We start from the raw sequence: 49,531 nt of genomic DNA, 5'->3' as shown, positions 1-49,531 counted from the left end.
CACCATTGGCCCCAGCCCACCCGCGGCGGCGTCCAAGCCGTCCGTATCCAACGACCCCAACCCGCGAATCCGTAAAACAACGGCATTGGGCCTAGACCGCGGCGCGCCTCGGAGTTGTCCTCGACGTCGTCCGCCGCAGCGACGATGTCACAGGCTTTCAGGTCCTGCCCCGCCGCTGGGTCGTAAAAAGATCCTTGGCCTGGATCCTGTGCAGCCGGCGTGTGGTCCGTGACTACGAGCGGAGCCCGGACACCGGCGAGACCTTCATCCTGTGGCCGATGACCACGCTCATGACCCGCCGCCTGGCCGCCCAGCATCAGCAGCGTCCTTCGCCGGGCGGACAGCGTGAACTTGCCCGGTTTCTCGCCACCAGCCAGCCCCGTTCCATCAGCAGCTTCAGCCGGGCTCTCGCTCCCTCGACGCGAGAGGCGGACGCGCTGTCCCAGCCCAGCACCACCGCTGCCCGCCGGGCACCCAGCCCGTCACCTGCCGCCTCCACAGCGGCGGCCATCAACCCCTGGTAGTCCTTCGCCAGACCCTCGACCCCGGCCGCGTTCTGCCAGTGCGGCACCGCCCGGCGCGGTCCCACCGGCTTCCACTGCGACACCCCCTCGCCCGCCGCGGCGGGCGCAGCCTCCTCGGCCAGTGCCTCCAGGTACTGCTCCAGGCCGATCACCCGGCGCCTGAGCACCTCTTCCGCATCGGCCAGGGACGCCCGCGCTCGCTCCAGCTCGGCCTTGAGATCTTCCCCCGCACCGCCGCGGCCTTCTGCCGCGCTTCCAGGACCGCCCGCATCGACGGCATCCGCCACCCCCAAGATATCTCGGCCACCAACGAGCCGAGACTTCCGCGATCTTATTTCTGACCAGCAAAAGTCACACACGAGCTTCCGAAATAGAACGACCTTCTGAGGCTTGGGAACTCGTCCTCTCCTGAAGCTTGGGCCCCTCGGGAACTAATCTCCCGGCGTAACAGTCGAGCGGTCTGAAGCGCCTGACGCTGGAGCCGCAGTGGCCCCCCCGCGGTCTGCGTCCGCTCGTGTCCCATCAGATCGCACTATGGGGCGCGGTTCACGCAAGCACTGCAGACTTGCCGCGGACCCTGCGGTAGTGCCCTTGTATCGGGCCTGCGCGTCACCTCTATGTGGGCTAGCGGTACTGCAAGCCTCTGCCTTCAGGTTCTCGCTGACTCAGATGCAGGCTGCTGCGCTCCCGCCCCGGCCGTAGTGCAGATCGGCTCCGCACCGGCGGCCGAGCCCGAGCAGGCCCAGGCATCGGCAGGTGGCTGCTGCGGCTCGTAACCGCCCTTCACACCCGCTCCATGCCGGGTTACGACCGGAACTGGGGCCCGGCTGCGGCCCCGTACCGCGCCGACCGCAGCCGCAGCCGCAGCCGCAGCCGAGCTAGTCGAGGCTGATCCAGCCGTCCGGGATCCAGCCGTCCACGTACCCCTCCAGGAAAAGGCCCAGGTCCGCGATACCCATGTCCGCGGCGTATCCGGCGGCTTGAGCGTAGGCAATCCAGAGCACACGCCCATCGCCGCCGCACGCACCGCCCGAGACGGTCACATGCGCGGTGACCAGACGGCGCCGGGCAGGCCACCCGGACGCAACTTCCGGCGCGGCACTGCGGATCCGGCCGGTGACCCGACCCATCCGGACCTTTCCCCCCGGAGCCAGCTCGCGGACCAGACGCCGGGCTGCCCGGCCGTAGGGCTCGCTCCGTTGGCGCTGCACAGTCCGCAGCCTCAAGGGATGACCGGCAGCGGAGGACTCGGGCCGGATCAGGGCGACCCGATGCTCCGGGTCGAAGCAGGCGAGCAAGACATCACCATCCACACTTGGTGCATACATGCGCATAGTGGCAACGTAGACAAGGTCGGCGTGCCGCGCGCGCCCAGACGGGCGACAGGACGATACGGCGTGCCGGGGCACGCCCCTTACCGGGGCGATCCCGCCGAGGGCAGGGCTCCGGGACCGGGCCAGATCTGGAAGCCGAAAACAGCCTCCAGGCGAGCGATGGTGCCAAGGTCGGGCAGCACTCTGCCGTGCAGAACCCGGCTGATGGTGGAGTGCGTAATCCCGGTGGCCTCGGCAAGAGTGCGCAGGCTGTACCCACTTACAGCGAGGGCGTTCTCCAGGTTGCGGGCCAGCGCCTGACCGTAGTGGGCACTCACGGGAGCGTCCGACGGGAGAGCGGCATACGGCCAGGCGTCATCGACGACATAGTCGCGCGGCACCTTGTCGTTGCTACTCCGGGGCATGCCCAGATCATCCCATGCACCCGTCATCCGCCGACCTCCTCCTCGCTCAGCGGCCGGCACACCACCAGCCAGCGGTGCATACATACACCATTAGAACGTACTGCTTCGATACCCGTCGACGTGTCGGCTCAATCGCACCCGCAGACCGGGCATCATCGGCGCATGCCCGACACGGCCAGACTGGGACAGTCACGTTCGCCCCGCAGCCGCACATTCGGGGACATGCCCGCAGCCGGCCACCGCCGCCAGGCACGCCGACACCCCGGCTCCGGCCGGGCGTCCACGCGTCGCGCAAGCCGCCAATTCACTTCCGTGCGCCCCCGTTTACCCTCGGGCGCCACACTGACGCTGAGTAACTGAGGCCGGCGCGAGAAAGACCAGGCCAAGATAGCTGCAGCCCGATAAGTACCTTTCTGTAGCGAAGGACTTCCCGTTCCTTTTCGGATCGCGTTCGAGGTGACCGAGATTGGGCGACTGTGGCTTTGCGGGCGCATTTCGAGAGAGGATCCATCCCACTGAGACGCGCCATGTGAAATCCATCGGCGATTCTCGAATCCGGAATGCGCGAGGGGGTTCTTTCATGCAGTCGCAACCGGCCCTGGCCGTCCTCGACGAACTGCGGTCTTTGGCCGCTGAGGACGACACCCGGCTCTGCGCGGCGAAGGACCGCCTCTCTGCGGCGGAGGCCGAGGTGAGTGCCGCCCGCTCGGCGTTCGAGTCGGCGAGCATGCGCGCCGAGGTGTCCGAACGCGTGACGCGCCGCGCCGAGGAACTACTCACCCCGGACATGACGCCCCACACCAGCGCACCAGCCTCACCGCACCCCGGGCCCGCGGTGCAGCAGGAGCCGCTGACGACCGCCCAGGAAGTGATGGCCTTCGTCCGGTCTCGCGGACGCGCCACCCGGAGCGAAGTCGTTGAGCACCTGCGCCTCACACGCCCGGACATCAAGCCGAGCAGCATCCGACGGCGGATGAGCAAACTGTTCGCCGACAAAAAACTGGTGCGCGTGGAGCGCGGGACGTACGCGCTGCCGCCGACCGTCGCAGAGGGTGATGCGTAGCGGTCGCCATTTCGACACCTGGATTACCCGCACACGCGTACGTGCCGCCGAGGACCAGTCGGCGGCACGAGGACACGCGTTTTTCTGGGCTCACGTATCGATCTCGATAGTAGGCGTTTTTGACGCCGCCGCGGGAGCCTGGCATGAATTCGGCCCTCAATAGGTCGGGAAATGGGCTCACTGTGTCTTCTTCCAACTCTGCACGTGCTAATTCCGGCACCGGCCACGCGATCCGCTCCGGTACTGCACGGCGTCGCGACCGACGGCGCGGAGCCGCCGCCTCGCGACGCCGTACGCTGCCCAGTTACCGGGCGGCTCCGGCCAAGCAGATCAACATCCTCGTAGCACTCGACGACCTCGCGGTCGACGGCGTCCCGGTTCAGCGGACGGCGCTGGCGCAGCACGTCGGCATCGGCGCGGCCACCGTCGGCGACTGCATGGCCTTCCTGGCCGATGTGGGGCTGCTCGAGGCCGGCCGCGGCCAGTATGCGATCACCGAACAGGGGCGGGAGTTCGCCGAGGCGTGGCGGCTCGACCGCACGCGAGCACGGCTGCTGCTGCGTCCGCTTCTCACCGCGCACTGGTCCGCCGCCGCGGTCGTCGACCTGCTGGCCGACGGGCCCCTGCCGCAGGAGGAGTTGGCCCGCCTGCTGCGAGCCGGCCTGCCCGGGGTGCCCATGCGCGGCCAGTACATGGTCGAGTGGCTGGACATCGCGCTGATCGTGGAGCGTGACGCCGAACTCCTCCTGGTACGCCTGCCCACAGCTGACGCCCCTTCCCCCTCACAGCTCTCGGGCGTACAGGGGCGGGAGGAGCAGGGCCATGGGCGAGCAGAGGGACCGGATGGACCGACGTCACTCCGGGGTGCTGGCGCTCACGCCGAGCACATCGGCACACAGCGCACTGAGCACACCGGGCCTCTGCTCGGCATGCCCCGCTCAGAGATCCAGGACCTGCCCGATGCCCGCTACTCGGCCTTCCTCGAAGGCATCCTGCAGACCCTGCGCGCACTGACCCCCGGCACCTGAGAACCAGGATGTCCGCAGAGCCGGGGCGCCGGACCGGAGGGGCCGGCGCCCCGAGGGTGGCGGCTGGTGTCCGCGCGAGGCTCTGGAACCTTGGGCGCGGAGGGTTCGATCCCCTCGCCATCCACCCACCGGCAGCATGACAGCCAGTCACCGAAGGGAGCTAGCCTCCATGCCCAGCCGCCCAGTCTGCCCAGCTTTCTGATCGCACATCAGCACCCACACCGAACGGGTGCGCCTGTCACCGGTACGGCCCGCTCCTGTTGCCGGAGCCGTCCGACCTCCTCACGGTGGTGCATGTTCGCACCATTTGTATGGAGGTCGCACCATGCCCGCCGTCACACATCCGCTCACCGCGCCACGGTGGCACACCGGCTGCACGAGGGCACTGGCGGCGGCGGATGGCCACTGAGATCGCCCTCCGCACCGCCGTCACCCGCGTGTTGGCCGCCTGGCAGGAGCTGGTGGCGCGCGGGGAGATGTCCGAACAGACGCTGAGCCGGTTCGGTCAGCTGCTGCACCGCTTCGCGGCCTTCGCAGCCGCGCGTGGTGCACTCATGCTCACCGAGGTCGACACCGTCGTGGCTGCGCAGTTCATCGATGCGCATGGCCGCTCCCGCCACGGACGCGTCGCCCCGGCCTCGCTGTCCACCCGGCACCTGCGCCGCAGCGTGCTGCGGATGTGCTTCGCCACCGCCCGCCGCCTGGCCCTTACCGATACCGATCCCACCCGCGACATCGACCTGCCCCCGCGCGTGTGCGGCACCACCCGCCCACTGGAGGAGGCCGAGGCGGTCGAACTGCGCCGCGCCGCCCAGTTCACCGTCCGCCCGACCCGCCATGCCGCTGCCGCCGCGCTCGCCCTGGCGGGCGCTTTCAGCGGCGAGATCGGCCATATCGGCGTGCACGATCTGAATCTGCCCGCCGCCCGAGTCTGGGTGCACGGCTCGGCCAAAACACAGCCACGCTGGTGTTCCCTGGACGCCTTCGGGGCCCGGGTGCTGGCCGCCCGCGCCCACCACCTGCGCACCACGGCCCAGCCCGAGCACCGGCTGCGGCTGGCTGTCTCCGCCCGCGGCGGAACGGACGAGCAGCTCCAGGCCCGCGCCTGCGTCGCCCTGCGCGACCTGCTCAAACGCATCGGCCTGGGAGCGGACCCGGCGGTAAGACCAGCCTCCATCACCGCGTACGCCGGCTGGGCCACCTACGTACGCACCGGTCGCATCGAAGCCGCGGCCCTCCACCTCGGCATGGCCTCTCTGGACAGCGCCGCCGCGCTCATCGGCCACCAGTGGCTCGCCGAAACGACACCCGCCACCGCACCGAACGGGGACGCCCCACATGCCCGATGACCTCTTCGGCGACCGCCTGCCGCGCACGGTCCGCAAGAAGATGGCCCGCCGCGCCAGCGAGCTGGACCTGCGCACCGTCGCCCAGCGAACCAGGGACGTGGCCCGCTTCGAGGCCGTGTACCAACTCGCCGAGCTCCTCCACCGGGACCCCGGCCCCCGCCGCGGCCGCCCGCCCCACTACCCGCCCTACATCTACCTTTTGTTCTGCGCCCTGCGCGGCATCCACGGCTCCGCCCGCTACTGCGCCGGCGACCTGCAGGACCCCGCCGTGTGGGACACGATCCGCGACGGCGTCGCCCACCACCTGGGCCACGACGAAGCCGCACGCCTGCCGGAGAGAGGGCCCTCACGCCATCAGTGGCAGCACGCCCAGCGCGCCCTTCTCATTCCCCGCCGCGAAGAACTTGGGGAAACCTTCGCCGACCTCGCCCTGGCCCAGGCCCAGCGCCAAGGCCTGCTGCCCGCCGACGCACGACGCTCGTGGAGCAATCCCGACCGCCACCAGCTCATCGCCGGCGACGGCACCGTCGCCAAGTCCCCCACCCTGTCCACCACCCCCTTCAGCGTCGACCCCGTCACCGGAGAAATCCGCAGCCACCGCGTCGACCCCGCCTCCTCCTGGCAGCAGGAAGGCAGCACCGACCACGACACCTCCGCCTCCGCGGCACCGGAAGCCACTGCGGGCACGGGCAACGACACCGGCAAGGAGAAAGGGATGATGATCCTCGGCTCCAAGTTCGTGGTCTTCTCCACCCGCCACCGCGGCTACTTCCGCCGCGTTTTCCTGCGCTACGCCCACGTCCCCCACGGCTACCCCGGCGGTGAAGCCGCCATCGCCCTCGAACTCGCCTGCGCCATCCTGGATGCCGCCGAGGGCTGCATGGGCGTCCTCTACGACGGCGCCCTGCGCGGCATGCACCGCGACGTCATCGCCCGCCGCGGCCGCCTACTGATCAACAAGCAGCACAAGGGCGCCAAGCCCCTCTACATCCGCACCCTGAACTTCGGCCGCTGCCGCCACGAACTGTGGTCCAACAGCGGCCGGGTCCACGTACGGGCCTTCCTCGACGACGGCACCAGCACCCTCGTCCCCCTGCCCGTCGACAAACTCGAACGCCGCTCCAGCACTCACACCCACCGCTGGTACCACCTGCTCACCATCCCCTGCCCCCGCGGCCCCCACAAACACCGCGAGGCCGTCGGAGTCACCACCACCAGCGGAGAACGCGAGATGGGCCGCAGTGACACCGAGACCGGTTTCCACCGCGCCGAACACCTCCTGCAGATCCCCGACGACACAGCCGTCCACCAAAACCTGTACGGCGGCCGCGAGGACACCGAAGCCGGTTTCTCACAGTTCGACCGCTCCCTGTGGAACCGCCGCATGATCGCCTTCGGCGCCGAAGCGCAGAGCCTCGTCATGCTTGGCTTCCTCCTGGCCCAGAACGCCACCTCAGCCGCCCGGTACCAAGAGGACCCCACCTACTCAGACAGCCCCACAGCTGCAGCGGAGCCCCTCAGTACGCGCAGGCAGCCCCTCCCGCGATCATGACCTGAGCTGAGGCGCCAGCCCACACCCACCATCCCACCTGCATCCGCTACCCTGTCTGGGACCGTCCTCGTGGCGGTCCCAGACCCTTGCATGGACCGGATGACATCGCGCACAGTATTCATCCACGTTTCACGCAAGGCCCGCCTTCGTAGCTCAGGGGATAGAGCACCGCTCTCCTAAAGCGGGTGTCGCAGGTTCGAATCCTGCCGGGGGCACAACGCATTACCGCTCTGGCTTGGGGCTCCCCCTAGGCAGGGCCCCTGCTCGGCCTCGAACTCCTCGTCCGGGGCCGTTTGCGTGAGCGGACGGAGAGCTGATCCTCGAAATCCCCCCAGCGAATAAGCATCATCCGGCACGGACTTCGGCACGGACTCCGGCCCGGTCTTCTGCGGGCCCTCGGGCTCTGGCTCCGCTTCAGGAACTCCTCTGGCGACGAGTCCGCCGCGCCGGTTTCCCCCCAGTCGCGGGCTTGCTGGTCGGATGTCGGCCGACGGGAGGGAACGTCCGCGAGATCAGCGCAGTCGGCGACGCGTGAGCGACTGCCCGATAGGTACCTCGGCTGCGAAGCGCCGCGTCCAGCGCCTCGTACGTCGCCGTCGCCGTCGCCGTCGGGATCATCCACCCCCGGTACCAGGCGGCACCCAGGTCGCGCGGGACCCTGCGGATCGCCTCTTGCGTGCGGGCGGCGAGCAGCGCGTCGTGGTCGATCAGGGCCACGACCGCGCCGGTCTTCCGGGGCGCAGCCGCCTTGGGTGCGAAATGGGGGTCACAGCGTGTGAGGCGCAATGGGGCGTCGCAGAGGAGAAGGGGCCCGGGTGTGGGCACCACGTCATTGTCGCGTCATGTCACGTGGTTGCGCGGTCTCGTGGTCGCGCCGTCACGCAGTTACGCGGTCACGCGGTTACGCGGTCGCGCGGTCTTGTGGTTGCGCCGTCACGTCGTGGCGCGGTTACGCGGTCACGTGGTTGCTCGGAGAACCTCCGCGGCCCGACGCCGCCGCCCTCACCACCGTCGAGACCACCGTCGTCGCCGCCAGGCTGCCCAGCATCAGCAGCAGGACGCCGATCCCGAAGAGGCCGCTCGCGTCGTCCGACCAGTCGATGTACGCGGCGATCGTCAGGCCCGCCGTCGTGCCGATCACCGCGCCGGGCACGTAGTCGCGGGACGCCGCCCAGACCACCGGGATCAGCAGGGTCACCACCAGGCCCAGGACCTGCCAGGCCTCGTACGGGCCCGTCTCCGTGCCGTCGGCGCCGATGTCGCGGTGCTGGTCCCAGCCCAGCCATGCGGCCCACGCCGCCCCCGCGATCCCGGCCAGGATCAGGGCGGAGAGGGGCTGGTGGAGAGGGGTGCGCCTGCGGGGTTCGTCCGTCATGTGCCCAGAGTCGCCACACCGCCGCGGGGCCGCCTGAGCACACCTACTCAGATCACGTACTCACCCTTCCGTCGGCGCGATCCGTACATGGACGTGCATGTCGTGCCAGCCGTCCGTGTGCAGCGCCGAGCTGCGGCGCGTCCCCTCCAGCTCGTACTCGGCCTTCAGCGCCACCCGGCACGACGGCTCGTTCCGCGTCGAGTGGTGTATCTCCAGGCGGTGGAAGCCCTTCTCCCAGGCCCATTCCGTCAGCGTCCGCAGCGCCCGCGGGGCCACGCCTTGGCCCCGGGCCTCCGGGAGCATCCAGTAGCCGATCTCCGCGAAGCCCTCCTCCGGATTCATGGCGCGCAGCGCCATCCGGCCGAGCGGGGCTCCGTCGGTCGACCGGGTCACGAGCCACTGGGCCGCCGTTTCCCTGCGCCAGCTCTCGTGGGTTCCCTCCACCCACGCGCGCGCCTCGTCCAGCGTCTCCATGCTGCGGACGTGCCAGTAGCGCAGGGCCGGGTCCTGGAACGCCGCGTAGATCGACGGTGCGTCCGCCGACCGCGGTCGGCGGAGGAGGAGTTCACCGTCCCGCGTGCGCAGGACCGGTTGTGAGGTCGAGGCCAGTGTGCCCGGCTCGATGGTGGGAGCGATCTCGATCGGCATGAGCGCATCCTCGTCTCCCTCCGCGGCTCCTCGCACCTGTGAATCACGGAGCTGTTGCAACATGCGCACGTCTGTTGCGACGCCACTGTTACGGTCCCTCTCGTGGCACAGGCACTCTCAAGAAGGGACCCCGCATGACCGGTACCGCCGTCGTCTGTCTCGGCGAGACCATGGCGCAGGTCGGGCCCGTCGACGGTCTCCCCCTCGAACACAGCCGTGAGCTGCGGCTCGCCGTCGCCGGGGCCGAGTCGACCGTCGCCCAGTACCTCGCCGATCTCGGGCACCGGGCCGCCTGGGTCAGCCGCGTCGGGGACGATCCGTTCGGGCGGCGGATCGTCGGGGCCGTCGGGGCCCGGGGGGTCGATGTGAGTGGGGTGGAGGTCGATCCCGTCGCGCCCACCGGCGTCTACTTCAAGGACCCGGGGCCCGACGGCACCCGCGTGCACTACTACCGCGCCGGGTCCGCCGCCTCCCGGATGTCCGTCGCCGACGCCGATCGCCTGCACCTGCGGGACACCCGGCTGCTCCACCTCACCGGGATCACGCCCGCGCTGTCCGAGGGGTGCGACGCGCTCGTACGTGCGTTGATCGCGCGGGCCCGGGACAGCGGCACCCTCGTGTCGTTCGACGTCAACTACCGGCCCGCCTTGTGGGCCTCGGCCCGGCGAGCCGCCGACACCCTGAGCGAACTCGCCCGCCTCGCCGACCTCGTACTCGTCGGGCGCGACGAAGCCGAAGCCCTCTGGTCCACGCCCACCGCCGACGACATCCGTCAGCACCTCCACGCCCCCGGGATCCTCGTCGTCAAGGACGGGGACATCGGCGCCACCGAGTTCGGCCCGGACGGCACGCACTTCGTCGCCGCGCCCGTCGTGGACGTCGTCGAGGCCGTCGGTGCCGGGGACGCCTTCGCCGGCGGGTACCTCGGCGGGCTGCTCGACGGCGCCCCGCCCCGCGAACGGCTCTCCCTCGGGCATCGGCTCGCCGGGCGCACCCTGAGCAGCATCGAGGACTACGTACCCGTCACGGAAAGGGGCTGAACCGTGTCGCAGACCGTACGGCGCGCCATCGACATCCTCGAGTACGTCGCCCGGCAGCCCCGCACCCAGACCGAGGTCGGCGAGCACCTGGGCGTGCACCGGTCGACCGCGTTGCGCATCCTGGAGTCGCTCACCGACGGCGGGCTCGCGCGGCGGCTGCCCGACGGGCGGTACGCGGTCGGGCACCGGCTCGCCGGGCTCGCGCACCTCGCGCTCGAACAGTTCGGGATCAAGGACATCGCGGGCGAGCATCTGCGCGGCCTCGGCCTGCGGTGCGGGCACACCGTGCATCTCGCCGCCCTCGAAGGACATCAGATCGTCTACGTCGACAAGGTCGACCCCGTCGACGGTGTGCGGCTGTACTCGCAGATCGGGCGGCCGGTCTCGCTCCACACCGCCGGTGTCGCCAAGGCGATCCTCGCGTACCTGCCGCGCGAGCGCGCCGACGAACTGCTCGCGGGGTGCGACTTCGCGCCGCACACCGGTGCGACGCTCACCGGCCCCGTCGCCTACCGCAAGGCCCTCGGCACGACCCGGGCGCGCGGGTGGGCGGTCGACGACGGTGAGTACGAGGACTACGTGAACTGTGTCGCCGTCCCCGTGCGGGACAGCGGCGGTGACGTGGTCGCCGCCGTGTCCGTCACCTCCCTCAAGGCCAAGGCGGACCTGACCGCCCTCGAAACCCATGTGCTGCCCGACCTCACGGCCACCGCCGAGACGATCTCCAAGGAGCTGGGATGGCGTCCATCGAGCCCATGAAGCCCACGAAGCCCGTGAAGCCCGTGAAGCCCACGGAACTTACGGAACCTACGAAGTACGGCGAACGCGCAGTGGCAGGGGGCATCACCTTCTACGAGCTGTTCGGAGGCGTGCCCCTCATGGCCATCCTGCGCGGCATGTCCCCCGACAAGTCCGTCCAACTGGCCGTACGGGCCTGGGATCTCGGCATCGAGTGCGTCGAGGTGCCCGTGCAGGACAAGGCCGCCGGGCGGGCGCTCGCCGCGGTCGTCGCCGCCGGGGCCGGGCGCGGCAAGGCGGTCGGGGCGGGCACCGTCACCTCCGTCGAGCGGCTCGACCGGGCGGTCACGGCGGGGGCCGCGTTCACCGTCGCCCCCGGGTTCGACGCCGAGGTGGCGCGGGCCAGTGTCGATGCCGGGCTGCCGCATCTGCCCGGGGTCGCCACCGCCACCGATGTGCAGGCGGCGCGGGCGCTCGGGCTCACCTGGGTCAAGGCGTTCCCCGCGAGCGTGCTCGGGGTGGAGTGGTTCCGCGCTATGCGGGGGCCGTTTCCGGAGGTGCCGTTCGTTGCCACGGGCGGGATGGACGCGGGGAACGCCGCCGCTTATCTGGCGGCCGGGGCGCGCGTCGTCGCCGTCGGGTCCGCCCTTGAGGATCCGGCCCAGCTCGATCAGCTCGCCGCGCTGTTGGCGCACTGACGCGTAGCTCCCCGCCGGACCCCGCTGCTCAATCACCCGGGGGGCTTGATTCAGCCGGGTCCCCACGCCCCGGCCCACCGAACCCACACACTCCGTTCCGGGTCCGCCGCCCCCACCCCGCACCTATTGTGGGACGCCATGGAGGGGGACTCCTCGGAATCGGGACCGCTGTTCGTCATGCCGCCGCCGGACAGGCCGCGTGACGCCGATGTCGAGCTGCCCGCGGAGGGGCCCGACGTCACGGCGTTGCCGGAGGTCCGGCCGCGGGACCCGGTGGAGGGTGACGCGGGGGACGGGCGGCCGGGGCTCGCGCCGGGGGCGTTGCTCGCGGGGCAGTACCGGGTGGTGCGGCGGCTCGGGCTCGGCGGGATGGGGGACGTGTATCTCGCGCTCGACGAGAAGGTCGACGACCGCGAGGTCGCCGTGAAGACGCTGCGGCCGGGCCAACTTGCGCTCAGGGCCGACGCGTTGGCCGAGGAGCGGCAGACGTTCGCCGACCTCAACCACGAGGGCATCATCCACGTCTTCAACTACGGCAGCCACGAGACGGTCGGCGACTTCCTCGTCCTGCCGTACGTCGACGGGCTCAACCTCGACGAGGTGCGGGCGCTCGCCCGGTTCGATCCGCCGCGGTTCGGCGAAGCCCGGTTCCACGAGTTCGTGCTCGCCTACGGGGTGCGCATCCTCTCCGCCCTCGATCATCTGCACGCACGGCCCGCCTCCGCCACCCTGGTGTACGGGGATCTCAAGCCGCAGAACGTGATGCACGACGGGGCCGCCATCAAGGTCGTCGACGTGGGTTCCATCCGGGCCGCGGGCGCGCCCGGCCTGACGACGTACGGGTTTCGCGCCCCGAACGTACGGCTGAGGCCCGGTGAGGTGGCGGGTGCCAGTGAGCCGCAGGACGATCTGTTCGGGCTCGGCGAGACCCTGCGGACGCTGTGCGGGCTCGGGGAGCACGCCCGTGACCTCGGCCCCCTCGGCGCGCTCGGCCGGCTGCAGGAGGGCGATCCGGTCGCCGCCCGTGCCGCGCTGATGACCACCACGCCCGCGCCCAAGGGGCTCGGGCTGCTCTCCCTCGCGCGCGTGCTGCGCCGCGCCACCCGCTCCGCGCCCGCCGACCGGTTCGCCGACGCCCGCGAGATGGAGGCGCAACTGCGCGGCGTATGGCGCGAGTTGCGGTCCCTGCGCACCGGGGACGAGACGTTCGAGCCGTCGCCGCTCTTCCTGCAGTCGCCGTACGCCCTCGACAGCGGGCTCGGCACCGCTCCCCCGCTGCCCCGCTGGGCCGTCCCGCCCGGCGAGGACCCGCCGGGGCCGCTGCACGAACCGCCCGCCGCCGCCGAGGCCGCCGCGAGCCTGCCCGTGCCCCGGCCCGACCCGCACGACGACCACCACGCCGAACTCAGCCGCCTCGCCGACGCCGACCCCGCCTCGCTGCTGCAGAACACCGCCGACTGGCGCGCCTCCCCCGAAGTGCACCTGCTGCGCTGCCGGTTGACGCTCCGTGTCGCCCTGCGCGGCGAGCGGGATCCGGCCGGGCTGACCTTCGCCGAGCAGGAGCTGCGCGCCGCCGCCGCCGCCATAGGGCAGAACCGGGCGCGGCACGACTGGCGCGTCGACTGGCACCGCGGCCTCCTCGCGCTCGCCCACGACGACGTCCTGGTGGCCCGCGACCACTTCGACCAGGTCTACGGGGCGATCCCCGGCGAGTACGCGCCCAAGCTGGCCCTCGGCCACTGCGCCGAGCGGCTCGGCCGTCACCAGGAGGCGCTCGAACTGTACGAGGCGGTGCGGCTGCGCAATCCGTCGCTCGGCAGCGCCGCGTTCGGGGCGGCGCGGGCGCGGCTCGCGCTCGGCGGGCCGCGCGCCAGCGCCGCCGCGATCGAGGCGCTGGACGCGGTGCCGCAGCACTCCCGGCACCGTACGGCCGCCCGTACCGCCACGGTCAGGATCGCCGTCGAGTACGCGGCGGGCACCGACAGCCTGGGGGGCTCCCTGGTCCGCCTCTCACGGCTGTTCACCGAGCACGGCCTCACCGACGAACCGGCCCGCGTCCGGATGAAGGCCGAGGTGTGGGAGGCGGCGCAGCAGCTCGTGGCGGGCCGGATCATCGACGCGGACGGGCTGAAGCGGCTCGCCCGGGAGACGGTGCCCCGGGACGACGCGGCGCTCGACGCGGGCGCGCGCCTCGCCTTCCCCTCCCAGGAGCGGGCCCTGGGCCGGGACCTGTCCGGTTTCTACCTCTTCCTCGCCCGCCAGGCCGCCCGTGCGGCGGACCTGCCGCACGCCGACCGCGTAGCCGAGCGCCTGCTGGACCGCGCCTATCTGGTCCGGCCTCTCGCTCTGCGCCATCACCGCGAGCGCCGCCCCCTCCACGTCCTGCTGCGCCCCCTGTACCGGCGGACCGGATGAACGTACGACCGCGCCTGCGTACGGCGGCGGAGGGGGCCAAGAGACGACCGCGCCCGCGTACAGCGGCGGACGGGACCAGGAGACGACCGCGGCCGCGTCCAGCGGCGGAGGGGACGAAGACGCGCCCCCGGCCCCGACCGCGTCCGGCACCCGCCTGGCTCCTCGTCGTGCGCCGCCTGCTGTGGCCGCCGTCCGACCGTGTCCGCAACCGCAGCTACCTGCGCGACCGGCTCGTCGCGCTGCCGCTGCTCGCCGTCGTCGCCTTCACCACGCTCGGCTGGGCCTACGCCGACGTACGCGACGACTCCGCCTACATCCGCACCCAGCTCGCCCCGGCCCTCGGCGATCTGGCCGACGCCCGGATCTCGCTGCGGATCGCCCAGCGGGAGGCCGAGGTCAGCCTCGACGCGGGGGACGCGGTGGAGCTGTCCGGACTCGGCCCCCGGTACGCCGCGCGCACCGGCGCCGCCGCCCAGGACATCGCCCGGCTCTCCCGGGGCGGCGCGTTCACCGAGGCGCAGCGCCAGGAGCTCGACGTCGTCTCCGGCCTCATCGACGGCTACGAGGAGTGGATCGCCTGGGCCAGGACGAACGTGGGCAACCCGTCGCTGCGCAGGGCCGGGCTCGCGTACGCGCAGAGCATGCTCTGCTCGGACGCCACCGCCGAACCGGTCACGGACCGGCACGCGCCCTATCCGCCGTGCGGAGCGGCGCGGGGCAACGACGCCACCACCGTCGTCGACCGGATCGCCGCCCTGGAGGGCGACCTCCACGACCGCCTCGCCGAACGCGCCGCTCCCGGCCCGGGCGTGCTGACCGCGGTCGCCGTCTCGCTCCTCTCCTTCACCCTTCTGTCGGTGGGCCTGTGGCGCACGCTCGTCTTCCTGCGCCGCCGCATGCGGATCCGGGTGAGCGTGCCCCTCGTCGCCGCCGCGCTGCCGCTGCTCCTGGTGCCGTGGGCGGTCGCCGACGGAGTGCGGGCGTGGCAGGCGCAGCGGGACGCCGTGCCGTACGCGCGCGTGCTCGCGAAGGAGGCGTCGCCGGCCGTCGAGATCGTCCTGGACGAGGATCCGCTGGCCGCGCCCGCCCCGACCGCGATCCGTCCGGCGACGGCGCGGATGGAGCGGACGGTGGCGCTGGGCCGGTTCGGAGACATCGGGTCACTCGCGGACTGGGCCGCGCCGGCCGGGCTCGTGGTGGGCGGGGTTCTCGCGGGGGCGCTGCACGTCTACCGACGGGAGTACTTGGTGGTCGGCCGGGGCGGGGGCACATGATGAGCCGCATCCTGAGGTTTCTGCTGGTCGGCTGCCTCCTCGGCATCGCCGCGCTCAGCGGTGCCTGCTCCGCCGGGGACGGAGACAGGGACAGCGACGGGGACGGGGGCGGTGACAGCCGTCAGATCGTCGTGCTCGGGCCGTGGACAGGGCCGGAGGGCGACGCGTTCGAGCAGGTCCTGGACAACCTGTCCAAGGGCTCCGGGCACCACTACGTCTACAAGGGGACCCGCTCGCTGCGCGAGACCCTCGTCGCGCAGTTCGCCGCCGACGCGCCGCCGGACGTCGCCATCCTCAACAGCATCGGAGAGCTCACCGAGTACGCCACCCAGAACAAGCTCAAGCGCCTCGACCAGTCCACCGCCGAACGCGCCTACTCACCCTGGTCCCCGGGGCTCATGGTCGAGGGCCGGCTCCGTACGTTCTGGGTGCCGCTCAAGGTCGACCTCAAGAGCATGGTGTGGAGCAGGGCCGGGGCGCCGGGCGCCGGTCCCCGCTGGTGCGTGGGCATGGCGGCGCAGGCCACGTCCGGGTGGCCCGGCACCGACTGGATCGAGGACATCCTGCTGCACCAGGCGGGCCCGGCGGTCTACGAGCGGTGGGCGACCGGGCAGCTGAACTGGGCCACGTCGCCCGAGGTGAGGCGGGCCTTCACCACGTGGGCGAAGCTGCTCGAGGACGGCGGCCCCCGTACCGGCCCCGCCAGGGACCGCTCCCTGACCATGTCGTTCTGGGGCACGCCCGGCCCCCGCGACCCGGACGGCGACCCGCGCGGCCTGCTCGGCGGCTCGATGCCCGGCTGCACGCACGAGCACCAGGGGTCGTTCGTGCGGTACGTGTACGCGTCGCGGGACGACATCCGCCTGGAGCCCGCGGCCCGCTACCTGAAGGGTTCGGCCGCGTACAGCAAGGCGTTCGAGGTGTCGGGCGACATGGCCGCCGTGCTCACCGACGCCCCGGGCGCGCAGGAGCTGGTCAAGCGGCTGACCAGCGAGGAAGGGCGCGAGCAGTGGTCGCGGAAGGCGACGGAGCATCTGCGTCCGTTCTTCCCCGACCGGTCGGACCCGCGGCCCGACGACAACGCGGCGGCGCAGGAGATCGCCTCCTACCTCACCGACGAGCGGAACACGCTCTGCTTCGACGCCTCGGACGTGATGCCGCCGGTGCTGCGCGACGCGTTCTACCGCGCGGTCCTGAAGTATTTCCCCGCACCCCGCGCGTCGACGCTGGACGACCTGCTCGACCAGCTGGAGACGGTGCGCACGGAGATCGCCGCGACGCGGACACCGGAGGGCATCCGCCCGCCGACGGACATCTGCCGCTGAGCGCCGCTTCCCTCCGCCGGTGAGCCGTTACTTCAGCTCCTCCGGGCAGGGCGTGCCCCGCGACCACCACTTGTAGGGCGCGGCCAGGTGGTACGTGCCCGCGCGCGGCGCGATCAGCTCGGTCCACTGGTCGCCGGAGGCGTCCTCCTCGGTCTCCAGGAGGCAGCCGTGCTCGTTCTCGTACTGCCTCGGCGCCTCTTCGTCGCTCTCCCGGGCCTGTTTCGACGCCTCGGTCTCCTGCGGGGCGTCCAGGGCCTTGCCGTCCTCGTCGACGACCGCGAGCCACGGCGAGTACGGGACGCGGATGAGGACCCGGCCCGGCTCGGTCACCTCGATGGTCAGCTCGGCCTGCTCGGCGGCGTCCACGGTCGCGTTCGGCTCGGCCATCGGTGTCGGGTCGGTCATGGCGAACAACTGCCAGTTGTCGTCGCCCCACACCTGCTTGAGGTAGGGCAGGCCGCGCTGGACCAGCTCCCGCTCGCGCTCGCCGCCGTCCCCGTCGGGCGCGCCCTTGGGCAGGACCACGTAGTGCACGGCCCAGCGCTTCAGCCACTCGTGGTAGTTCGCCGAGTTGAGCGTGTCGTCGTAGAAGAGCGGGTTGCGCTTCATGTCGGCCTGCCGGGTCCAGCCGCGGGCCAGGTTCACGTACGGGGCGAGGGCGGACGCCTCGCGGTGCGAGCGGGCGGGGACGACCTCCACGCGGCCGCGCTCGGCCTTGACCTGCTGCAGCTCGTTGACGAGCGGGGCGAGTTCGCGGGCCCAGGAGGCGGCGGGCACGGTGTGCACGACGTCGTAGATCATCTTGCCGCCGACCCAGCCGTTGAAGCCGATGAAGGCGATCACGGTGATGTACCACTTGCGCGAGCGGGGCACGGTGAACGGCAGGACGGCGAGCAGGGCCACGCCCGCGAAGAGCATCGGCAGGCGCGTGATGTTGGTGCCGATCTGCGAACTGATCAGCCAGACGCCGAGCACGGACAGGATGTAGACGGCGGAGGTGATCCGGACCGTCTTCCACTCCTTCGGGACGAGGAAGAGGACGAGTACGCCGTAGACGAGCGGAAGCAGCGCCGACCAGAACGACATCGGCTGCGTCCCCGAGAACGGGAACAGCCACGCCGAGAGCCCGACGACGACGGCGGGCGCGATCCCCAGCGCGTACGCCCCGGGCCGCCGCTTCTGCAGGAACAGCGCGACGGCGACGAGCCCGACGAACAGCCCCGCGACCGGCGAGGAGGCCGTCGCGAGCGCGGCGAACGGCGCGGCGACGGCGGCCTTCGCCCACCGCTTGTAGCGCCACCGGTACGGCCAGCAGAACACGGCCGCGACCGCCGCGAGCCCGAACATCATGCCGAGCCCGAAGGTGACGCGCCCCGACGCGGAGTTGCACAGCAGGGCGAAGACACCGGCGAGCGCGGGCCACAGGGGCCGCGCGAGGACCCGCGTGCGGATGAGGACGAGCGTCAGCAGGGCGGCGGAGAGCGTGCCCGCGATCATCATCGTCGTACGGACACCGAGCACCGACATCAGGTACGGCGACACCACGCTGTACGAGACCGGGTGCATGCCGCCGTACCAGGCGAGGTTGTAGGCGGAGTCGGGGTGGCGGCCGACGAACTCGGCCCACGCGTCCTGGGCGGCGAGGTCGCCGCCGCTGTTCGCGAACGTGAAGAACCAGACGAGGTGCAGCACCGCGGCGACCGCGGTGGCGACGACGACCGGATGCCGCTCGGCGCGCGCGAGCCAGGAGACCGGCCCCCGGCCGCCGTCATCGCGGACGGGCCCCTCCGGCTGCCGTATTCGTACGCTCCCGTCGCCGTCGGCGCGCGTCGGCTCCGCTGTGGTCACTGCTGACACTCCCGTACGTACCGTCTTACCGACCGAGGGAACGTCCCGGTCCTGCCCCGGTCTCGCGACGCTAGCACGGGCGGTGCGGGAGCGGCCCGGTCGCCCACACCCCTCCTCCTCCGGGCGGAGGCCCAACCCTTCCGGGCCCGGCACACTCTTCGGTAGCGCCCCGCCCTGTACGGATTCCTCCGAACCGACGGCCTCGTTCCCGACCCGAGACGGACACGCTCAGTGCACTCCACCGAACTGCCCGCCCCGGGCGACGCCCTCGCCGCCGCCCTCCCCGGCCCGCGCCCCGCACCGTGGCACGCGCGGCTCAGGGTGCCGCTCCTGGTCACCGCGTGCGCGCTGCCGCTGTACGGACTGTGGTGGGCGGTCTTCGCGACCGGCGGCGGTGACCTCGCGGCGCAGGTGGCGTGGGCCGAGTTCGCACGGCAGTACCCGGGCTACGCGTACAACCTGTTCTGGTACGGCGGCCTGCACACGGCGAACTACAGCCTGATCTCGCCCTACGTGATGGCGGCTGTCGGCGTCGTCCCGATGACGCTGCTCTCCGGGCTCGCGTCCTCCTGGCTGGCCGGGACGCTGATGCTGCACGCCAAGGTGCGCCGCCCGCTGGCCCCGGCGCTGGTTCTCGCCTTCTGCCTCTGGTGCCAGGTCGTGTCGGGCCGCTCCACCTTCATGCTGGGCGTGGCGCTCGGCCTCGCCGCGCTCGTCGTGCTCATCGGCGGACGCGGCGCCCCGCGCCTGGCGGCCTCGGCGCTGTGCGCGGCGCTCGCGACGATGGCCAGCCCTGTCGCCGGCCTGTTCCTCGTCGTGGCCGGGGCCGCGCACCTGCTGACCCGCGGCTGGGGCCGGGCGGCGGCCCTCCTCGCGCCCCCGGTCGTCGTCGTGGCGCTGACGACCTGGCTGTTCCCGTTCAAGGGCGAGCAGCCGATGCCGTTCGGGCGGATCTGGCCGCCGCTGCTGTTCTGCGCGGTGATCCTGCTGGCGGCCCCGCCCGCGCGCCGGCTCCTTCGGTGGGGGACCGCCGTGTACGGGCTCGGGGTCGTCCTCACCTTCTTCATCGCCTCGCCGGTCGGCACGAACGTCGAACGCCTCACGGAACTGGGCGCACCGGTCGCGCTGCTGGTGATCGCGCTGGACCGGTACGGGCAGCACGAGAACCGGTACGGGCTCGGTGAGGACCGGTACGGGCTGGGCGACGCCGCGAACGATCAGCCTGGCGGCTGGTTCACGGCACGGCGCCGGGGCGCGCTCTGCGGCCTCGCCCTCCTGCTCTCCCTCACCTGGCTCACGGGCAAGACGACCGCCGACATAGTGGCCAACACGAAGGTCCCGGCCTGGGCCGTGCAGACCGACGGTGTCGTCTCCGAACTCGAACGGCTCGGCGCCGAACGCACCCGCGTCGAGGTGGTCCCCGCCCGCGACCACCGGGAGGCGGCCATCCTCGCGCCGTACATAAACATGGCCCGCGGCTGGAACCGGCAGGCCGACGTCGAACGCGGCCGCCTCTTCTACGGCGGCCGCGAGGGGACGGACGTACCCGAGGGCTCGTTCACGTCCGCCTCCTACCGTGCCTGGCTCTCCTACTGGGCCGTCGGCTACGTGGTCCTGCCCAAGGGCGCACCCGACGGCCCGGCCAAGCTGGAGCACGCCCTGGTCAGGAGCGAACCGCCCTACCTGAAGCTGCTCTGGCACGACGCCAACTGGCAGATCTACGGGGTCCGGGACGCGGTGCCGCTCGTCGACCCGCCCGCCACGGTGACCGGCTCCGACGGGGCCAACCTCGTCGTGTCGATGCCGCAGGCGGGCTCGGTCACCGTACGGATCGCCTACTCGCCCTGGCTGTGGGCGGACACGGGGTGCCTGGCGCCGTCCGGGGAGTTCACGCGGCTGACGGTGGAGAAGCCGGGGAAGGTGCGGATCACGTCGGCGTACCGAGGGCCCTCGGGGCGGAAGACGCCGCGCTGCCCGGCTGTCGAGCGGTGACGGGACGCGCCCGCTGATCGCCTTCGGACTCGGCTGATCAGCGGGCGCGTCATGTGTGGTTCTGCGATGCGGTGTCGCGGTGTCGTGGTGTCAGCCGATCCTGCTGATCTTCGCGCCGAAGCCCGGCTCGGCGAGGTCCTCCTGGAGCGCCACGGGAACCTCGACGGCGGTGGCGTCGTTCTTGCCGTCACCGACGCTCAGCACGCCGACCACGGTGCCCGCCTTCGCCGTGTGCGGGAGCGTTTCGCCCTTCTTGCCGTCCAGCTTCAGATGGACGGTCAGACCGGACCAGCCGACCGCGGAGACATCCTTGGTGGCGACGACCGGCGTGGTCCCGCCGAGCCCGTCGTCGACCTCACCGACGACGTCGCCCTTCTTCACGATGGTCTTCGCGGTGAGCGCGTCCTGGCCGGATTCGATCAGCTTCCTGACGGCGCCGGTGACCTCGTCGATGTTGGCGGTGCCGTTCTGGCCGTACTGGCCGAGGGCCGCGCCGATGATCGTCTTGGTCTCGCCGCCGATCTTCTTCTCCGCGGCGAAGAGGATGTTGCCGCCGGCCGCGGTGGTGGTGCCGGTCTTGATGCCGATCGCGACGGTCGGGACGAGCCCGAAGAAGTTCTTCTGCTTCTCGCCGTTCAGGTCCACGTAGCTGGGCTGGCGGGAGATCTCCTTGAAGACCGGGTTCTCCATCGCGGCGCGGCCGAGCTTCACCAGGTCGTCGGCGGTGGAGACGGTCGTCTTGTCCAGGCCGCTGGGGTCGGTGTAGGTGGTGTTCTTCATCCCGAGGTCCTTGGCCATCTTGTTCATCTTGTCGACGAACTGGTCCTCGGAGGAGCTCTTGGTGTCCCAGCGGGCCAGCAGCTTGGCGACGTTGTTCGCCGACGGCAGCATGACCGCCTGCAGCGCCTCGTACTCGCTGAGCTGCTGCCCCTCGGTGACCTTCACCACCGACTCCTGCTCCGCCTTGCCCGTCTCGTAGTGCTTCTGCGCGGCCGCGTCGACAGGGATCTTCGGCCCCTTTTCACCCGTCTTGAGCGGGTGGTCCCGCAGGATGAGATAGACGGTCATGACCTTGGCGATGCTCGCGATCGGTACGGGCTTCTGCGTACCGGACGTGCCGAACGTGCCGATGCCGTTCACGTCCATCGCCGCCTGGCCCTGGCCGGGCCACGGCACCGACGGCTTGTCGCCCTCGAAGGAGACGGACTCCTTCGCGGTCAGGTCGAGCGTCGGGGTCGGCAGCGGGCGCACGACCTGTACGACTGCAAAGATCACGATCAGGAGCAGCACCAGCGGCGTCCAGATCTTGACCCGCCGTACGGTCGTACGGACCCGGGTCTCCGGGGGCGGCGGCGTGTTGGTCAGCTCGGCGAGCAGATCGAGCGGCGGCTTGGGCGGCAGGGGTTGCTGCGTGGTCGGCTCGGGGACGGCGGTGCGCTCCGCGGGTCCGGCGGTGCGCTTCGCGGTGCCGGGTGCGGGTGCGGGTGCGGCGGCCTTGCCCTTGTCGTCCAGGGGCTTGAGCGGAACGAACTTGCTCGGCCGCCCGGCCTCGGCCTCCTTGCCCGCGGCCTTGGCGCCGGGCGCCTTGAGCATGGTGGTGGGCTGGTCGACAGGGGGCGCGACGGCCTTGAAGACGGCGGTGGCCTGGTCGATACCTTGAGCGCTGGCGCCGCGGTCCGAGCCGGTTTCGGGCTTGGTGTCCTCGACGTCCTTGCCGGCAGCGGGGGTCGGCTCAGCACCGGCTACGAGCTTCGGCTGGGCCCCCTCGGCGGCGGCAGCGGGCTTCTCCGGCCCGCGCTTCGCGTCCTCGGCGTCCGCCGCGTCGGCGACATCACCGGCAACGGGCTTCGCCGCGCTGTCCCCGACGGGGGTCGACTCCGGCGCGGCGGCGGCGGCGTCGACGGGCTCGGGCCGAGCGTCCTCAGGCCGAGCGTCCTCGACGGGCTCGGCCGCGGGCTTGGCGGGCTCGGCCGCAGGCTTGGCGGGCTTGGCCGCAGGCTCGGCGGGCTCGGCCGCAGGCGCGGCGTCAGGGGCCTTCGGGGTGGCGTCGGTCGCCTCCGGGGCGGCGTCGGTCGCCTCCGGGGCGGCGTCGGTCACCTCCGGGGCGGCGTCGGTCACCTCCGGGGCGGCGCCGGTCACCTCCGGGGTGGCGTCGGTCGCCTCCGGCTTGGTGGCGGCGGCGCTCGCGGTGGCCTTGGGGCCGACGCCGGAGGGCGCCTCAGGCTCCGGCTGAGCCTTCTCGGCGGTGCCGGCCGCAGACTCGGCGTCCCCGGCGTCGCCGGACTTCGCCGCGTCGGCCACCGGCTCAGCGTCGTCCGCGCCAGCGGAAGCGCTCGGCCCGGCGTCCCCGGCGTCGCCGGACTCCGCCGCGTCGGCCACCGGCTCGGCCTCGTCCATGTCGGTGGCGGCGGTGCTGGCGGCCGGCCCGGCAACCGCGGCATCGCCGGGGCTGGACGCCGGCCCGGCATCCGAGGCGGCGGCGCTGGGCTCAGGCCCGGCCTTCTCCGCCTCGGCGGCGACGCCCGGCCCGGCCTCCTCCCGGTCCCCGGCGGCAGCCTTTGCATTCGCGTCGTCCGCCGAGCCGTTCTTCGGGGCGGCCGTACCGACCCACGCCGCCACCGCGGCACGGAGCCGCTCGTCCCCGGGCTCACCCGCGGACGCGGCCCCCGTATCGGAACCAGAACCGGAACCGGAACCGGCTTCCGCGTTCGCGACGTCCCGGACGGAGAACACCGCCGTCGCCTGATCCACACCGGGCGCCGACGGAGTCTCCCGCGCCACCGCGAGGCGCGGATCCTGTTCGTCCCGGGCCGGGCCGCCCGACGCCTTCTGCTCTTCGCCCGACCTGTCCGGGGTCCCCGCCACCGATGCCTCCTCGACCACTCACCACTAAGCGCCGGACAGGCCGATCCTGTCCGGCGGCCCTGTCCGAACCATGTACCAGTGTCCTGTGTGGGGGCTTAACCCCCGTGGTAGACGAGAACGACATACCTACTGGTTCCCGTCCAAAGTCCCCACGCACTCTCGACAGACCAATGTGAGAGGGGTCACCCTGTCATTCATCCACGCGGGGAGGCATGGATGGGCAGGAGCCGCAGAACACTTCCGGAGGAGCTTCTGCTGCTGGCGCTGGACCCGACCACGGGTACCACCGCACAGCCGCAGTCGCTCGACCTAGGTCTGGCCGGAGCACAGCTAGTAGAGCTGGCGCTGGCCGGACGGATAGCCCCAGACGGGGATCGTATCGCCGTGGTGGCACCACGGCCGACCGGAGATCCGACTCTGGACTGCGCGTTGGAGTTGCTGCGAAGGCGCGGCGCTCCTGTGCGGGCGGTCCACTGGATTGGCGGGCCGCGTCTCGGGCTGCGCCAGACCTACCTCTCGCACCTGGAGCGGTGCGGCATGGTGCATGCCGTGGCCGGCCAGATGTGCGGGGTACTGCCGACAACTCGCTACCAGGCGACGGACACGGCGATCAGCCGGGAGATCAAGTCCCGGCTGGATTCAGCGATCCGTACCGGCGTCCCGCCGGACCCACGGACCGCGGCGCTCGCCGCGCTGGCCCATGCGGTCGGTCTCGGCAAGCACCTGTACCCGGGTAACGAGGGACGTTCGTCCCGCTCCCGGCTACGGGACCTGATCAGGCACGACCCGATGGGCGGCCTCGTGGCGCACGCCGTGATGGACGTCCAGAACGGGGTGGCCGCTCAGCCACGCCGTTCGCCCGCCACCCCGGCGGGCCGGGGCGCACCGGAGCCAGCCAGGGGGGTTCCGATGCAGCCGCGTCACGGTTCCATGGCCCGCGCCGTAGCCCACTAGGCGAGCGGCAGCACCGCAGAACCGCAAGACAGCAACCGCAACACCCGCACACCCGCAACAACCCGCAACAGCGCCGCGCCGCAGTCCCCAAGACCCGGTCCGGGAGCCGCTGTACCGCGCGGGGCGATGAACCGGACGTCCGCGATACAAGGCGGGTACCCGGCCATCGCCCCGCGCGGTCGCGTTCGCACAGACCGCCCGTACAGGCCGTTCGCACAGCCCGCCCGCACAGGGCGTCCGTACGGGCCGTCCGTACACACATCCGCTGTTTCCCAGCGGCAAAGGCTTCCGAGTGGCAATCTGCTGAGCAGCAGATACGCAACGTACAAAAAAATGCACGCAGCCGGAGGTGCACGTCCCGTGGCGTCCAACGTCAATCCCACCGTCAGGCGACGCCGGTTGGGCCAGGAGCTGCGTCGGCTCCGTGAGCTCAAGGGCATGACCGCCGAAGAGGTCGCCGAGCGCCTGCTGGTCTCGCAGTCGAAGATCAGCCGCCTGGAGAACGGGCGGCGCAGCATCAGCCAGCGCGACGTACGCGACCTGTGCGGGGTCTACGAGGTCGAGGACCACCGGATCGTCGAGTCACTGATGCAGATGGCCAAGGATTCGCGCCAGCAGGGCTGGTGGCACTCCTTCGGCGACATCCCCTACAGCGTCTACATCGGCCTGGAGACGGACGCGGCGAGCCTGCGCGTCTACGATCCGCAGGTCGTGCCCGGCCTGCTGCAGACCCGCGGCTACGCGGAAGCGCTCATCAACGGCGCGCTGCCGGAGACGACGCCGCAGGACATCGAGAAGCGCGTCCAGGTCCGGATGCGCCGGCAGGAGCGCATCCAGGCGCCGGACAATCCGCTGCGCCTGTGGACGGTGCTCGACGAGGCGGCGCTGCGCCGGGTCGTCGGCGGCAAGAACATCATGCGCGAGCAGTTGGAGCACCTGGTCGAGCAGTCGCAGCTGCCGCATGTGACGGTCCAGGTGATCCCGTTCGACATGGGCGCGCACCCCGGCCTCAACGGGCAGTACGCGATCCTGGAGTTCCCCGACGCGGCGGACTCCAGCGTGGTCTACATCGAGGGTGTCACCAGCGACCTGTATCTGGAAAAGGCCAACGATGTCCAGAAGTACAGCGTCATGTACGAGCACTTGCGGGCACAGGCACTGAATGTGGAGCAATCCCGGCAGTTCATCTCGGAGATCGCCAAGGAGTACGCGCGCTGAAGGCCGGATTCCTCTCCGTCAGTCCGGGATTTCATACCTCTGAGGCAAGGGCGCCGCACGGTACACCCACTCCTCGGAGGAATGGAAGACTCCCATGGAATATGCCATCCGGTCGGGTGAATGCCCGCTTCACGTAACTGGGTTGGCGAGTAGCGTCGATCACGCCATCAGGACAACATCGTTGGCGAGAACCGCTCTGGACCTCCAGGCGGGGAACCATTCGACCACTGGCTAAAAGCGGAGCGATCATGGCAATTCAGCAGGGCGCCACGGAATCTTGGATCAAGTCCTCCTATTCCACGGGGAACGGCGCGTGCGTAGAGGTCCGGTCCCCCGAACTGCGGGCGATCGCGGTGCGGGACTCGAAGGTCGAGCAGGGCCCGTCGATCGACTTCGGCCCCGCGACCTGGACCGCCTTCGTGCGGAAGGTGAGCACGGGTTCGTTCTAAAAAACGAGGAACGGCACAACAACCTCACATGCACCACATGCACCACATGCACCACTTGCACCATCTGTGCGATCTGCATGATCTGCACGATTTACACCACGAAGCACACCAGCAGCACCAGCAGTACAGGCACCACCGTGGGAGCCCTCTCGACTGGCCCGCCGTCCCGGCCGAGGGGGCTCGGCTTGTGCCCGGAACTTCTATTGCCGGACAATCCGCCGCTGGCCGATGCGCGGCCCGGAAACCTTCGCTACCGCAACTGATCGACGTAGCGATCGGTCCCCGGCACGGTCGGTACGAACGGCGCCATGAGCTCCACCCGAGCCCCGAGCCCCGCCCCGGCCACCTGCTCCGCGAGCCCGGCGAACCGCTCCTGCCAGCAGTCGCGCGGATCGGCCTCCAGGAACCACAGCAGCGTCAGCCGGGTGTCGACACCCTCGACCTGTTTCACGTAGGTCATCCTGTCGCCCGGCAGCGGCGTGGGCCGGAAGAGGGTGACCATCGCGGCCGGTGACCCGGCCAGGACCTTCGGCAGATGCCGCGAACGCAGCCACTCCACCAGCTCGGGCCGCCGCTCACGCTCCTCGACGTCGACGACCTCCAGCACCAGACCCGCGTACGGGTGGTCGAGGGCGTGGAAGTCGCGCGGCCCGGCGGCCCCGTCCCGGTAGACGGTCGCCTCGTGGTCCTGGAACGCGGTGAAGACGTGGGTGCGCTCCTGGTGGACGCGGCCGTCGCGGTTCAGCCGCTTGTTGATGCCGACGGTCCACTTCATGTGGTCGTCGTAGCGCCCCTCGGTGATCCAGTACGTGGAGAGGTAGCACCCCGCGGTGACGGGCTCGGCGACGGCCGACTTCTCCGGGAGGCGCAGGAGCTGCAGGTCCCGCGTGGCGACCCAGCGCCGCCCGGCGAACATCCAGGGCATCGCCATCGCGCCGGCGTAGTAGTGATCGTCCTCGTACCAGCGGTTGTACGCGTACTCGTGCCCCGGGTGCGGTTCCACCATGGTGATCAGGGCGTGGCCCGGGTGCACCCCGTAGGGGCCGAGGGCCGCGAGCTCCGCGTACGTGTCGCTCCGGGTGCCGGAACCGGACCGCGCGTCCATGCCACCACTCCTTCTCCCGCTTCGCGTGTCTTCCGTCTCGCGTGTCTTCCGTCTCGCGTGTCTTCCGAATGCGACCCGCGGCCCATACTCTGACGGGCCGTCAGGCAGATGGCCAGAGTCGGGAGGCCTCCAATGGGCACAGGTGAGCTGCTCGCCGGAAAGACCGTGATCGTCTCGGGGGTCGGCGCCGGGCTCGGCCATCAGGTGGCGGCGGCCGTGGTGCGGGACGGCGGCAACGCGGTGCTCGGCGCGCGCACGGAGGCCAACCTCGCGAAGGCGGCGGCCGGACTGGACCCGGAGGGCGCCCGGACCGCGTACCGGGCGACGGACATCGGGGACGAGGCGCAGTGCGAGGCGCTGGCGGCGCTCGCGCGGGAGCGGTTCGGCGGGGTGGACGCGGTGGTCCACGTAGCGGCGTGGGACAGCTGCTTCGGCGGTCTGGAGGACGCGGACTTCACCACCTGGAGCCAGGTCATCGACGTGAACCTGCTCGGCACGCTGCGGATGACCCGGGCCTGTCTGCCCGCGCTCAAGGAGGGCGGCGGTTCGGTCGTCATCATCGGGACGCAGTCGGCGGTGGCCGCCCCGTCGCAGGTGCGGCAGGCGGCGTACGCGGCGTCGAAAGGGGCGCTGACCAGCGCGATGTACTCGCTGGCGCGTGAGCTCGGACCGCACCGGATCCGGGTCAACACGGTGCTGCCGGGCTGGATGTGGGGCCCGCCCGTGCAGGCCTACGTCCAGTTCACCGCGCACACCGAAAAGGTGCCGGAGGACGAGATCCTGGGGAGGCTCACCGAGCGGATGGCGCTGCCGGAGCTGGCCACCGACGGTGACGTGGCGGAAGCGGCGATCTTCCTGGCGTCGGACCGCGCGCGGGCGATCACGGGCCAGCAGTTGCTGGTGAACGCGGGTGAATTGATGCGCTGAGGCGTCATCGGTGGTCGGCGTACCGGGGCGATCCCCTCCCCCTGGTCGTTGTGGCGAGTCGTTGCGCGGCCGCACGGGACCCGCATCCCGTGCGGCCGTTCGCGTGTGTGCGGCTACTGACGAAGTGCCCGCTCATGGTGTGGGCGGCGTCACGTTCACGACAACTCCCCGTCCGGTAACGAAAATGCAAAATCGTTCGACTTGCTGATCTGGGTTCACATCCATGACCCGTGTGGCTCTTGACCGGCCGCCCGAACAAGCGGTTCAATCCCGGAAGTCCCCACTCCCGCAAGGGGGCGCCCGCTGGAACGGACGTACTGACGAAGAGCCGCAACGTTCACAAGGCGGACCCCTGGAGGGGGCACATGAACAGTCTCGACTGGGCCGTGCTCATCGGCTATTTCGGCATCATGGTCGCGATCGGCATCTGGTCGCACAAACGCGTGGACAACGTCTCCGACTTCTTCACCGCCGGCGGCAAGATGCCCTGGTGGCTCTCCGGCATCTCGCACCACATGTCCGGCTACAGCGCGGTGATGTTCACCGGGTACGCCGGCATCGCGTACACGTACGGTGTCACGTCCTTCATCACCTGGTCCTTCCCCATCGCGCTCGGTATCGCCATCGGCGCCAAGCTGTTCGCGCCGCGCATCAACCGGCTGCGCTCCCGGCTCCACGTGGCCTCGCCGCTCGAATACCTGAAGAACCGCTACAACCTGGGGACCCAGCAGGCGCTCGCCTGGTCCGGCATGCTGCTGAAGATCGTGGACGTGGCCGCCAAGTGGGCCGCCATCGCCACGCTGCTGGCCGTCTTCACCGGCATCTCCATCAACCAGGGCATCCTCATCACGGGCGCCATCACGGCGGTGTACTGCACCATCGGCGGCCTGTGGGCGGACGCGCTCACGGAACTGGGCCAGTTCATCATCCAGCTCATCGCCGGGATCGCGATGTTCGTGGCGGTCGTCTCCAAGCTCGGCCCCTTCGGCGGCATCTTCGGCGTCTGGGACGAGCCGGAGCTGGCGGGCCACGGCAAGCCACTGGTCGGCCCCTACGGCACGGTCTTCCTCCTGGCCTTCCTCTTCATCAAGCTGTTCGAGTACAACGGCGGCATGCTCAACCAGGCCCAGCGCTACATGGCCACCAACAGCCCGCGCGAAGCCACCCGTTCGGCCCGTCTCTCCGCCATCCTCTGGCTGGTCTGGCCCGTCGTCCTCTTCTTCCCCATGTGGGTGTCGCCGCTCCTCGTCAAGGCGCAGAAGCCGGACGGCTCGGACTCGTACGGCCTGATGACCGAGCAGCTCCTCCCGCACGGCCTCCTCGGCCTGGTCATCGTCGGCTTCTTCTCCCACACGATGGCCATGTGCTCCTCCGACGCGAACGCGATCGCGGCCGTGTTCACGCGGGACCTCGCGCCCGCGCTGTCGCGCAAGGCGAAGGAGCAGTGGGTCGGCAACAAGGGCCTGCTGGCCGCTCGCCTCACGACGGTCATCTTCCTGGGCCTGTCGATGGCGGTGGCGACGCAGGTCAACTCCCCCGCCTTCAAGGACATCATCACGGTCGTCATCAAGTGGGTCGCGGGTCTCATGGGCCCGATTGCGATCCCGATGATGCTGGGGCTGCTGCGCCCGTTCCGCAAGTCCGGTCCGACCGCGGCGCTCACCAGCTGGGCGATGGGGCTCTTCACCTTCTGGCTGGTCAACTACCCCATCAACTGGAGCGTCGAAGGCGGCGTCCCCCTTCAGTACCAGGTCTCCATCCCGCTCGCCGTCTCGCTCGTCCTCTACGTCGGCATCGGCTTCATCAAGCCGGAGGACACGCCTGAGCGGGACGCGCTGATCGAACGCCTCAACACGGACGACGACGGCCCGTCCGTCACAGGAGCGGCGATTCCGGCTCCGACGGCGGCGGGAGACGAGGTGCGACGCCTCTAGGGGTGACCGGTCGTCAGTACGGGCCTGTTCGCATGGGGCCCCGGCGCGCTGAGAAGGCGGCGGGGCCTTGCGCAGGTCTCTTCACGCCGTGCCGGGGCACCCCGGCACGGCCCCGCCCCGCCCCACCACACGAGCGACGGCGGCCTCACACCCGTGGATACCGCGCGAGCCACCCCGGTGACGAGACCCCCGGCCCGTGCAGCGCAGCGCCCTGCGTCATCTCCATCGCGAAATCGTCCGCCAGCAACAGGATCGTCGCCCGTCCCTCCAACTCCGCCACCCACGCCGGAGGCAACGCCGTCTCCCCGTGCATCGCCCCCAGCAACCCCCCGCACAACGCCCCCACTTCAGCCGACGGCCCGTCGTGGTGAACGGCGAGCCCGAGCCCGTGCCGGATGTCCTCCCCCACCAGCGCGCAGTACACCGCGGCAGCGAGCGCCCCCACAGCCCCGCCGTCGGCGACCAGCTCCCCGACCCGCGAAGCGCTCGGCATCCCCTGCCGCACCGCCCCCACCGCATGCTTGAGCGCCTCGACGACCGGCGGATGCCCCGGCCGCGCACCAAGCAGCACAAGGGTGCGCTGCACCGCCGCGTCCAACGACTCCCCGCGCGCGAGCGCATGCACGATCACGGCGTACGCCCCGGCGGCCAGATACGCCTCGGCGGCACCATGCGTATGGACGGCACACTCGACCGCCAGCTGAAGCACAAGCTGCGGCTCCCACCCGACAAGCAGCCCGAACGGCGCCGACCGCGTCACCGCCTCGGCCCCGACCGCCGCAGGGTTCTTCGGCTTGTCCAGGGTCCCCATGACGTCGTTGCCAAGCCCCAGCAGACAGACCTGGGACGCCCCGCGCCGCGAGTACAACCACTCCTCGCGCGCGAGCCACCCGTCTTCCTTACGGCGCTCGTCGGGCCCCCAGTCCCGCTGGGTGGCGGCCCAGCGCAGATAGGCCCGGTGCACATCGGTGGGCGGATGCCAGGCCCCGGTGTCGCGCCGCACCTGCGCCCGGATCAGCCCGTCGACGCTGAACAGCGCGAGCTGGGTCGCCGCGGTGACGGCGCCCGTACGACCGTAGGCGGGCGCGAGCTGAGTGAGCCCTGCGGCGCCGTGCGCCTCCCGGATCGCTTCGAGGGTGAGCCCGCTGAGCGGTGCACCGAAGGCGTCGCCGAGCGCGGCGCCGAGCAGCGTGCCCCGTACCCGGCTGCGAAAGTCCTGCTGCTCGACACGGCCCCAGACGGCCGCGGCGGCGACCGGTGCGCCCATGGGATCCCCCCTTTCCGCGCAGCACTGTAATCGACCAGGACCGACCGGGAACGTTCACTTGCGCGACTGATATGACCTCACCGCTTATGCGAAGAGACGCCCCCGAAATCACATGCGACGGAATTTGCCCAATTAGCGAAGGCGTACAGACACCGTAGCCCGCGGTTCACCCGGCGGCAGCGCCCCCGCTTCCGCGCGGGACGTTCCGCTCACGGTCTTCTCCGCCACATGATGACGCTCCCTCTCTCCTGCTTCCGGTCCGAGACGTCCATGCGTCTGCGGCGGGAAGGCGACAAGAAGGGCTTTCCGAGGGGCGTGTGCAGAAGGCTGTCGAGGCCTCCACTGACCTGGCGCAGCTCGACACCTGGTTCGACCGTGCCATCGTCGTCAGTGGCATCGTCGTCAGTGCCGCTGAGGAGCTGTTCGCCGGGGAGCCCGCGGGGCCGGCCGCACCCCAGCCGCCGACCCGCGGGGCCGCGGTCACTCCCCCAGGAACACCGGATTCGTGAACGCCGCCAGGGCGCCGGGGAGGCCAGGAGCCGTCGAGGGGTGGCGGATCTCCGCCCGGACGTACGCGGCGTACGACGGGGTCGTGCGCCAGCTCACCGTGGACTCGCCGGAGGCGGGCAGGGCGGGGGATGTGAACAGCGTGCCCTGGTCCGTGACCAGGTGGAGGGTGCAGCCGGGGGCGCCCTTCACCCGCAACTCGACCGTGACCGGCGTGTCCGGGCCCACCGCCAGCCGCTCGCCGATGCCCGCGCGGGCGCCCTTCCCACCGGTCGCCGTGAACGTCACCTCGACGTCCTTGGACTCGGCGACGTACGAGCGGCCCGCCTTGATGCCCGCCTGGATCGCGTCCCGGGACAGGTCGTCGGCCAGGACCACCGTCTGGGGTCCGCCGATGCGGTCCGGGTCGCGGTGGGAGTCGCTGTTGCCCATCGCCGGGATCCAGCCCGAACGGCGCCCCGAACGGGTGTACGCCACCAGCGTGTTGTCCCAGTCCCCGAGCGAGATCTCGTCGTCCGGGGTGTAGGGACCGTTCCAGACCTCCACCGCGTCCGCCTCGCCGAAGCCGAACTTCCAGCCGCACCCGATGCACGTCGCGTGCGGATGCGCGGGCACGACCAGGCCGCCCGCGCGGCGGATCTCCCGCGCGTACTCCGCCCAGCGGTTGTCCCGCGCGCGGTACCGCCAGTCGATGAACGTCTCCGGTTCGACGCCGAGCGCCAGGACATGGCCGTTGCGCGTCGTGACCTCCTCGCCGATGAGTACGAGGAGGTCGTCGCCGGCCACGTCCGCCCAGTGGGCGTGGGAGGAGTGCGTGTTGTGGTCGGACGTGTTGATGAAGTCCAGGCCCGCCGCGCGGGCGAGCGCGCCGATCTCGGCCGGGGTGCGGCGCCCGTCCGAGTACCAGGTGTGCAGGTGACAGTCGCCGCGGTACCAGGCGCGGCCCCGCCCACGCGCGCGGGTCGGCGGGTACGTACGGGCGGGCGCCTTGCCCGGCGCGCCGTGCGTCAGTGCCACCGTCACCTCGTACGGCAGCCCCTCCGGCGCCACCGTGTACGGCCCGAGCACGATGTGCCAGAGACCTGCCCGCACCGGCCCGGGGATGTAGCCCGGCGTCGCGTCGTCCACGCGGATGAAGAACTCCGTGCGGGCCCCGCCCGACCAGCCGCGGAACCCCTTGCCGCCCAGCGCCGTGCCGCGCTCGTCGAAGATGCCGATGTCGAGCGCGTTGTTCTGGGTGCCTGCCGGGACCGTCGCCTTCGTGTACGTGTAGGTGACCTTGATCTCGCGTATCCCCCGCGGTACCTCCACCGGCAGATACACGTAGTCCGGCGAGCCCGGCGGCAACGTGCCCTTGAGCGTCTTCGTGGACCGCGAGCCCTCGGGCGTGCCCTCGGCGGCGCTGGCGAAGCTCATGGTGGTGAGCGTAAGGGCGCCCGCGGCTCCGGTCACGAGCAGCGACCGTCTGCCGATACCTGACGCTTGTCCGTTGATGTCGTCGGTGCACATACGCGGCTCCCCAACGTGGGTGATGTGACGGGTGCGACCCTGGCATTGAGCCGTGAACTCCGGTGCAAGGGAAGGGGGCCTGCGTCTTGCGCGTTCGCTGTCGGCCATGGACTCCTCGCGCCGCCGCCGCTACGCATGCCTCATGCGGATCTCGACCACGATCTTCCTGACCGACGAGACCATCACCCCCGTCCGCCTCGCCCGCGAGCTCGAAGCGCGCGGCTTCGCCGGCCTCTACCTCCCCGAGCACACCCACATCCCCGCCGAACGCACCACCCCGTACCCGAACGGCGGCGACCTCCCCCGCGAGTACACCCGCCTCCTCGACCCGCTCGTGGCGCTCGGCCAAGCCGCCGCCGTCACCGAGCGCCTCGCCCTCGGCACCGGCGTCACCCTCGTCGCCGAGCACGACCCGATCGTCCTCGCCAAGCAGATCGCGACGCTCGACCACCTGTCCGGGGGCCGTCTCACGCTCGGCGTCGGTTTCGGCTGGAACAAGGAGGAAGCCGCCGACCACGGCGTCGACTGGCGTACGAGGCGGGACCTCACCCGGGACCGGATCGGCCTGATGCGTGCGCTGTGGGCCGCCGACCCGACCCCGTACGAGGGTGAGCACGGGCGGTCGGTGCGCGCGAGCCACGCCTTCCCCAAACCCGTCCGCGGCGGCGCGCCCCGCATCCTCGTCGGCGGCGCCGCGGGCCCGGTCCTCTTCGAGCACGTCTGCGCCTACGCGGACGGCTGGATGCCCATCGGCGGCGGTGGCCTGAGCCGGACTCTGCCCGGTCTGCGCGCCGAGTGGGAGGCGGCGGGCCGCGACCCCGGCACGCTCCAGGTCGTCCCGTACGCGGTCGTGCCGACACCCGGCAAGCTCGCGCACTACGCCGGCCAGGGCGTGGCGGAGGTCGTGCTGCAGCTGCCGCCGGGCGACGAGCGCACCGTCCTCAAGGTCCTCGACGACTTCCACCGATACGTGTGAACCCCATGCCGGGACACATGCACTCGTATGCTCGCTACATGAGTGATCCGGACGTCGCACCCATGGCCCTTCCCCCGACGCGGCCGGAGGCAGACCGCCCCACCGCCAACGCGATGCGCCGCGCGCTCAAACGGGCCAGAGACGGTGTCGCCCTCGATGTCACGGAGGCGGCCGTCCTGCTCCAGGCGCGCGGCGAGGATCTGGCGGACCTGACGGCGTCCGCCGCGCGGGTGCGCGACGCGGGCCTGGAGGCGGCGGGCCGGCCGGGCGTGATCACGTACTCGAAGAGCGTCTTCATCCCGCTGACCCGCCTGTGCCGGGACAAGTGCCATTACTGCACGTTCGTGACGGTCCCCGGCAAGCTGCGGCGCGCCGGGCACGGCATGTTCATGTCGCAGGACGAGGTCCTCGACATCGCGCGCAAGGGTGCCGAACTCGGCTGCAAGGAAGCGCTGATCACGCTCGGCGACAAGCCGGAGGACCGCTGGCCGGAGGCGCGCGAGTGGCTGGACGCGCACGGGTACGACGACACGATCGCGTACGTGCGGGCCATCTCGATCCGCATCCTGGAGGAGACGGGTCTGCTGCCGCACCTCAACCCGGGGGTCATGTCCTGGACGGACTTCCAGCGGCTCAAGCCGGTGGCGCCGTCGATGGGCATGATGCTGGAGACGACGGCGCAGCGGCTCTGGTCCGAGCCGGGCATGCCGCACTACGGATCACCGGACAAGGAACCGGCGGTACGGCTGCGCGTCCTCGAGGACGCGGGCCGCTCCTCCGTCCCCTTCACCAGCGGCCTGCTCATCGGTATCGGCGAGACGTACGAGGAGCGCGCCGAGTCGTTGTTCGCGCTGCGCCGCGTGGCCCGCTCGTACCACTCCGTCCAGGAACTGATCATCCAGAACTTCCGCGCCAAGCCGGACACGGCGATGCGCGGCATGCCCGACGCGGACCTCGACGACCTGGTCGCGACGGTGGCGGTGGCGCGCCACATCATGGGCCCGTCGGGCAACCTCCAGGCTCCGCCGAACCTCGTCGACGGCGAGTACGCGCGCCTCATCGGCGCGGGGATCGACGACTGGGGCGGGGTGTCCCCGGTGACGATCGACCACGTGAACCCGGAGAAGCCGTGGCCCCAGCTGGCCGAACTGGCACAGCACTCGGCGCGGGCGGGCTTCGAACTCCGGGAACGCCTCTGCGTCTACCCGGAGTTCGTCACGCGCGGCGAACCGTGGCTCGACCCGCGCCTGCTCCCCCACGTACGCGCCCTGGCCGACCCGGAGACGGGCCTGGCGATCGCGGACGCGCCGGTGGTGGGCCGCCCGTGGCAGGAGCCGGACGAGCAGTTCACCGCCACCGGCCGCACGGACCTGCACCGCACCATCGACACCGAGGGCCGTACGTCGGACCGCCGCGACGACTTCGACGAGGTCTACGGCGACTGGGAGGCCCTGCGCGAACAGGCGGCGCCGGGCATGGTGCCGTCCCGCATCGACGGCGACGTACGCGAGGCCCTCTCGGTGGCGGCGGCCGACCCGACCCGCCTCACCGACGACCAGGCCCTCGCCCTCCTCCACGCGGACGGCCCGGCGCTCGACGCGCTGTGCGCGGTGGCGGACGACATCCGCAAGTCGGTCGTGGGTGACGACGTCACCTACATCGTCACCAGGAACATCAACTTCACGAACGTCTGCTACACGGGCTGCCGCTTCTGCGCCTTCGCGCAACGCCGCACGGACGCCGACGCGTACACCCTCTCCCTGGACCAGGTGGCGGACCGGGCGGCGCAGGCGTGGGACGTGGGCGCGGTCGAGGTCTGCATGCAGGGCGGCATCCACCCGGACCTGCCCGGCACGGCGTACTTCGACATCGCGCGGGCGGTGAAGGAACGCGTCCCCGGCATGCACGTCCACGCCTTCTCCCCGATGGAGGTCGTGAACGGGGCGTCGCGGACCAACATGTCGATCCGCGAATGGCTGACGGCGGCAAAGGAAGCGGGGCTCGACTCGATCCCCGGCACGGCGGCCGAGATCCTCGACGACGAGGTCCGCTGGATCCTGACCAAGGGCAAGCTCCCGACGGCGACCTGGATCGAGGTCGTCAAGACGGCCCACTCCCTGGGCATCCGCTCCTCCTCCACCATGATGTACGGGCATGTGGACCAGCCCCGCCACTGGCTCGGCCACTTCCGCACCCTGGCCGCGATCCAGCAGGAGACGGGCGGCTTCACGGAGTTCGTGACGTTGCCCTTCATCCACACGAACGCCCCGGTGTACTTGGCGGGCATCGCGCGCCCGGGCCCGACGATGCGCGACAACCGCGCGGTCACGGCGATGGCCCGCGTCCTCCTCCACCCCCACATCCCCAACATCCAGACCAGCTGGGTGAAGCTGGGCACGGAGGGCGCGGCGGAGATGCTCCGCTCCGGCGCGAATGACCTGGGCGGCACGCTGATGGAGGAGACGATCTCCCGTATGGCGGGCTCGTCGTACGGCTCCTACAAGTCGGTCAAGGACCTGATCGCGGTCGCGGACGCGGCGGGCCGCCCGGCCAAACCCCGGACGACGCTTTACGGGACGGTCCCGGAGGAGCGGGTCCGGGCGGCGGCGTCCTCGGACGGGCATCTGCCGGAGCTGCTGCCGGTACTCGGGGACTGAGGCGGGCAGTCGGGCCGGGCCGGGGTTCAGCACCCTGGCCCGGTTCGGCGCGCTCGGTTGTCATCACTCGTGGCTCTCCCCTGGAGCCCCGGGGCGCGCCGCTTCCAGCGCCGCCATCACCTCGACGGAGTTCCGGATCAGGACGCGGTGCCGATAGGCCCGCGCGACAGCGGCCACGGCCTCCAAGTCGATGTCGGCCGGTGATGCGCTGATGGCCTGGGCCAGTTCGGCCTCGAACTTCTCGCGGTCACCAGGAAACCCGTATCGGCTCAGCGCCGCCCGCAGACCAGCGATGGCCCTGATCACCGTTCCCCGCACTCCGCCCAGAGCAGCTTGCCGCCCGCTCCCTCCGGGAAGGTGTACGCGCCCCAGTCCTCCGCGTAAGCCCGTACGAGGAAGAGGCCCCGGCCTCGCTCGGCGGTCAGGTCCGCGCTGGGCGCACACCGCCCGAACCCCAGAGGGATCTTCGGGTCCCCGTCCCAGACCGCCACCCGTACGCGGTGCGCGTCCATGGCGCCGGGGCCGATGCGCAGGGCGTACGAGCCTGTCGTGTGCCGGTGGGCGTTGGTGAGCAGCTCGGACGCCAACAGCTCGGCCGCGTCGATCAGTTCGGTACGCCCGTGCGCCTTGAGGACCGACCTGAGCGCGGCGCGGGCGATGCCCGGAGCGCGGGGGTCATGGGGCAGCTGGAAGGTGTACGTGCCTGGAACTGGGCAGGGTGTGGAGCCTCGCGGGGATACGGTTGCTGTCATGGAATTCTCCGTTCAGCGGGTGGGGTTGGCGTTGCGAAGGTTGGTGTCCAGTGACCCGGCCGCTCCGTCGAGCGGGGTGCTTCTGGGCGAGGCGCCGAGTACTAAAGTAGCGACGTTCAGTTAACGTATTCACCGAATCCCGGCGATCGCAGTAACTGCCACTCGTGTGAGTGAAGGAGACCGGAAGCACTCGTGAGGACCAACCCGACGGGCCGTCAACTCCGTCTCGGCGTCGAGCTGCGCAAACTCCGTGAACGGGCCGGCCTGACCGCGACTCAAGCGGGTCAACTCATGGGCATCAAGCAGACCCAGGTCAGCAACATGGAGGCCGGACGCGTCGGGGTCAGCGCGGAGCGCGTACGCATGCTCGCCTGCCACTACGACTGCGCTGACCAGGCTCTGGTGGAGGCCCTCGCCGATATGGCGGCCGAGCGCACCCGTGGTTGGTGGGAGGAATACCGCTCGATACTGCCTGTCGGCCTTCTCGACCTGGCCGAGCTTGAGCAGTCCGCGAAACGGCTGCGCACAGCCGTCTCCCTGCACATCCCCGGCCTCTTCCAAACCGCCGAGTACGCTCGCGCGGTCTTCCGTCAAGCCGTGCCAGAGTTGACGCCGCCGGACGTCGAGCACCGGGTGTCGTTCCGCGTGAAGCGTCAGGTTGTCCTCTTCCGGGACCCGCCCACCCCGCAGCAGGTCATCATTCACGAGGCCGCTCTGCGCATGCGGCTCGGTGGCTCGCACGTCACAAGCGCCCAACTGATCCACCTGCTTGACCTGAACGAGCGCGCACACATCTCCGTACGGGTGCTCCCGTTCGCCGCCGAAGCCCTGCCCGGATCTGGGCAGGGCTTCTATTACTTCGAGGGCCCTGTACCTCAGCTCGACACTGTGAACTTGGACCAATCACATGGTCCCGTCTTCCTGGATGGCGAGGCGCAGTTGCACAAGTACCGCGTCCTGCTCGAACGCATGGAGACGGCCGCTCTTTCGTCCGAGAAGTCGCGGCACCTCATTCACCGAATCATCCGAGAACTACAAGGAGCAGACGATGCTTGATCACAATTGGCAGAAGTCGTCCTACTGCGCCGAAGGCAACAGCTGCGTCCACGTATCTGACGGAGCCACCCACATCCGCCTAACCGAATCCGCCGACCCCCGCGAAGCGATACTCACCGCCACCCCAACCGCCTTCGCCGCCCTAGTCCGAACGCTGAAAGCGCGCACACCCCGTGGCTGACTTCACCGAAGACCTGACCTGGCAGAAGTCGTCCCGCTGCGCCCAGGGCAACTCCTGCGTCCACGTATCCGGCGACGCCACCCACATCCACGTCACCGAATCCGCCGATCCCCGCGAAGCGATACTCACCGCCACCCCAACCGCCTTCGCCGCCCTCCTTCGTACGCTGAAGGCCGCCTGACCCGACCGTCACCCCGGCCAGACGATCGACTGCACCTCGCTGTACGCATGCAGCGCGTACGAGCCGACGTCCCGTCCCACCCCGCTCTTCTTGAACCCCCCGAACGGCGCCTCCATGTTGCGCCCGATCGTGTTCACGCCGACCCCGCCCGCCCGCAGCCGCCGCGCCACGCGGAACCCGCGCGCCACGTCACCGGTCCAGACGTAGTCGATGAGCCCGTACTCGGAGTCGTTCGCGAGGGCCACCGCCTCGTCCTCGTCCCCGTCGAAGGGGACCACGGCGACGACCGGGCCGAAGATCTCCTCCCGTACCACCCGCATGTCGGGCTTGCAGTCGGCGAGGAGGGTGGGTGCGACGTAGAACCCCTTGCCCGTCTCCGTCTCCGGGCGGGCGCCACCCGCCACCACCCGCGCCCCTTCCTTCCGCCCCAGCTCCACGTACGCCTCGACCCGTTCCCGGTGCGCCGCCGAGATGACAGGCCCGACGACCGTCCCCTCCGCCCTCGGATCGCCGACCCGCATATGGCCCGCGTACGCCGCCATCCGCGCCACGAACTCCTCGTACACCGAGCGATGGACGATCGCCCGCGTCGGCGCCGTGCAGATCTGCCCGCTGTAGAAGGCGTACGTCGTGCCGATCCCGGCGACGACCGCGTTAAGGTCCGCGTCGCCGAAGACGATCGCCGCGCCTTTCCCGCCCAGCTCCATCAACTGCCGCTTCATGGTCCGGCCGCAGACCTCGCCGATGCGCTGCCCGACCGCCGTCGAACCGGTGAAGCTCACCATGTCGACGTCCGGGGAGTCGACGGCGGCCTCACCCACCGCCACATCCACCCCGCTGACGACGTTCACGACGCCCGGCGGCACACCCGCCTCCTCCAGCGCGGCCGCCATCCGGTACACGGACAAGGGGTCCTGCGGCGCCGGCTTCACGACGACCGTGTTGCCCATCGCCAGGGCAGGAGCGACCTTGCCCGCCGGATTCGCCCACGGGTTGTTGTACGACGTAATGCAGGTGACGACCCCGACCGGCTGCCGGACGGCCAGCGCACCCATCACCCCCGCTCTGCCCATCGGGCCCGCCTCGTTGATCTGCGGCGGCAACCCCTCCTCCACCGGCTCCAACGCGCCCCGCGCGTACCGCCGGAACCGGGCCACACCCACCGCCACCTGCATCCCCCGCGCGGTCCCCAGCGTCGCCCCGCTCTCGGCCTGAGCCACGCGCGCGTGCTCCGCGAAGTCCCGCTGGACGAGGTCGGCGGCGCGGTCGAGGATCGCCGCGCGCTCCCCCGGCGCCGTACGAGACCACGCGCCGAAGGCGTCACGCGCGGCGCGCGCGGCCTCGTACACCTGCTGCCGGGACGCCTCGGGCGCCTGCCCGACGACCTCCTCGCTCGCCGGGTCGACGACGTCGTAGGAGCCACCGTCCGGCTCGACCCACTCGCCCCCGATGAACAGCCCGCCAGACACCCGGGTCACCTCGTGCTCACCGTCCGCGTGTCCCGCCCCGACCTGAGCACCTTGCCGGGCACCGCCCCGCTGACCACGTCGTGACGGATGGCCTCGACGCCGTTGACCCACACGGCGTGGACACCCAGCGCCTTCGCATCGAGGCGAGGGCTGTCGCCGGGCAGATCGTGCAGAAGCGTGGCCTTGCCCGCGTCGATCGTCGCCGGGTCGAAGAGCACCAGATCCGCGTGGAAGCCCTCCCGCACCCGCCCCCGCTCGCGCAGCCCGAACAACTGCGCCGGATCGTCCGTCAGCATCTTCACAGCGGCCTCAAGACCCATCAGCTTGCGGCCCCGCAGGCAGTCCCCGATGAACCGCGTCGTGTACGGCGCCCCGCACATACGGTCCAGGTGCGCGCCCGCGTCGGAGCCGCCGAGCATGACGTCCTCGTGCTGCCAGGTCTCGGCGCGCAGGGCCCAGGAGTCCGGGTCGTTGTCGGTCGGCATCGGCCAGAGGACCGTCCGCAGCCGGTCGGCGGCGCAGATCTCGACCAGGCACTCGAAGGGCTCCTGCCCGCGCTCGGCGGCGATGTCGCGCACCACCCGCCCGGTCAGACCCGCGTTCGACTCCGCGTACGTGTCCCCGATGACGTAACGCCCGAAATCAACCAGCCGTCGGAAAACACCGGCCTCTTCGCTCCCCGCCCGGCGCAGCATCTCCGCCCGCACGTCCGGGTCCCGGAGTTTCGCGATCCGCTCGTCGACCGGCAGCCCGAGGACCTCTCCCCACCCCGGAATCAGGTTCAGCGCGCAGAACGTGCCCAGCGACATGTTCATCGGCGTCAGGATCGGCATCGTCAGGGCGACGATCCGGCCGCCCGCCTTCCGCGCCCGTTCGCTCGCCGTGAGCTGGCGGGGCACGCGCTCGGGCACGGCGGCGTCGACGGTGAGGACGTTCCAGTTGAGCGGCCGCCCGGCGACCGCGCTCATCTCCACGAACAGATCGATCTCGGCGTCGCTGAACTGGTCCAGACACCCGGCCACGATCGCCTCGATCTGCGTCCCCTCGTGCTCCCCGACCGCCTGGCTGAGCGCGATCAGTTCGGCGGGCAGCGCGTGGCGCGAGGCCACCGGTTTGCCGTCGCCGTCCGAGTGCGTGGAGGACTGGGTGGTGGAGAAGCCCCAGGCGCCCGCGTCCATGGCTTCGTGGAAGAGGTCGAGCATGGCCCGCAACTGCTCCGGCGTCGGCCGGCCACCCACCGCCTCCGCGCCCATCACGTACCGGCGCAGGGCGCAGTGCCCGACCATGAACCCCGCGTTGACGGCGATCCGCCCCTCCAGCGCGTCCAGGTACTCGCCGAACGAGCTCCACGTCCACGGCGCGCCCTGTTCGAGGGCGACCAGCGACATCCCTTCGACCTTCGACATCATCCGCCGCGTGTAGTCGGCGTCCTCGGGGCGGTCGGGGTGGAGCGGCGCGAGCGTGAACCCGCAGTTGCCGCCGGCGACCGTCGTCACCCCGTGGTTGAGGGACGGCGTCGCGTACGGGTCCCAGAACAGCTGGGCGTCGTAGTGCGTGTGCGGATCGACGAACCCGGGCGCGAGCACGAGCCCCGTGGCGTCCTCACCGCCCCGGGTCTCCTCGGTGACGGCCCCGGGTTCGGCGACGACGGCGATCCGCCCGTCCCGGATCCCGACATCGGCTACGAACCCGGGCGCCCCGGTCCCGTCGACGACGGTGGCCCCTTTGATGAGGTGATCAAGCACGGTGGTCCAGCCTCTCCGGCGATTGAGGAGCGGGGTCCGGGGCAGGGCCCCGTGACGTCAGCGACAAAAGGGCCCCGACTCTCCTGTCCGGGAGGAGGAGAGCCGGGGCAGCTCAGCGATTCAGACCCCGGCCGCCCGGAACCGGGTGGTCCGGTGGACCGGATCCGTGTCGATCTTCGGGATGACGTGCTCCCCGATCAGCCGGATGGAGTTCAGCGTCTCCTCGTGCCCCATCCCGATGGGCAGCCCGAACGACAGCTGGTCGGCCCCGGCCTGCTCCCAGCGCTTGCACTGCTGGAGCACCTCGTCCGGATCCCCGCAGATCATCAGCTCCTCGGCGATGAGCAGCTCGATGATCTCGGTCGTGTACTCGGGCAGGATCTCCGGCCACTCCGGTATGCCGTCGGGCCGCGGGAAGGTGTCGTGGTACCGGAAGACCAGCGACTGCAGGTAATTGAGCCCGCCGTGCACGGCGATCTCGACCGCCTTCTCGTGCGTCTGCGCGCAGATGGCCGTCGACGTCACCATCACGTTGTCGTTGACGAAGCCCCCGACCGGTTCCGCGTCCCGGATCGCCGTCTTGTACTGCTCAAGGACCCACTCCATGTCGGAGACCTTCTGCACGGAGAAGCCGAGCACGCCGAGCCCCTTGCGGGCGGCCATCGCGTACGAGGGCGGGGACCCGGCCGCGTACCACATGGCCGGGTGCGACTTCCCGTACGGCTTGGGGAAGATCTTGCGGGGCGGCAGCGACCAGTGCTTGCCCTGGAACCCCGCGTACTCCTCCTGGAGCCACATCTTCGGGAACTCGGCGATGGTCTCTTCCCAGATCTCCTTGGTGTGGTTCATGTCGGTGACGCCCGGTATGAACCCGAGGATCTCGTGCGAGCCGGCCCCGCGCCCGCTGCCGAACTCGAACCGCCCCTCACTGAGGTGGTCGAGCATGGCGACCTTCTCGGCGACCTTGACCGGGTGGTTGACCTGGGCGAGCGGGTTGAAGATGCCCGATCCCAGGTGGATCCGGTCGGTGGCGTGCGCCAGGTACCCGAGGAAGACATCGTTCGCCGAGAGGTGCGAGTACTCCTCCAGGAAGTGGTGCTCGGACGCCCAGGCGTACTTGAAGCCGGACTTGTCCGCCTGGATGACGTACTCGGTCTCGTTCATGAGCGCGCGGTGCTCGGCGGCCGGGTCCGTCAGCGCCTGCTTGCCCACGTATCCCTGTACAAAGAGGCCGAATTCCAAGGAGGTTCACCGTCCTCGTCAGTTTCTGACGGTACGTCAGATCGGATGCCCCGACTGTTCCACCGAGCCCGTGGAGCGTCAATAGCCGACGCGTCGTCAGCCGGTCCTCCGCGCGGGCTGTCAGAGCACGGACACCCCCGCCAGCCAACCCCCGTCGATCACGAACGGCTGCCCGGTGATGTACGCCGAGTCCTCCTCCGCCGTCAGGAACAGCGCGAGCCGCGCCACCTCCTCCGGCCTCCCGACCCGACCGAGCGGTACGAGCTTGCGGTAGAACCGGTCGAGCGCCTCGCCGGACTGCGCGAGCTCGGCGTCCGGGTCGAGCTGGGCCGGGTTGCTCATGGCCGTGTCGATGGCGCCGGGGCAGACCGCGTTGACGCGTATCCCCTGCGCCGCCAGCTCCAGGGCCGCGACCCTCGTCAGACCGACGATCGCGTGCTTGGTGGCGGCGTACGCGCCCACGTACGCCATCCCGGTCAGGCCCGTGTACGACGCCGTGTTGACGATCGAGCCGCCTCCGGCCGCCGCGATCTCCGGGGCCACGGTCTTGATCCCGAGGAACGCCCCGACCTGGTTGACCTGCACGATCCGCTGGAACTCGTCGAGCGGCGTCGAGACCAGCTCGTTGAAGCGGAGGATGCCCGCGTTGTTGACCAGGCCGTCGATCTTGCCGAAGGCGGCCTTGGCGGCGGCGACGGCGGCGGCCCAGTCCGCCTCCTTGCTCACGTCGAGATGGACATGGACGGCGGCGCCGCCCCCGGCCCCCGCCGTCTCCCCGATCTCCTTCGCGACCGCCTCGCCCTGGTCGTCGAGCACATCGGCGACGACGACCCGCGCCCCCTCCGCCGCGAACAGCCGCGCCTCCTGCTCGCCCTGCCCGCGCGCCGCACCGGTGACGATGACGACGCGCCCGTCGAGCTTGCCCATGGGTTCCTGCCCCTCAGTCGAGTTGGGGTACGACGTCGGCCGCGAAGGCGGCGATCTGGTCGAGCAGCTCGGCGCACGACCGGCTCCGGAAACGGACCTGGATCTGGTCCACGCCCATGGCCGCGTACGCGCGCAGCGACTCCGCCATCGCCTCCGGGGCTCCGGTGACCGTGCGCCGCCCGACCTCCCAGCCGGGCACGCCCACGTACAGCGGCTCGGTGATGGCGCCGACGGTGAGCGGTGCCCCGACGCCTGCCTCGGCGCGCAGCCGCCGCAGCGTCTCGATCTTCGCGGGGAGCCGGTCGCGCGGGTCGCCCTGCGGCAGCCAGCCGTCGCCCTTGAGCGCGGCGCGGCGGACGGCGGGCGCCGACGACCCGCCGATCCACACGGGGACGCGCGCCTGCGCGGGCCGGGGCCGCTGCCCTAGCCCCTCGAACGCGTACCGCTCCCCCTTGTGCACCGGGAACTCGTCCGGTCCGAGCGCCGCCCGCAGCGCGTCCACCGTCTCGTCGAGCACCGCGCCCCGCCGCCGGAAGTCCGCGCCCAGCGCCTCGAACTCCTCCTGTACGTGGCCTGCCCCGACGCCGAGGATCAGCCGGCCGCCGCTGAGGTGGTCCAGGGTCGCGTACTGCTTGGCGGAGGCGAGCGGGTGGCGCAGGCCGACGATCGCGACATGGCTGAGCAGCCGTACGCGTTCGGTGACGCCCGCCAGGAAGGAGAGCGTGGCGACCGGGTCGTACCAGACCGTCGACATCGCGTCGGCGAGCCGGCGCGGGATGGCGACGTGCTCGCAGCAGGCGATGTAGTCGAAGCCGCCCCGGTCGGCGGCGCGGGCGATCTCCGCCAGCTCGGCGGCGCCCGCGTCCGCCTCCCACGGTTCGGCGTAGATCGTGCTCTGCGACTGGACGGGGAGCTGCATCCCGTACGCCATGCGGCCCGCTTGAGAGGTCACCGCCGCCACAGCCCCTCCGGCGTGAGACCGAGCAGGTCGATCGCGTTGCCCCGGACGATCCGTTCGACGGTCTTCGGGTCCAGGTGGCCCATCTGCTCCTCGCCGACCTCCCTGGACTTCGGCCAGGTGGAGTCGGAGTGCGGGTAGTCGGTCTCGTAGAGGACGTTGGACAGGCCGATGGCGTCGAGGTTCTTCAGGCCGAAGGCGTCGTCGAAGAAGCAGCCGTAGACGTGGTCCGCGAAGTACTCGCTGGGCGGCTTCCTGACCTTGTCGGCGACGCCGCCCCAGCCCCGGTTCTCCTCCCAGACCACGTCGGCGCGCTCCAGGATGTACGGGATCCAGCCGATCTGGCCCTCCGCGTACATGACGCGCAGGCCCGGGAAGCGTTCGAACTTGCCGCTCATCAGCCAGTCGACCATCGAGAAGCAGCAGTTGGCGAAGGTGATCGTGGAACCGACGGCCGGTGGCGCGTCCGCCGACGTGGACGGCATCCTGCTGCTCGACCCGATGTGCATGGCGATGACCGTGCCCGTCTCGGCACAGGCCGCGAGGAACGGATCCCAGTCGTCGCCGTGGATGCTGGGCAGGCCGAGGTGGGGCGGGATCTCCGAGAACGCGACGGCCCGGACGCCGCGCGCGGCGTTGCGGCGGACCTCGGCGGCGGCCAGCCCGGCGTCCCAGAGCGGGACGAGCGTCAGCGGGATGAGGCGGCCGCGCGCCTCGGGACCGCACCACTCCTCCACCATCCAGTCGTTGTACGCACGGACGCCGAGCAGCCCGAGTTCGCGGTCGGCCGCCTCGGTGAAGGTCTGTCCGCAGAAACGCGGGAAGGTGGGGAAGCAGAGGGCGGACTGGACGTGGTTGACGTCCATGTCGGCGAGGCGCGAGGGGACGTCGTAGGAGCCCTTGCGCATCTGCTCGTAGGTGATGACCTCGAGCTTGATCTCGTCCCGGTCGTAGCCGACGGCGGTGTCGAGGCGGGTGAGCGGGCGGTGCAGGTCTTCGTAGACCCACCAGTCGCCGATCGGGCCCTCGTCGCCCTGTTCGCCCATGACGGGGGCGAACTTGCCGCCCAGGAACGTCATCTCCCTCAGTGGCGCGCGTACGACGCGTGGGCCCGTGTCGAGGTACTTCTTCGGGAGGCGGTCGGACCAGACGGTCGGCGGTTCGACGGTGTGGTCGTCGACGGAAATGATCGGAGGGAACTCATCGGATATCAGGGCATTGTTCGTTTTTCCGGTCTCCTTGGTCTCCATGCGGGTCACGGTAGCGCCGATCTGACGGCCCGTCAGCCAGCCGGATCGGGCCCAAGTGGCGGCCGTACGCGTGAGGTCTCTGTGATGGCTGTCTCCCACGGCTGACGTATCCGCCATGAACAAGGCAAACTGGCGGGGTCGTCCGCGCCGCTCCGTCTTCTTGACGGCGCGCCGTCTGGACGACGGCGAAACCACATGAGAACCGGTGCGGTGCGGCGGCAGGGGGCAGTGATGGTCGGTGGAGCGCGGGTACCGGAGCAGCGGCGGCCCGCCGCGTCCGGCGACGGCCCGGACGCGGCGCCGTCCGCCGCGTCCGACCTGCGTTTCAGCGTGCTCGGCCCGGTACGGGCGTGGCGCGGCGGCGAACCGCTCGCGACGGGCTCGCCGCAGCAGCGGGCGCTCCTCGCCACGCTCCTCCTGCGCGAGGGCCGCACGGCGACGGCGGGCGAACTGATCGACGCCGTGTGGGGTGAGGAGTCCCCGCAGCAGGCGCTGGCCGCGATCCGCACGTACGCGTCCCGGCTGCGCAAGGCGCTCGGCGCGGACATCCTGGTCAGCGAGTCCGGCGGCTACGCGATCCGCTCGCTCGCGCGGGGCGCCCTCGACGTGGCCGCCGCCGAGGAGCTGGGGGCCGACGCGGAGAAGGCCCGGCACAGCGGTGACCTGCGCCAGGCGCGCACCCTGCTCAACAAGGCGCTCGGTCTGTGGGACGGCGAACCCCTCGCCGGCGTCCCCGGGCCGCACGCCGAGACCCAGCGCGCCCGCCTCGACGAATGGCGCCTCCAGCTCATCGAGTCCCGCCTCGACATGGACCTGGAACAGGGCTGCCACGCGGACGCCGTCTCCGAACTCACCGCGCTGACCGCCGCGCACCCGCTGCGCGAGCGCCTGCGCGAACTGCTGATGCTCGCCCTCTACCGCTCAGGGCGCCAGGCCGAGGCCCTCGCGGTGTACGCGGACACGCGCCGCCTCCTCGACGACGAGCTCGGCGTCGACCCGCGCCCCGGCCTCTCCGACCTCCAGCAGCGCATCCTGCGCGCGGACCCGGCCCTCGCGGAGACGTCGGCGCCGGTGCCGGAGCCCGCCGCGACACCGCTGCGCCCTGCCCAGCTGCCCGCCCGCGTCCCCGACTTCACCGGCCGCGCCTCCTTCGTCAAGGAGCTGAGCGAGGTCCTCGCGGCGGCCTCCTCCGACGAGGGCACGGGCTCGGTGATGGCGGTCTCGGCGGTGGCGGGCATCGGCGGCGTCGGCAAGACGACCCTCGCCGTCCACGTCGCCCACGCCTCCCGCTCCGCCTTCCCCGACGGCCAGTTGTACGTGGACCTGCAAGGCGCGGGCGCGCGCGCCGCCGAGCCGGAGACGGTCCTCGGCTCGTTCCTGCGCGCCCTCGGCACGGCGGACGCGGCGATCCCGGACACCCTGGAGGAGCGCGCGGCCCTGTACCGCTCGACGCTCGACGGCCGCCGGGTCCTTGTGCTGCTGGACAACGCGCGCGACGCCGCCCAGGTCAGGCCCCTGCTCCCCGGCACCGAGGGGTGCGCGGCGCTCATCACCGGACGCGTCCGCATGGTCGACCTCGTCGGCGCCCACCTCGTCGACCTGGACGTCATGTCCCCGGAGGAGGCGCTGCTCCTCTTCACCCGGATCGTCGGCGAGGAGCGGGTCGCCGCGGAGCGCGAGGCCGCGCTCGACGTGGTGGCGGCGTGCGGCTTCCTGCCCCTCGCCATCCGTATCGCCGCCTCGCGCCTCGCCGCCCGCCGCACCTGGACGGTGTCGGTCCTCGCCGCGAAGCTCGCGGACGAGCGCCGCCGCCTCGACGAACTCCAGGCCGGTGACCTCGCGGTGAAGGCCACGTTCGAACTCGGCTACGGCCACCTGGAGCCCGGCCAGGCCCGCGCCTTCTGCCTGCTCGGCCTCGCCGACGGCCCCGACATCTCGCTCGCCGCGGCGGCCGCCGTCCTCGACCTCGACATCGAGGCGACCGAGGACCTCCTGGAGACCCTCGTCGACACCTCCCTCCTCGAATCCGCGGCCCCCGGCCGCTACCGCTACCACGACCTGGTCCGGCTCTACGCGCGTGCGTGCGCCCAGCGGGACGAGCTGCCGGTGGCGGAGCGGGAGGCGGCGTTGTCGCGGTTGCTGGACTTCTACCTGGCGACGGCCGCGCGGATATACGCCATCGAGCGGCCCGGCGACCGGCTCGTCGACCACCTGGAGCCGACCGAGCACGACGGGCTGTACTTCCAGGACGCCACGACGGCCCTCGACTGGCTCTACGCGGAGGGCGAGTCCCTGCTGGCCTGCGTCCGGCAGTCCGTCGCCACCAGCCGGCTGCGGCGCGGCGTCGATCTGCTGTGGGCGGCGAAGGACCTGGCCGAGTCGGGCGCCAACTCCCGCCAGTACGAAGCCACCGCCGTCGCGGTGTGCCGGGCCACACAGGCGGCGGGCGACCTCCGCGCCGAGGGCCGCGCCCGGACCACCCTCACCAACGTCCTGCTGGTCTCCGGCCGGATCCGGCAGGCCGCGGACGAGGCGCGGCTCGCCATGGACCGGGCCGCCGCCGCCGAGGACATCGCCGCGCACAGCTGGGTCGCCAACGACCGGGGGCTCATCGCCCTGCACCAGCACCAGTACCTGGACGGCAAGGTCTTCTTCGACCAGGCGATCCAGGGCTACACCACCGCGGGCAACCGGGCCGGCCGAGGCGACGACCCTGTTCAACCTGTCCCGCGCCCACCTCGGCATGGACAACGTGGCGAAGGCCGTCGACATCGCCCGGCACGGCCTCGCCCTGC

39 protein-coding genes, 2 tRNA genes and 1 pseudogene are annotated in these 49,531 nt (G+C 71.2%); 24 read left to right on the top strand and 18 right to left on the bottom strand.

The window, feature by feature from the left end; all coding sequences use genetic code 11:
- Positions 1–316: 316 nt before the first annotated feature.
- The 3 genes from ACH4RC_RS40130 to ACH4RC_RS40120 all read right to left on the bottom strand — a co-directional run bounded on the left by ACH4RC_RS40130 (position 317) and on the right by ACH4RC_RS40120 (position 2,262).
- On the bottom strand, positions 317–811 hold the full coding sequence (locus tag ACH4RC_RS40130; protein ID WP_398209609.1) for a hypothetical protein: 495 nt from the start codon (positions 809–811) through the stop codon (positions 317–319).
- Positions 812–1,402: 591 nt separating this feature from the next.
- A complete protein-coding gene (locus tag ACH4RC_RS40125) occupies positions 1,403–1,528 on the bottom strand; it encodes a hypothetical protein (protein WP_398209607.1) in 126 nt (41 codons plus the stop codon).
- Between the two features lie 410 nt (positions 1,529–1,938).
- Positions 1,939–2,262 (bottom strand): helix-turn-helix domain-containing protein, encoded by a 324-nt coding sequence (locus ACH4RC_RS40120; RefSeq protein ID WP_398209605.1) that lies wholly within the window; start codon positions 2,260–2,262, stop codon positions 1,939–1,941.
- A gap of 580 nt (positions 2,263–2,842) precedes the next feature.
- Here ACH4RC_RS40120 and ACH4RC_RS40115 point away from each other — a divergent pair.
- The 6 genes from ACH4RC_RS40115 (at position 2,843) to ACH4RC_RS40090 (ending at position 7,469) form a co-directional block, all read left to right on the top strand.
- Positions 2,843–3,325 (top strand): hypothetical protein, encoded by a 483-nt coding sequence (locus ACH4RC_RS40115; RefSeq protein WP_398209603.1) that lies wholly within the window; start codon positions 2,843–2,845, stop codon positions 3,323–3,325.
- Between the two features lie 182 nt (positions 3,326–3,507).
- Positions 3,508–4,353 carry a hypothetical protein gene (locus ACH4RC_RS40110; RefSeq protein ID WP_398209601.1) on the top strand — a complete coding sequence of 282 codons (846 nt, stop codon included), beginning with the start codon at positions 3,508–3,510 and terminating at the stop codon, positions 4,351–4,353.
- Between the two features lie 54 nt (positions 4,354–4,407).
- Positions 4,408–4,477: transfer RNA gene (locus tag ACH4RC_RS40105), tRNA-Gln, on the top strand.
- Between the two features lie 274 nt (positions 4,478–4,751).
- The gene (locus tag ACH4RC_RS40100) at positions 4,752–5,702 is read left to right on the top strand and encodes a hypothetical protein (RefSeq protein WP_398209599.1); all 951 of its coding nucleotides are present in this window, start codon (positions 4,752–4,754) and stop codon (positions 5,700–5,702) included.
- Complete coding sequence (locus ACH4RC_RS40095) at positions 5,692–7,254, top strand: hypothetical protein (protein ID WP_398209598.1); 1,563 nt, start codon at positions 5,692–5,694, stop codon at positions 7,252–7,254. The genes ACH4RC_RS40100 and ACH4RC_RS40095 overlap by 11 nt, the downstream gene beginning before the upstream one ends.
- 142 nt (positions 7,255–7,396) lie before the next feature.
- A tRNA-Arg gene (locus ACH4RC_RS40090) sits at positions 7,397–7,469 on the top strand.
- A gap of 734 nt (positions 7,470–8,203) precedes the next feature.
- On the opposite strand, the gene ACH4RC_RS40085 is transcribed toward ACH4RC_RS40090, so the two are convergent.
- Both ACH4RC_RS40085 and ACH4RC_RS40080 read right to left on the bottom strand, forming a co-directional pair.
- The gene (locus ACH4RC_RS40085) at positions 8,204–8,629 is read right to left on the bottom strand and encodes a hypothetical protein (protein WP_398209596.1); all 426 of its coding nucleotides are present in this window, start codon (positions 8,627–8,629) and stop codon (positions 8,204–8,206) included.
- A gap of 60 nt (positions 8,630–8,689) precedes the next feature.
- Complete coding sequence (locus tag ACH4RC_RS40080) at positions 8,690–9,277, bottom strand: GNAT family N-acetyltransferase (RefSeq protein WP_398209594.1); 588 nt, start codon at positions 9,275–9,277, stop codon at positions 8,690–8,692.
- A 134-nt stretch (positions 9,278–9,411) separates the two neighbouring features.
- Between ACH4RC_RS40080 and ACH4RC_RS40075 the strand changes: the two genes are divergently transcribed.
- The 6 genes from ACH4RC_RS40075 to ACH4RC_RS40050 all read left to right on the top strand — a co-directional run bounded on the left by ACH4RC_RS40075 (position 9,412) and on the right by ACH4RC_RS40050 (position 16,767).
- Positions 9,412–10,317 (top strand): sugar kinase, encoded by a 906-nt coding sequence (locus tag ACH4RC_RS40075; protein ID WP_398209592.1) that lies wholly within the window; start codon positions 9,412–9,414, stop codon positions 10,315–10,317.
- Between the two features lie 3 nt (positions 10,318–10,320).
- Positions 10,321–11,076, top strand: a complete 756-nt coding sequence (locus ACH4RC_RS40070; protein ID WP_398209591.1) for an IclR family transcriptional regulator — start codon at positions 10,321–10,323, stop codon at positions 11,074–11,076.
- A complete protein-coding gene (locus tag ACH4RC_RS40065) occupies positions 11,055–11,753 on the top strand; it encodes a bifunctional 4-hydroxy-2-oxoglutarate aldolase/2-dehydro-3-deoxy-phosphogluconate aldolase (RefSeq protein WP_398209589.1) in 699 nt (232 codons plus the stop codon). Before ACH4RC_RS40070 ends, ACH4RC_RS40065 begins: the two co-directional genes overlap by 22 nt.
- A gap of 138 nt (positions 11,754–11,891) precedes the next feature.
- Positions 11,892–14,168 carry a tetratricopeptide repeat protein gene (locus ACH4RC_RS40060; RefSeq protein WP_398209587.1) on the top strand — a complete coding sequence of 759 codons (2,277 nt, stop codon included), beginning with the start codon at positions 11,892–11,894 and terminating at the stop codon, positions 14,166–14,168.
- 167 nt (positions 14,169–14,335) lie between these two features.
- Complete coding sequence (locus ACH4RC_RS40055) at positions 14,336–15,442, top strand: hypothetical protein (protein ID WP_398209585.1); 1,107 nt, start codon at positions 14,336–14,338, stop codon at positions 15,440–15,442.
- The gene (locus ACH4RC_RS40050) at positions 15,439–16,767 is read left to right on the top strand and encodes an alpha-glucoside ABC transporter substrate-binding protein (RefSeq protein WP_398209583.1); all 1,329 of its coding nucleotides are present in this window, start codon (positions 15,439–15,441) and stop codon (positions 16,765–16,767) included. The genes ACH4RC_RS40055 and ACH4RC_RS40050 overlap by 4 nt, the downstream gene beginning before the upstream one ends.
- A 27-nt stretch (positions 16,768–16,794) precedes the next feature.
- Here ACH4RC_RS40050 and ACH4RC_RS40045 read toward each other — a convergent pair whose 3' ends face one another.
- Complete coding sequence (locus ACH4RC_RS40045; RefSeq protein WP_398209582.1) at positions 16,795–18,615, bottom strand: MFS transporter; 1,821 nt, start codon at positions 18,613–18,615, stop codon at positions 16,795–16,797.
- A 231-nt stretch (positions 18,616–18,846) separates the two neighbouring features.
- On the opposite strand from ACH4RC_RS40045, the gene ACH4RC_RS40040 reads away from it, so the two are divergent.
- Positions 18,847–20,607 carry a hypothetical protein gene (locus ACH4RC_RS40040; RefSeq protein ID WP_398209581.1) on the top strand — a complete coding sequence of 587 codons (1,761 nt, stop codon included), beginning with the start codon at positions 18,847–18,849 and terminating at the stop codon, positions 20,605–20,607.
- Between the two features lie 90 nt (positions 20,608–20,697).
- Here ACH4RC_RS40040 and ACH4RC_RS40035 read toward each other — a convergent pair whose 3' ends face one another.
- Positions 20,698–23,472, bottom strand: coding sequence for a D-alanyl-D-alanine carboxypeptidase (locus ACH4RC_RS40035; RefSeq protein WP_398209580.1), 2,775 nt, complete (start codon positions 23,470–23,472; stop codon positions 20,698–20,700).
- Positions 23,473–23,688: 216 nt separating this feature from the next.
- Between ACH4RC_RS40035 and ACH4RC_RS40030 the strand changes: the two genes are divergently transcribed.
- From ACH4RC_RS40030 to ACH4RC_RS40020, 3 genes are all read left to right on the top strand, one after another.
- Positions 23,689–24,426: a GPP34 family phosphoprotein gene (locus tag ACH4RC_RS40030; protein ID WP_398209579.1), complete on the top strand. Its 738-nt coding sequence runs from the start codon at positions 23,689–23,691 to the stop codon at positions 24,424–24,426.
- A 360-nt stretch (positions 24,427–24,786) separates the two neighbouring features.
- Entirely contained in the window at positions 24,787–25,644 is an 858-nt protein-coding gene (locus tag ACH4RC_RS40025) for a helix-turn-helix domain-containing protein (RefSeq protein WP_398209577.1), read from the top strand.
- A 248-nt stretch (positions 25,645–25,892) separates the two neighbouring features.
- Complete coding sequence (locus ACH4RC_RS40020) at positions 25,893–26,093, top strand: DUF397 domain-containing protein (protein ID WP_398209576.1); 201 nt, start codon at positions 25,893–25,895, stop codon at positions 26,091–26,093.
- A 250-nt stretch (positions 26,094–26,343) separates the two neighbouring features.
- Here ACH4RC_RS40020 and ACH4RC_RS40015 read toward each other — a convergent pair whose 3' ends face one another.
- Positions 26,344–27,198: a hypothetical protein gene (locus tag ACH4RC_RS40015; RefSeq protein ID WP_398209575.1), complete on the bottom strand. Its 855-nt coding sequence runs from the start codon at positions 27,196–27,198 to the stop codon at positions 26,344–26,346.
- Between the two features lie 132 nt (positions 27,199–27,330).
- Here ACH4RC_RS40015 and ACH4RC_RS40010 point away from each other — a divergent pair, with 132 nt between their 5' ends.
- Both ACH4RC_RS40010 and ACH4RC_RS40005 read left to right on the top strand, forming a co-directional pair.
- Positions 27,331–28,125 (top strand): SDR family oxidoreductase, encoded by a 795-nt coding sequence (locus ACH4RC_RS40010; RefSeq protein ID WP_398209573.1) that lies wholly within the window; start codon positions 27,331–27,333, stop codon positions 28,123–28,125.
- A 365-nt stretch (positions 28,126–28,490) separates the two neighbouring features.
- The gene (locus tag ACH4RC_RS40005; RefSeq protein ID WP_398209571.1) at positions 28,491–30,059 is read left to right on the top strand and encodes a sodium:solute symporter family protein; all 1,569 of its coding nucleotides are present in this window, start codon (positions 28,491–28,493) and stop codon (positions 30,057–30,059) included.
- A gap of 145 nt (positions 30,060–30,204) precedes the next feature.
- Here the strand turns inward: ACH4RC_RS40005 and ACH4RC_RS40000 are convergent, their stop codons facing one another.
- Together ACH4RC_RS40000 and ACH4RC_RS39995 are read right to left on the bottom strand one after the other, a co-directional pair.
- Complete coding sequence (locus ACH4RC_RS40000) at positions 30,205–31,326, bottom strand: ADP-ribosylglycohydrolase family protein (protein WP_398209569.1); 1,122 nt, start codon at positions 31,324–31,326, stop codon at positions 30,205–30,207.
- Positions 31,327–31,806: 480 nt separating this feature from the next.
- A complete protein-coding gene (locus ACH4RC_RS39995; RefSeq protein ID WP_398209568.1) occupies positions 31,807–33,342 on the bottom strand; it encodes a CehA/McbA family metallohydrolase in 1,536 nt (511 codons plus the stop codon).
- Between the two features lie 142 nt (positions 33,343–33,484).
- Here ACH4RC_RS39995 and ACH4RC_RS39990 point away from each other — a divergent pair, with 142 nt between their 5' ends.
- The gene (locus ACH4RC_RS39990; protein WP_398209614.1) at positions 33,485–34,318 is read left to right on the top strand and encodes a TIGR03619 family F420-dependent LLM class oxidoreductase; all 834 of its coding nucleotides are present in this window, start codon (positions 33,485–33,487) and stop codon (positions 34,316–34,318) included.
- Positions 34,319–34,380: 62 nt separating this feature from the next.
- The gene (locus ACH4RC_RS39985) at positions 34,381–36,975 is read left to right on the top strand and encodes a bifunctional FO biosynthesis protein CofGH (RefSeq protein ID WP_398209612.1); all 2,595 of its coding nucleotides are present in this window, start codon (positions 34,381–34,383) and stop codon (positions 36,973–36,975) included.
- Between the two features lie 63 nt (positions 36,976–37,038).
- Here the strand turns inward: ACH4RC_RS39985 and ACH4RC_RS39980 are convergent, their stop codons facing one another.
- Positions 37,039–37,281 carry a DUF6247 family protein gene (locus tag ACH4RC_RS39980; protein ID WP_398209566.1) on the bottom strand — a complete coding sequence of 81 codons (243 nt, stop codon included), beginning with the start codon at positions 37,279–37,281 and terminating at the stop codon, positions 37,039–37,041.
- Positions 37,278–37,727, bottom strand: a complete 450-nt coding sequence (locus ACH4RC_RS39975) for an ATP-binding protein (protein WP_398209565.1) — start codon at positions 37,725–37,727, stop codon at positions 37,278–37,280. Before ACH4RC_RS39975 ends, ACH4RC_RS39980 begins: the two co-directional genes overlap by 4 nt.
- Positions 37,728–37,919: 192 nt before the next feature.
- On the opposite strand from ACH4RC_RS39975, the gene ACH4RC_RS39970 reads away from it, so the two are divergent.
- Genes ACH4RC_RS39970 through ACH4RC_RS39960 form a run of 3 tightly spaced genes read left to right on the top strand, consistent with a single transcriptional unit; the run spans position 37,920 to position 39,145 of the window.
- A complete protein-coding gene (locus ACH4RC_RS39970; RefSeq protein ID WP_398209563.1) occupies positions 37,920–38,783 on the top strand; it encodes a helix-turn-helix domain-containing protein in 864 nt (287 codons plus the stop codon).
- Positions 38,776–38,964: a DUF397 domain-containing protein gene (locus ACH4RC_RS39965; protein WP_398209561.1), complete on the top strand. Its 189-nt coding sequence runs from the start codon at positions 38,776–38,778 to the stop codon at positions 38,962–38,964. The genes ACH4RC_RS39970 and ACH4RC_RS39965 overlap by 8 nt, the downstream gene beginning before the upstream one ends.
- A complete protein-coding gene (locus ACH4RC_RS39960; RefSeq protein WP_398209559.1) occupies positions 38,957–39,145 on the top strand; it encodes a DUF397 domain-containing protein in 189 nt (62 codons plus the stop codon). The genes ACH4RC_RS39965 and ACH4RC_RS39960 overlap by 8 nt, the downstream gene beginning before the upstream one ends.
- An 8-nt stretch (positions 39,146–39,153) precedes the next feature.
- Here the strand turns inward: ACH4RC_RS39960 and ACH4RC_RS39955 are convergent, their stop codons facing one another.
- The 6 genes from ACH4RC_RS39955 to ACH4RC_RS39930 form a co-directional block, all read right to left on the bottom strand.
- Positions 39,154–40,623, bottom strand: a complete 1,470-nt coding sequence (locus ACH4RC_RS39955) for an aldehyde dehydrogenase family protein (RefSeq protein WP_398209557.1) — start codon at positions 40,621–40,623, stop codon at positions 39,154–39,156.
- Positions 40,620–42,359 carry an amidohydrolase family protein gene (locus ACH4RC_RS39950; protein ID WP_398209555.1) on the bottom strand — a complete coding sequence of 580 codons (1,740 nt, stop codon included), beginning with the start codon at positions 42,357–42,359 and terminating at the stop codon, positions 40,620–40,622. The genes ACH4RC_RS39955 and ACH4RC_RS39950 overlap by 4 nt, the downstream gene beginning before the upstream one ends.
- Positions 42,360–42,479: 120 nt before the next feature.
- The gene (locus ACH4RC_RS39945; protein ID WP_398209554.1) at positions 42,480–43,601 is read right to left on the bottom strand and encodes an LLM class flavin-dependent oxidoreductase; all 1,122 of its coding nucleotides are present in this window, start codon (positions 43,599–43,601) and stop codon (positions 42,480–42,482) included.
- A 120-nt stretch (positions 43,602–43,721) separates the two neighbouring features.
- Positions 43,722–44,528 carry an SDR family NAD(P)-dependent oxidoreductase gene (locus tag ACH4RC_RS39940; RefSeq protein WP_398209553.1) on the bottom strand — a complete coding sequence of 269 codons (807 nt, stop codon included), beginning with the start codon at positions 44,526–44,528 and terminating at the stop codon, positions 43,722–43,724.
- Positions 44,529–44,541: 13 nt separating this feature from the next.
- Complete coding sequence (locus ACH4RC_RS39935) at positions 44,542–45,459, bottom strand: LLM class F420-dependent oxidoreductase (RefSeq protein WP_398209610.1); 918 nt, start codon at positions 45,457–45,459, stop codon at positions 44,542–44,544.
- A gap of 17 nt (positions 45,460–45,476) precedes the next feature.
- A complete protein-coding gene (locus ACH4RC_RS39930; protein ID WP_398209551.1) occupies positions 45,477–46,736 on the bottom strand; it encodes an amidohydrolase family protein in 1,260 nt (419 codons plus the stop codon).
- A gap of 231 nt (positions 46,737–46,967) precedes the next feature.
- On the opposite strand from ACH4RC_RS39930, the pseudogene ACH4RC_RS39925 reads away from it, so the two are divergent.
- Positions 46,968–49,531 (top strand): annotated as a pseudogene (locus ACH4RC_RS39925) (BTAD domain-containing putative transcriptional regulator); the annotation flags it as partial.

Source organism: Streptomyces sp. NPDC016845 (assembly GCF_044332585.1).
In the GTDB taxonomy this organism is placed as follows: domain Bacteria; phylum Actinomycetota; class Actinomycetes; order Streptomycetales; family Streptomycetaceae; genus Streptomyces.
Note: the sequence above shows the minus strand (reverse complement) of the source record. Positions and strands in the feature narration are given on the sequence as shown.

Coding starts and splice junctions, on each gene's coding strand:
- ACH4RC_RS39995 (WP_398209568.1), bottom strand. CDS start 33,342: ATGTGCACCGACGACATCAACGGACAAGCGTCAGGTATCGGCAGACGG.
- ACH4RC_RS40000 (WP_398209569.1), bottom strand. CDS start 31,326: ATGGGCGCACCGGTCGCCGCCGCGGCCGTCTGGGGCCGTGTCGAGCAG.
- ACH4RC_RS40100 (WP_398209599.1), top strand. CDS start 4,752: ATGGCCACTGAGATCGCCCTCCGCACCGCCGTCACCCGCGTGTTGGCC.
- ACH4RC_RS40060 (WP_398209587.1), top strand. CDS start 11,892: ATGGAGGGGGACTCCTCGGAATCGGGACCGCTGTTCGTCATGCCGCCG.
- ACH4RC_RS39930 (WP_398209551.1), bottom strand. CDS start 46,736: ATGGAGACCAAGGAGACCGGAAAAACGAACAATGCCCTGATATCCGAT.
- ACH4RC_RS39975 (WP_398209565.1), bottom strand. CDS start 37,727: ATGACAGCAACCGTATCCCCGCGAGGCTCCACACCCTGCCCAGTTCCA.
- ACH4RC_RS39985 (WP_398209612.1), top strand. CDS start 34,381: ATGGCCCTTCCCCCGACGCGGCCGGAGGCAGACCGCCCCACCGCCAAC.
- ACH4RC_RS39990 (WP_398209614.1), top strand. CDS start 33,485: ATGCGGATCTCGACCACGATCTTCCTGACCGACGAGACCATCACCCCC.
- ACH4RC_RS39935 (WP_398209610.1), bottom strand. CDS start 45,459: ATGGCGTACGGGATGCAGCTCCCCGTCCAGTCGCAGAGCACGATCTAC.
- ACH4RC_RS40085 (WP_398209596.1), bottom strand. CDS start 8,629: ATGACGGACGAACCCCGCAGGCGCACCCCTCTCCACCAGCCCCTCTCC.
- ACH4RC_RS39965 (WP_398209561.1), top strand. CDS start 38,776: ATGCTTGATCACAATTGGCAGAAGTCGTCCTACTGCGCCGAAGGCAAC.
- ACH4RC_RS40065 (WP_398209589.1), top strand. CDS start 11,055: ATGGCGTCCATCGAGCCCATGAAGCCCACGAAGCCCGTGAAGCCCGTG.
- ACH4RC_RS40030 (WP_398209579.1), top strand. CDS start 23,689: ATGGGCAGGAGCCGCAGAACACTTCCGGAGGAGCTTCTGCTGCTGGCG.
- ACH4RC_RS40015 (WP_398209575.1), bottom strand. CDS start 27,198: ATGGACGCGCGGTCCGGTTCCGGCACCCGGAGCGACACGTACGCGGAG.
- ACH4RC_RS40005 (WP_398209571.1), top strand. CDS start 28,491: ATGAACAGTCTCGACTGGGCCGTGCTCATCGGCTATTTCGGCATCATG.
- ACH4RC_RS40010 (WP_398209573.1), top strand. CDS start 27,331: ATGGGCACAGGTGAGCTGCTCGCCGGAAAGACCGTGATCGTCTCGGGG.
- ACH4RC_RS40020 (WP_398209576.1), top strand. CDS start 25,893: ATGGCAATTCAGCAGGGCGCCACGGAATCTTGGATCAAGTCCTCCTAT.
- ACH4RC_RS40075 (WP_398209592.1), top strand. CDS start 9,412: ATGACCGGTACCGCCGTCGTCTGTCTCGGCGAGACCATGGCGCAGGTC.
- ACH4RC_RS39940 (WP_398209553.1), bottom strand. CDS start 44,528: ATGGGCAAGCTCGACGGGCGCGTCGTCATCGTCACCGGTGCGGCGCGC.
- ACH4RC_RS40095 (WP_398209598.1), top strand. CDS start 5,692: ATGCCCGATGACCTCTTCGGCGACCGCCTGCCGCGCACGGTCCGCAAG.
- ACH4RC_RS40080 (WP_398209594.1), bottom strand. CDS start 9,277: ATGCCGATCGAGATCGCTCCCACCATCGAGCCGGGCACACTGGCCTCG.
- ACH4RC_RS40115 (WP_398209603.1), top strand. CDS start 2,843: ATGCAGTCGCAACCGGCCCTGGCCGTCCTCGACGAACTGCGGTCTTTG.
- ACH4RC_RS40050 (WP_398209583.1), top strand. CDS start 15,439: ATGATGAGCCGCATCCTGAGGTTTCTGCTGGTCGGCTGCCTCCTCGGC.
- ACH4RC_RS40120 (WP_398209605.1), bottom strand. CDS start 2,262: ATGCCCCGGAGTAGCAACGACAAGGTGCCGCGCGACTATGTCGTCGAT.